Source organism: Saccharospirillum sp. MSK14-1 (assembly GCF_003054965.1).
Taxonomy (GTDB): Bacteria; Pseudomonadota; Gammaproteobacteria; order Pseudomonadales; family Natronospirillaceae; genus Saccharospirillum.
On the sequence record NZ_MIES01000026.1, the window covers coordinates 226512 to 284182 of the forward strand.

General features: G+C 54.3%; 54 protein-coding genes and 2 pseudogenes (2 of these 56 cut by a window edge). 33 read left to right on the forward strand and 23 right to left on the reverse strand.

The features are described 5' to 3' along the window. Positions 1 to 7: the 3' portion of a hypothetical protein gene (locus BGP77_RS04985; protein ID WP_108163619.1), read on the forward strand. The gene continues 338 nt to the left of window position 1, outside the view; the window shows 7 of its 345 coding nt (coding positions 339-345); the start codon falls outside the window, past its left edge; it ends in the stop codon at positions 5 to 7. Positions 8 to 11: 4 nt separating this feature from the next. On the opposite strand, the gene BGP77_RS04990 is transcribed toward BGP77_RS04985, so the two are convergent. From BGP77_RS04990 to pip, 3 genes are all read right to left on the reverse strand, one after another. Continuing rightward, positions 12 to 2153 carry a diguanylate cyclase domain-containing protein gene (locus BGP77_RS04990; RefSeq protein WP_108163620.1) on the reverse strand — a complete coding sequence of 714 codons (2142 nt, stop codon included), beginning with the start codon at positions 2151 to 2153 and terminating at the stop codon, positions 12 to 14. A gap of 83 nt (positions 2154 to 2236) precedes the next feature. Continuing rightward, complete coding sequence (gene dtd / locus BGP77_RS04995) at positions 2237 to 2677, reverse strand: D-aminoacyl-tRNA deacylase (protein WP_108163621.1); 441 nt, start codon at positions 2675 to 2677, stop codon at positions 2237 to 2239. A 4-nt stretch (positions 2678 to 2681) separates the two neighbouring features. Next, complete coding sequence (gene pip, locus BGP77_RS05000) at positions 2682 to 3650, reverse strand: prolyl aminopeptidase (RefSeq protein WP_108163622.1); 969 nt, start codon at positions 3648 to 3650, stop codon at positions 2682 to 2684. A gap of 136 nt (positions 3651 to 3786) precedes the next feature. Here pip and BGP77_RS05005 point away from each other — a divergent pair, with 136 nt between their 5' ends. Both BGP77_RS05005 and BGP77_RS05010 read left to right on the forward strand, forming a co-directional pair. After that, entirely contained in the window at positions 3787 to 4641 is an 855-nt protein-coding gene (locus BGP77_RS05005; RefSeq protein ID WP_108163623.1) for a cobalamin-binding protein, read from the forward strand. Then, positions 4642 to 5847, forward strand: a complete 1206-nt coding sequence (locus tag BGP77_RS05010) for a DUF418 domain-containing protein (protein ID WP_108163624.1) — start codon at positions 4642 to 4644, stop codon at positions 5845 to 5847. It abuts the gene before it with no gap. Here BGP77_RS05010 and BGP77_RS05015 read toward each other — a convergent pair. From BGP77_RS05015 to BGP77_RS05035, 5 genes are read right to left on the reverse strand one after another with little or no spacing between them, the layout of a single operon-like run. Beyond that, on the reverse strand, positions 5844 to 6515 hold the full coding sequence (locus BGP77_RS05015; RefSeq protein WP_108163625.1) for an SCO family protein: 672 nt from the start codon (positions 6513 to 6515) through the stop codon (positions 5844 to 5846). The genes BGP77_RS05010 and BGP77_RS05015 overlap by 4 nt on opposite strands. Continuing rightward, positions 6512 to 7408, reverse strand: a complete 897-nt coding sequence (gene cyoE, locus BGP77_RS05020) for a heme o synthase (protein WP_108163626.1) — start codon at positions 7406 to 7408, stop codon at positions 6512 to 6514. Before cyoE ends, BGP77_RS05015 begins: the two co-directional genes overlap by 4 nt. Further along, positions 7401 to 8417, reverse strand: a complete 1017-nt coding sequence (locus BGP77_RS05025; RefSeq protein WP_108163627.1) for a heme A synthase — start codon at positions 8415 to 8417, stop codon at positions 7401 to 7403. Before BGP77_RS05025 ends, cyoE begins: the two co-directional genes overlap by 8 nt. Before the next feature lie 9 nt (positions 8418 to 8426). Further along, positions 8427 to 9005: a hypothetical protein gene (locus tag BGP77_RS05030; RefSeq protein WP_108163628.1), complete on the reverse strand. Its 579-nt coding sequence runs from the start codon at positions 9003 to 9005 to the stop codon at positions 8427 to 8429. Continuing rightward, positions 9002 to 9718 (reverse strand): SURF1 family protein, encoded by a 717-nt coding sequence (locus tag BGP77_RS05035; RefSeq protein WP_158269274.1) that lies wholly within the window; start codon positions 9716 to 9718, stop codon positions 9002 to 9004. Before BGP77_RS05035 ends, BGP77_RS05030 begins: the two co-directional genes overlap by 4 nt. Positions 9719 to 9751: 33 nt before the next feature. Here BGP77_RS05035 and BGP77_RS05040 point away from each other — a divergent pair, with 33 nt between their 5' ends. Further along, a complete protein-coding gene (locus tag BGP77_RS05040; RefSeq protein WP_108163630.1) occupies positions 9752 to 9976 on the forward strand; it encodes a DUF2909 family protein in 225 nt (74 codons plus the stop codon). Positions 9977 to 10016: 40 nt separating this feature from the next. Here BGP77_RS05040 and BGP77_RS05045 read toward each other — a convergent pair whose 3' ends face one another. The 3 genes from BGP77_RS05045 to coxB all read right to left on the reverse strand — a co-directional run bounded on the left by BGP77_RS05045 (position 10017) and on the right by coxB (position 13700). Further along, positions 10017 to 10913, reverse strand: a complete 897-nt coding sequence (locus tag BGP77_RS05045) for a cytochrome c oxidase subunit 3 (protein ID WP_108163631.1) — start codon at positions 10911 to 10913, stop codon at positions 10017 to 10019. A gap of 82 nt (positions 10914 to 10995) precedes the next feature. Then, a complete protein-coding gene (gene ctaD / locus BGP77_RS05050) occupies positions 10996 to 12582 on the reverse strand; it encodes a cytochrome c oxidase subunit I (RefSeq protein WP_108163632.1) in 1587 nt (528 codons plus the stop codon). 11 nt (positions 12583 to 12593) lie between these two features. After that, complete coding sequence (gene coxB, locus BGP77_RS05055; protein ID WP_233252303.1) at positions 12594 to 13700, reverse strand: cytochrome c oxidase subunit II; 1107 nt, start codon at positions 13698 to 13700, stop codon at positions 12594 to 12596. 397 nt (positions 13701 to 14097) lie between these two features. On the opposite strand from coxB, the gene BGP77_RS05060 reads away from it, so the two are divergent. Further along, positions 14098 to 15384, forward strand: a complete 1287-nt coding sequence (locus BGP77_RS05060) for an MATE family efflux transporter (protein ID WP_158269275.1) — start codon at positions 14098 to 14100, stop codon at positions 15382 to 15384. A gap of 128 nt (positions 15385 to 15512) precedes the next feature. Beyond that, positions 15513 to 16109, forward strand: coding sequence for a hypothetical protein (locus tag BGP77_RS05065; RefSeq protein WP_146171197.1), 597 nt, complete (start codon positions 15513 to 15515; stop codon positions 16107 to 16109). Positions 16110 to 16127: 18 nt separating this feature from the next. Here the strand turns inward: BGP77_RS05065 and BGP77_RS05070 are convergent, their stop codons facing one another. The 4 genes from BGP77_RS05070 to yihA all read right to left on the reverse strand — a co-directional run bounded on the left by BGP77_RS05070 (position 16128) and on the right by yihA (position 18664). After that, entirely contained in the window at positions 16128 to 17222 is a 1095-nt protein-coding gene (locus BGP77_RS05070) for a 5-(carboxyamino)imidazole ribonucleotide synthase (protein ID WP_108163636.1), read from the reverse strand. Further along, complete coding sequence (purE, locus tag BGP77_RS05075) at positions 17222 to 17725, reverse strand: 5-(carboxyamino)imidazole ribonucleotide mutase (RefSeq protein WP_255414345.1); 504 nt, start codon at positions 17723 to 17725, stop codon at positions 17222 to 17224. The genes BGP77_RS05070 and purE overlap by 1 nt, the downstream gene beginning before the upstream one ends. Beyond that, entirely contained in the window at positions 17722 to 17976 is a 255-nt protein-coding gene (locus tag BGP77_RS05080) for a YheV family putative zinc ribbon protein (RefSeq protein ID WP_108163637.1), read from the reverse strand. Before BGP77_RS05080 ends, purE begins: the two co-directional genes overlap by 4 nt. 76 nt (positions 17977 to 18052) lie before the next feature. Further along, positions 18053 to 18664, reverse strand: a complete 612-nt coding sequence (gene yihA, locus BGP77_RS05085; RefSeq protein ID WP_108163638.1) for a ribosome biogenesis GTP-binding protein YihA/YsxC — start codon at positions 18662 to 18664, stop codon at positions 18053 to 18055. 208 nt (positions 18665 to 18872) lie between these two features. On the opposite strand from yihA, the gene BGP77_RS05090 reads away from it, so the two are divergent. The 4 genes from BGP77_RS05090 to BGP77_RS05105 all read left to right on the forward strand — a co-directional run bounded on the left by BGP77_RS05090 (position 18873) and on the right by BGP77_RS05105 (position 22705). After that, positions 18873 to 19508, forward strand: coding sequence for a cytochrome c (locus BGP77_RS05090; protein WP_108163639.1), 636 nt, complete (start codon positions 18873 to 18875; stop codon positions 19506 to 19508). Positions 19509 to 19653: 145 nt separating this feature from the next. Beyond that, positions 19654 to 20283 (forward strand): thiol:disulfide interchange protein DsbA/DsbL, encoded by a 630-nt coding sequence (locus BGP77_RS05095; RefSeq protein ID WP_158269276.1) that lies wholly within the window; start codon positions 19654 to 19656, stop codon positions 20281 to 20283. A 73-nt stretch (positions 20284 to 20356) separates the two neighbouring features. Then, positions 20357 to 21169, forward strand: coding sequence for an endonuclease/exonuclease/phosphatase family protein (locus BGP77_RS05100; RefSeq protein WP_108163641.1), 813 nt, complete (start codon positions 20357 to 20359; stop codon positions 21167 to 21169). A gap of 87 nt (positions 21170 to 21256) precedes the next feature. Beyond that, on the forward strand, positions 21257 to 22705 hold the full coding sequence (locus BGP77_RS05105; protein WP_108163642.1) for a GGDEF domain-containing protein: 1449 nt from the start codon (positions 21257 to 21259) through the stop codon (positions 22703 to 22705). A 15-nt stretch (positions 22706 to 22720) separates the two neighbouring features. On the opposite strand, the gene BGP77_RS05110 is transcribed toward BGP77_RS05105, so the two are convergent. Beyond that, complete coding sequence (locus BGP77_RS05110; protein ID WP_108163643.1) at positions 22721 to 25045, reverse strand: hybrid sensor histidine kinase/response regulator; 2325 nt, start codon at positions 25043 to 25045, stop codon at positions 22721 to 22723. A gap of 161 nt (positions 25046 to 25206) precedes the next feature. Between BGP77_RS05110 and BGP77_RS05115 the strand changes: the two genes are divergently transcribed. Both BGP77_RS05115 and BGP77_RS05120 read left to right on the forward strand, forming a co-directional pair. Then, entirely contained in the window at positions 25207 to 25698 is a 492-nt protein-coding gene (locus BGP77_RS05115; RefSeq protein ID WP_108163644.1) for a peroxiredoxin, read from the forward strand. A 92-nt stretch (positions 25699 to 25790) separates the two neighbouring features. Continuing rightward, the gene (locus BGP77_RS05120) at positions 25791 to 26105 is read left to right on the forward strand and encodes an MGMT family protein (protein WP_108164367.1); all 315 of its coding nucleotides are present in this window, start codon (positions 25791 to 25793) and stop codon (positions 26103 to 26105) included. A gap of 89 nt (positions 26106 to 26194) precedes the next feature. Here BGP77_RS05120 and gyrB read toward each other — a convergent pair whose 3' ends face one another. From gyrB to dnaA, 4 genes are read right to left on the reverse strand one after another with little or no spacing between them, the layout of a single operon-like run. Continuing rightward, positions 26195 to 28612 (reverse strand): DNA topoisomerase (ATP-hydrolyzing) subunit B, encoded by a 2418-nt coding sequence (gene gyrB, locus BGP77_RS05125; RefSeq protein WP_108163645.1) that lies wholly within the window; start codon positions 28610 to 28612, stop codon positions 26195 to 26197. A gap of 6 nt (positions 28613 to 28618) precedes the next feature. Next, positions 28619 to 29707, reverse strand: coding sequence for a DNA replication/repair protein RecF (gene recF, locus BGP77_RS05130; protein ID WP_108163646.1), 1089 nt, complete (start codon positions 29705 to 29707; stop codon positions 28619 to 28621). Positions 29708 to 29725: 18 nt separating this feature from the next. Beyond that, positions 29726 to 30835, reverse strand: a complete 1110-nt coding sequence (dnaN, locus tag BGP77_RS05135; protein ID WP_108164368.1) for a DNA polymerase III subunit beta — start codon at positions 30833 to 30835, stop codon at positions 29726 to 29728. 24 nt (positions 30836 to 30859) lie between these two features. Then, positions 30860 to 32281, reverse strand: a complete 1422-nt coding sequence (dnaA, locus tag BGP77_RS05140; RefSeq protein WP_233252304.1) for a chromosomal replication initiator protein DnaA — start codon at positions 32279 to 32281, stop codon at positions 30860 to 30862. 570 nt (positions 32282 to 32851) lie between these two features. On the opposite strand from dnaA, the gene rpmH reads away from it, so the two are divergent. The 10 genes from rpmH (at position 32852) to BGP77_RS05195 (ending at position 46479) form a co-directional block, all read left to right on the forward strand. Continuing rightward, complete coding sequence (rpmH, locus tag BGP77_RS05145; RefSeq protein WP_108126598.1) at positions 32852 to 32986, forward strand: 50S ribosomal protein L34; 135 nt, start codon at positions 32852 to 32854, stop codon at positions 32984 to 32986. Position 32987: 1 nt separating this feature from the next. Next, positions 32988 to 33368, forward strand: coding sequence for a ribonuclease P protein component (gene rnpA / locus BGP77_RS05150; protein WP_108163648.1), 381 nt, complete (start codon positions 32988 to 32990; stop codon positions 33366 to 33368). A gap of 162 nt (positions 33369 to 33530) precedes the next feature. After that, positions 33531 to 35204: a membrane protein insertase YidC gene (gene yidC / locus BGP77_RS05155; RefSeq protein ID WP_108163649.1), complete on the forward strand. Its 1674-nt coding sequence runs from the start codon at positions 33531 to 33533 to the stop codon at positions 35202 to 35204. Beyond that, positions 35201 to 36565, forward strand: a complete 1365-nt coding sequence (gene mnmE, locus BGP77_RS05160) for a tRNA uridine-5-carboxymethylaminomethyl(34) synthesis GTPase MnmE (RefSeq protein ID WP_108163650.1) — start codon at positions 35201 to 35203, stop codon at positions 36563 to 36565. The genes yidC and mnmE overlap by 4 nt, the downstream gene beginning before the upstream one ends. 467 nt (positions 36566 to 37032) lie before the next feature. Further along, complete coding sequence (locus BGP77_RS05170) at positions 37033 to 38016, forward strand: restriction endonuclease (protein ID WP_233252305.1); 984 nt, start codon at positions 37033 to 37035, stop codon at positions 38014 to 38016. 25 nt (positions 38017 to 38041) lie between these two features. Further along, complete coding sequence (locus BGP77_RS05175) at positions 38042 to 40171, forward strand: class I SAM-dependent DNA methyltransferase (RefSeq protein WP_108163652.1); 2130 nt, start codon at positions 38042 to 38044, stop codon at positions 40169 to 40171. Continuing rightward, positions 40168 to 41403, forward strand: coding sequence for a restriction endonuclease subunit S (locus BGP77_RS05180; RefSeq protein WP_108163653.1), 1236 nt, complete (start codon positions 40168 to 40170; stop codon positions 41401 to 41403). Before BGP77_RS05175 ends, BGP77_RS05180 begins: the two co-directional genes overlap by 4 nt. Further along, entirely contained in the window at positions 41400 to 42776 is a 1377-nt protein-coding gene (locus BGP77_RS05185; RefSeq protein WP_108163654.1) for an AAA family ATPase, read from the forward strand. Before BGP77_RS05180 ends, BGP77_RS05185 begins: the two co-directional genes overlap by 4 nt. Next, complete coding sequence (locus tag BGP77_RS05190; RefSeq protein ID WP_108163655.1) at positions 42773 to 43441, forward strand: retron system putative HNH endonuclease; 669 nt, start codon at positions 42773 to 42775, stop codon at positions 43439 to 43441. The genes BGP77_RS05185 and BGP77_RS05190 overlap by 4 nt, the downstream gene beginning before the upstream one ends. 2 nt (positions 43442 to 43443) lie before the next feature. Continuing rightward, the gene (locus tag BGP77_RS05195) at positions 43444 to 46479 is read left to right on the forward strand and encodes a type I restriction endonuclease subunit R (RefSeq protein ID WP_108163656.1); all 3036 of its coding nucleotides are present in this window, start codon (positions 43444 to 43446) and stop codon (positions 46477 to 46479) included. Between the two features lie 271 nt (positions 46480 to 46750). Here the strand turns inward: BGP77_RS05195 and BGP77_RS05200 are convergent, their stop codons facing one another. After that, positions 46751 to 47677, reverse strand: coding sequence for an alpha/beta fold hydrolase (locus BGP77_RS05200; protein WP_108163657.1), 927 nt, complete (start codon positions 47675 to 47677; stop codon positions 46751 to 46753). A gap of 47 nt (positions 47678 to 47724) precedes the next feature. Then, a complete protein-coding gene (gene ribA / locus BGP77_RS05205; RefSeq protein ID WP_108163658.1) occupies positions 47725 to 48354 on the reverse strand; it encodes a GTP cyclohydrolase II in 630 nt (209 codons plus the stop codon). Positions 48355 to 48496: 142 nt separating this feature from the next. Between ribA and BGP77_RS05210 the strand changes: the two genes are divergently transcribed. The 6 genes and pseudogenes from BGP77_RS05210 to BGP77_RS18380 all read left to right on the forward strand — a co-directional run. Continuing rightward, complete coding sequence (locus tag BGP77_RS05210; RefSeq protein WP_108163659.1) at positions 48497 to 49492, forward strand: NAD(P)/FAD-dependent oxidoreductase; 996 nt, start codon at positions 48497 to 48499, stop codon at positions 49490 to 49492. Positions 49493 to 49809: 317 nt separating this feature from the next. Next, positions 49810 to 50469 (forward strand): DsbA family oxidoreductase, encoded by a 660-nt coding sequence (locus tag BGP77_RS05215; RefSeq protein WP_233252306.1) that lies wholly within the window; start codon positions 49810 to 49812, stop codon positions 50467 to 50469. A 56-nt stretch (positions 50470 to 50525) separates the two neighbouring features. Beyond that, positions 50526 to 50864, forward strand: coding sequence for a translation initiation factor Sui1 (locus BGP77_RS05220; protein WP_108163660.1), 339 nt, complete (start codon positions 50526 to 50528; stop codon positions 50862 to 50864). Between the two features lie 13 nt (positions 50865 to 50877). Continuing rightward, a complete protein-coding gene (locus BGP77_RS05225) occupies positions 50878 to 51171 on the forward strand; it encodes a DUF1244 domain-containing protein (RefSeq protein ID WP_108163661.1) in 294 nt (97 codons plus the stop codon). Further along, positions 51164 to 51592 (forward strand): annotated as a pseudogene (locus tag BGP77_RS18375) (UPF0149 family protein); the annotation flags it as partial. The gene BGP77_RS05225 and the pseudogene BGP77_RS18375, both read left to right, overlap by 8 nt. Before the next feature lie 195 nt (positions 51593 to 51787). After that, a pseudogene (locus tag BGP77_RS18380) lies at positions 51788 to 51865 on the forward strand (SEC-C metal-binding domain-containing protein); the annotation flags it as partial. A 4-nt stretch (positions 51866 to 51869) separates the two neighbouring features. On the opposite strand, the gene BGP77_RS05235 reads toward BGP77_RS18380, so the two are convergent. Further along, complete coding sequence (locus BGP77_RS05235; protein ID WP_108163663.1) at positions 51870 to 52763, reverse strand: LysR family transcriptional regulator; 894 nt, start codon at positions 52761 to 52763, stop codon at positions 51870 to 51872. A gap of 115 nt (positions 52764 to 52878) precedes the next feature. On the opposite strand from BGP77_RS05235, the gene BGP77_RS05240 reads away from it, so the two are divergent. From BGP77_RS05240 to BGP77_RS05260, 5 genes are all read left to right on the forward strand, one after another. Further along, on the forward strand, positions 52879 to 53871 hold the full coding sequence (locus BGP77_RS05240) for an aldo/keto reductase (RefSeq protein ID WP_108163664.1): 993 nt from the start codon (positions 52879 to 52881) through the stop codon (positions 53869 to 53871). Further along, positions 53871 to 54812, forward strand: coding sequence for an aldo/keto reductase (locus tag BGP77_RS05245; protein WP_108163665.1), 942 nt, complete (start codon positions 53871 to 53873; stop codon positions 54810 to 54812). The genes BGP77_RS05240 and BGP77_RS05245 overlap by 1 nt, the downstream gene beginning before the upstream one ends. Positions 54813 to 54829: 17 nt before the next feature. Next, positions 54830 to 55825, forward strand: coding sequence for an aldo/keto reductase (locus tag BGP77_RS05250; RefSeq protein WP_108163666.1), 996 nt, complete (start codon positions 54830 to 54832; stop codon positions 55823 to 55825). 98 nt (positions 55826 to 55923) lie between these two features. Continuing rightward, a complete protein-coding gene (locus tag BGP77_RS05255) occupies positions 55924 to 57093 on the forward strand; it encodes a sugar efflux transporter (protein ID WP_158269278.1) in 1170 nt (389 codons plus the stop codon). Next, positions 57090 to 57671, forward strand: the 5' portion of a protein-coding gene (locus tag BGP77_RS05260; protein WP_199224198.1) for a LysE family translocator. The gene runs 45 nt beyond the window's last position; the window shows 582 of its 627 coding nt (coding positions 1-582); it begins with the start codon at positions 57090 to 57092; its stop codon lies beyond the right edge, outside the window. The genes BGP77_RS05255 and BGP77_RS05260 overlap by 4 nt, the downstream gene beginning before the upstream one ends.

The window sequence follows — 57671 nt, forward strand, 5'->3', positions numbered from 1 at the left end:
CAGTTAATGCCTCAGCCCAATTTCTGAGCACCGGCAAAGGCAACACCGCCTTTGCCAGATCGTTTGATGTTGTACATCGCCTGGTCGGCATGATGCATGAGTTCATCCAGGCTTTGGCCGTGCTGTTCGTACTTGGCAACACCAATACTCGCCGACAGGTGCAGCTTTTCCTTGCCGATCTTCAATGGCTGCTCAATCACCGACAGGATGCGTTTAATAAAGCCGTTAACCTGAGTTGCCGGTTCCAGGTCATCGATAATGATGATGAATTCATCTCCCCCCACCCGGGCCGCAAAGTCGGCCTTACGCAACGACTGTGACAGCCGCTTTCCCAATACCACCAACACCTGATCACCAATACGATGGCCATGGCGATCATTAATGGGCTTAAAACCGTCCAGGTCGATATACACCAGATAAAAAGTGCGACCCGTTTCAGCGGCCTCTCTAACCTTGTTGTCGACGAACTCTGACAACAACCGACGGTTGGGCAAGCCCGTCAGCGTATCGTGGTGTGCCATGTGCTCGATGCGCGCCTGTGCCGTCTCCATCTGCGTTTTTTCGTGCGTCAACGCCTGGTTCAACTCAAACAGGCGTTGATGGCTGACAGCATTGCTTAACGTAATGGCGACAAATGGCGCCAGCGATTTCAACAGTTCCAGCTCTTCCTGGCTGAAACGGTCGGCAAAGCGGCTTTGTAGCGAAAACAATCCCAGCACCTGACGGTTGTGCACCAAGGGCATAAACAACTGACTGCGCGGCAGAATCTGGCTGTTGCCAACCCAGTTAACATCCTCTTTGTCGGTTTCATCGCCGACCAGAATGGGCTCACCCGACTGGGCCGTCTGTACCGCTCGGCTGTCACTCACCTGGTAGGGGATGCAGTAAACCGGAACCGCTTGGCCATTATCGATGATGCTGACAAATTCAACGCCTTGGCGCGTCGGGTGATTCAGCGCCAGCGACACGAAATGCACGTCCAGGCGTTGTGAGACGATGTCGTAGAGCTTGGGCGCTATGTCTTCCAGCGCCAACGTAGACGCCAGCTCACGCGACAGGTCGTTGATCAATTGCAGGCGCGCCTGCGTGGCTTTCAATAACCGGTTTTCGTGATCGGTAATCTGATTTTCCAGACGCTGCTCATCAATCTTGGCCTGCAGTTGCCGCACTTCAAATTGACGGCGCATGTCCTGATCCTGCAATTTACGCTCGACGTCCAGCGCCCGTCGCAAAACCCGCATCGACGCCTGATACTTCCCGCCTTGCTCCAGACAGATCGACAACACCTCCAGCGCCCGCAACTGGGTGAGGCTGAGCGTCGGTGAGTCGGATCGCTTAAGGCCGGTGCGTACGGCCATAACGGCCAATGCAAACCGACCCTGGCTGGCGCGAACTTTGGCCAGTTCAATATAGGCCGATAATCCCGACACACCTTCGCGATCAAACTCGGGGTGGTCGATTGTCACCATTAGAGTGGTTTCGGCTTCGACCAGCCGACCTTGCAAGCGCTGACAACGCGCCACCGCAATCAGTGCCTGAATTTCCAGATGCCAGTAGTTCAGCTGCTGAGCAAACTTCAACGCCGCGCGGCAGCCTAACAGCGCGTCATCGAAAGCGGAGCGTTTTGAATGCAGGTTGGCTTGCAGTAACGCGGCTTCACCGAGATTCTCCAGGGATACCTCTCGGGTATCGCTGCCCAGAGCCCTATTCAGCAGACGTTCGGCGTTGTCCAAATCATCGGTTTGAAAATGCAGCAGCGCCTGGTTTAACAAGGCTGCGAAGGTGCCGTTGCTGTTACCGACCTGCAGATTCAATTCCAGCGAACGTTCGTAATAACGCTCTGCCAAGCCGTATCGGCCCAGGTTGTAGTAGGCCATACCAATGCCATTGCAGATCCGCATCGTTGGATCAATCGCATTGAGACGCTCTGCTAAGGCAAGGGCATTGGAGAAAGGGGTTAACGACTTGAGGTATTCGCCCTGGAAGATCAGACACCAACCGGAGTGAAAATCGAGTTCGATACTTTCAAGCTCTGTCGGTTCAACCAGCGTTCGAGCCTGATCAATCACCGATTGGGCCGCCAAAGGATCGCTGACCATTTGTGACCAGGCGGTTTTCAGCATCTGTTTAAAATCGGGGCCGGATAACGTCACCGGTTGGACCTTTTTCTGATCATCCGTTCAGTTTAGTCCAATAAGACGGTCGGGGACGACCATAAGGTGTCACTTGCGCCTCGTTAATTGACTTCCAACAGAAAAGTCACAGGCCCATCGTTCAGCAGCTCAATTTGCATATTGGCGCCAAAGCGACCGGTTTGGACTCGATCATATTGGCGGCGAACCTCAGCGACCAGGGCATTAAATATTCGTTCGCCATCCGCAGGCGGTGCCGCGGAGGTGAAACTGGGCCGCAATCCTTTATGGGTATCCGCAGAGAGGGTGAACTGGGAGACCAGCAGCAGGGCGCCCTCACTCTCTTGTACATTGAGATTCATCCGGTCGTCGGCGTCCGCAAAAATGCGGTAATTCAGCAGCTTATGCGCCATCTTTTCCACCCGGTCGATCTCGTCGCCTTTATCAATACCCACCAGTACCAGCATGCCCTGATTGATCGCGGTGATTGAATCTCCGTCAACTTCGACCCGTGCGTGCCGTACCCGTTGTATCAGCGCTTTCATTGTTTCAGGCCTCCTCATCGCCTTGGCCAAAACGCTGGGCAACGTTTTGTGTCGCCCGGATCAGCGCGTCTACCATGGCTGCGTCAAAGCCGGAATGCCCGCCTTCGCGCACCAGATCTAACTCAGCGTCCGGCCAGCGCTGGGCAAGCTGCCAGGCCTGGTCGGGCGGGCAGACCATGTCGTATCGACCATGAACAAGGTAGCCGGGAATGCCGGCTAAGCGATCCGCCTGCTGCAATATCTGGTCTGGCTCAATAAAAAATTGCTGACGAATGTAATGACACCCAACGCGTGCCAGGCTGAGCGCAACATGGGTGGAACTGAAATAGTCCAACGATTGCTGACTCGGCCTCAGCGATGCATTCACCGCCTCCCAGCGTGCCCAGGCTTTGGCTGCACCAACCCGGGCTAAATCGTTGGCGCCATTGAATAACTTGGCATAGTCCTCGACTAAAGCCTGACCGGTTTTACCGGACACCGGCTCGATAAAGCGCTCCCACTCTTCGGGGAAATAGCGGCCAGCGCCACCGCCATAAAGCCAATCGACATCCAGTTGTCGAGCCAAAAACACGCCGCGCAATATCAGTGCGAGACAGCGATGTGGGTACGCTTGGGCATACAGCAACGACAGCGTGGCGCCCCAGCTGCCGCCAAACAACACCCAGCTTTCTATTCCCAAGTGTTGGCGCAGGGCTTCCAAATCGTTCATCAGGCGAGGGGTGTCGTTGTGACTCAGCTCTGCATGCGGTTCCGAGCGGCCGGCACCACGCTGGTCATAGAGGATGATGTGAAAGTGTTCTGGATCGAAAAAGCGGCGCAGCTGCTCAGAGAAACCGGCGCCAGGACCGCCATGCACCACCACCACTGGCAAAGCACCCGCGGTGCCAGCCTGCTCAACATACAGACGATGTCCGTCGCTGACCGTCAGCCACTGACGATCGAACGGACGAATCTCAGGATAGAGCGGCAGCATCTGGTTATCCTCAACGGCAGTGCTGCCGCATCATGACACAGCCCCGCCGGACTGCCCAGCCTGCCTTGATGGGGCGAAGGGTATTGCCTAGTATCGAGCGATCCCGCTGGCCAAGCGGCGCTGTTGAAGAGTTGTGATGAGAAAAATTCTGCTGTTGTGCTGTGTACTGGTCAGCCAGGTTTCCGCCGACGTTCGCTTAATCGATGATCTGGGCCGTGAGGTGCACTTGGATGCACCGGCACACCGAGTCATCAGCCTGATTCCCCATGCGACCGAGTTGCTCTACGACATTAACGCCCATGAGCAACTCATCGCGACGGTTCGCTTTGCCGACTACCCCGAAGCGGCTCAATCCAAACCGCGTGTCGGCGATTACAACGCCATCAACAGCGAAGCCATCCTGACGCTGCAGCCCGACTTGGTAATTGCTTACCCGACCGGCCCCAGCCGCCCAGAGATTGATCGACTGATCGATTTGGGCATACCGGTATTTTTCAGCGATCCACAGAGCTTTGAGACCATCGCCCAAGCCATGCGTGACCTGGGCCAATTAACAGGACACATTGACGACGCTCAGGCAGCGGCCGACGCTTTTGAAAACGGCATCGCCGCACTGGCAGATCGTTACGCAAACCGAACCGAGCTGAGCGTTTTCTACGAAGTCTGGCATCAGCCTATTTATACATTGAATGGCGACTCTTACATCAGCGACGTTATCGACTTGTGTGGCGGCCGGAATGTCTTCGCGCACTTACCGGTGCTATCCCCTCAGGTGAGTCTGGAGGCTGTCTTTGCGGCTAACCCAGATGTCATCGTCACCGATAACCCACAACAATGGCAGCACTGGGATCGGCTGCACGCGGTTCAGTCACAGGCGCTGATCAGCACCGATGCCGATGTGCTGCACCGACCCACACCCAGCTTACTGATCGGTGCCAGGCAGCTGTGTATTGATCTGGATCAAATCCGCGCTCATCGCAGGACTGATTAATTGGAAACAACCGGAAACGATTCTGCGCCACAGCAACGACTGCCTGTCCTTGATGGTTTAAGAGGCATCGCCATTCTTGGCATCCTCATCATGAACATTCAGGCCTTTGCCCGGATCGAACGCGCCTACGTTATTCCCAATATCTATGAACCCATGTCGCTGGCCGATCGCTGGTGGCATGCCTTCGGTTATTTCTTTGCTGAACAGATTTTTATCAGTCTGTTGTCCTGTCTGTTTGGCGTCGGTATCTGGCTATTGGCTGAGCGCAGTAAAGCCGCCGATTTAAACCCGGTCAAACAGCAACGCAAGCGAAGTCTGGGGTTGCTGTCGATCGGCCTGGTGCACGCTTACCTGATATGGAGCGGCGATATTCTTGTTGCTTACGCCATCGCCGCCTGGGTATTGGCGCCGGCCATAAAATGGCAGGTGCGAACTCAAATGCAGCTGGGGTTGGCGTTCTTGGCGGTGATTCCAGTGCTCAGTTTGATGGAAATGAGTTTCGTACCCGTCGAAATCCGACGCCTTGCCTATGACGCTGACCCACAGGCGTTTCAGACTGAGATAACGGCCTTACTGGGTGGCTGGTGGGATAACCAGGGCTGGCGCTTTGAACGAGCGCTTACGTCGCATTACCTCGGTTTGCCCTTTGGTACTTTTTGGTTTGTCGCCGGCTGGATGCTGTTGGGTATGGCACTCTATCGCCTTGGACTGACGTCCGGACAATGGGCGTCCCGACGTTATGTTCTATGGCTGGCGGTCCTGTTACCCGTTGGGTTACTGATCAAAGCCTTGGGCTATATCTATCAGGCAGGCAGCGATTTTGATCCAACCCGGACCGTCATCGGGCGCGGTGTTTTCAGTTACCTTGGCGCCGCCTGTCTATGCCTAAGCCTAGTGTGCCTGGCAACCCTGCTCTGGCGGCAATGGCCGCAGCACAGAATTGCGCGCTTTTTTGAAGCCATCGGTAAAACCGCACTGAGCAATTACCTGTTGCAAAGCTTGATGGCGACCAGCTTATTTTATGGTTTTGGACTGGGCTGGTTTCAGCAATGCTCGTTCAGTCAGTTAGTTTTGGTAACCATTGGCATCTGGGCTTGCAACGGTGTGCTGACGCTTGTGTGGCTGCGGTATTTTCGACTGGGTCCGGTGGAGTGGTTATGGCGCTGGCAAAGCCGGGGGTCAGCCCCGGCATTATTAAAACGTTAGTCGTTTTCGATCAGTAACCGCATGACTTCACGGTATTGCTCGGGAGCGTGGGGCGGGCGAATCAAGGCAACGTATTCGCCTTCGGGATTTAACACCGCCAGATTATCGCTGTGCGCGACGGTATAAACATCGCCATCGCCTTCAGGATAAAACACCGTATTGAGCTGACGCGCTAAGGGTTGGATGGCGTTATTTTCATCGCCCGTGAGACCCAAAAAGTCAGGATGAAAAAACGGTACGTATTGAGCCAGTCGAGCAGCGGAATCCCGAGCGGGGTCCACCGTAATCATCCACACATCCAGTTGCTCATTGAGACCTGCTTCGGTCAGATCGCGATAGGCATTTGCCAAATCGGCCATATTCGTCGGGCAGATATCCGGACAGAAGGTGTAGCCAAAATTAATCAGCCGCCAACGGCCATCGTTCAATTCACCGGTCTGGATGGTTACGCCGTTATGATCGATTAATTCAACCGATGGCACCGGACGGGGCTCTTCAAAATACAGCGTATTGTGCGCTTCCAGGGCAGTGACCAGGTCGGGACTGGCCACAAGCGTTCGTACGATGACGCCAATAAAGACTAATACTACGACCGCAAACAAAATCAGCGCGGTTCTTAATGCATTGTGGCGCTGAGGGTCAGCGCCATCTTGTGGACTCGATGTCATAACCAGGCTCTTACACTGTAATCAACCAATAGAGCGACAAAGAGTAACAGCAGATAGGTAATTGAAAAACGAAACGATCCCCAGGCCGCATCCGGACGACGGTCGGTCAGTAACCACCAGTTCCACTGCAGATAACGCGCCCCTAATACAAAGGCACACACCGCGTAAATGGGGCCTGCTTTCAAGGTGGCGAACGGCAGCAGCGAAATCGCCAGCAACAACCACGAATAAAGCCAGACGTTGATCTTGGTGTAAGCAACTCCATGAGTGACCGGCATCATGGGCACATCGGCGTTTTCATAATCTTTGATGCGATGGATGGCCAGCGCCCAAAAATGCGGTGGTGTCCAGGCAAAGATAATCAACACCAGCAACAATGGCATCGCACCAACCTGGCCCGAAACGCTCGTCCAACCCAGCAGAGGCGGCATGGCACCGGCCAATCCACCGATAACAATGTTCTGTGGCGTCGCCCGCTTTAAGAAAACGGTATAGATGACGGCATAACCAACCATCGACGCCAACGTCAGCCAGGCAGTCAGCGCATTAACCCACACATACAGCATGACAAAACCGCTAATCGTCAGTGCGGTGGCAAACGCCAGGCCCTGGTTCAAGGTTACCCGGCCTGTCGCCATCGGACGGCGATGCGTGCGGGCCATGCGCTGATCGAGCTCGCGATCCAGCATATGATTGAAGGCTGCGCCCGCTGCCGCAAGCGCGGCAATCCCCAATGTTCCAACCAGCATGCCAACGGCCGCCGCGTCACCTTTCGGCGCCAATGCCATACCAACCCAGGCAGTAATCAACATCAAGAGGACGACCTTCGGTTTGGTCATCTCCAAAAAATCACGCCAGCTGGGCAGTGCTTGCGCCGCGCTCACTTTAGACATGGTTCGCCTCCCGATATAACTCATAGTTCACTGTCACCAGCGTGGCCAATAGTATGGCGCCAAAGAGGTTGTGCAGTACGGCAACAGACAGTGGCAAGCCAAAAACCACATTGCTGATACCCAGGCTGATTTGTGCTGCTAAGACCAAGGCGAGGCCACTGGCCAGCGCCGCAAACCGCGCTTTAAACAACCGCAACACCAACCAGGCCACGACCAGCAATGTCACCACCGCGCCAATTCTGTGCGCCAGATGAATGGCCGTTCGCGATGGAATATCCAGGTGCCCACCCAAATAGTTCGGCCCAATGGGATGCGCCAGATCAAACCCCGCCGCAAAATCGGTCTGGGGTAAAACCTGCGATTGGCACAACGGAAAATCCGGACAGGCCAGGGCGGCATAATTCGAGGTCACCCAGCCGCCAAGAAATATTTGCACGATCACCACCAGCAGAGCCAAGACAGCCAGGCCACGTGGCAACGCTCGTTGTTGCAAAGAAAATAATTGAATCGGGCGCGAGCCACCCAGTCGCAACGTCAGTAACCAAAGCAATGAAAAGGTGAGAAAGCCACCCAGTAAGTGAGCAGTCACTACCTGCGGCCAAAGCCTGAGCGTTACCGTCCAAGCACCAAAAGCGCCCTGCAATATCACCAGCGCTAACAACAATAAAGGCAACTTAACCGGCTGACCGGGGTATTTTCGATTGCGGATCGAAACCGCGGTCAGTGCAATGATCAGCAGACCTAAGGTTGAGGCCAGGTAACGATGAACCATCTCCGGCCAGGTTTTCTCCAGATCAACCGGTAATTCAGGGTAGGCAGCATTCGCCGCCTCTATTTCAGCGTCACTTTGGGGTGCCCAGACATGGCCATAGCAGGTCGGCCAATCCGGGCAGCCAAGCCCGGCGTCCACCAACCGAGTGAAGGCACCCAGAACCACAACCGCCATCGCAAAGCATGTAGCGAAAGCGGCCAGTCGAAAACCGGGCTTGGCATTTTTCAGTGACAGCATGCGCGACTCCTACCCAATCGTTGACAGGTCCAACAAGGTTTCCATATCGGCCAGTTGATCTTTGTAGTCGTTTCCGGGGGTGAAATAGAGTGGCACATTACCCAGAGGGTCAACGATAAACACAAAATCACGAGCACCAAAATCGGCCGGTACCCGTTCCAGCAATGCGGAACTGTAGTTCTGTGCCGGATGCTGTTGGACGTCCAGCCCTGGATATTCACTTTCCAGCCCACTGAGCCCTGTGGTTGACGTTAATAACAAGCGCTTCATGCGCGGTTCGTCTTTACCCAGAGACACATGAATTTGCCGCTGAGTATGAACACGCTCAAGGCAACTTTGTCGGCAATCAAACGACGTCTGGACCATCAGCCATTGGCGCTCGGGATTCACCGTTTCCAAGTCCAGGCCCAGATCGGAAAGCTGCAATACCGGATCGAGTAACACGCCGCGGTTAACGCGGGAATCTGGCACCAACCAGCCGGAATAATACAGCCCGGTGGCAGAGGCCATGACGATCAATGGCGTCAGCAGGATAATCAGCAACTGCAGGCGACTGTAATGGGTACTCGATCCGGTCGCTTTGCTCATTCTAAGTCTTCCTCATGCCTGGAATGTTTCACGGTTTTGGCGAGACGTCTTCCCGCATACAAATACATCAACAGCAGAGCCACTGCCATGGCAAACCACTGCACGGCATAGCCGCGATGGCGTTCCACCGTCATCACGATGGGCGTCCAGATAACCGGGCCAACACCCGCCTGACCCGGCGACAATTGCAGCAACCCAAGTGGCTCAGCCTTATGCAGTTGCTCGGCCATAACCACCGGATCTATGGCCTGAACCACTTGCGGCCATTGATGTTCTAACTCTGTTTCAGCCAACACCACCGCCTGGCTGAGTGGTCGTGACTGGGCCAACCACGGGCGTCGGATTTCGGGGAGTTCGAGGTGCGGTAATTGTTCCCGACGTGCGCTGGCGGCAACCCATCCTGCCGAAGCCAAATACCAACCATCGTCGGTCAACAATGGCGCCCAGACTTCATATCCGGCCTGGCCCTGATGGGTTCGATTATCGAGCAACCACAAATGATCGCCGTCCAACTGACCGGTGAGCTGATAATGCTGATAGAGCCTCGGCACCGCACCGCTGGGTAACAACTCCACCTGCTGTCCAGAATCAATGCTGGCTTGCAACTGGGCTTTTTGTTCGGCTCTGTTAAGCTGCCAAATGCCCAGGCTGATAAAGACCGTTAAGAAAACAGCAACAAATAAGGTCAACAGCCACCCGGGGCGAAAGCTCATCATCCCGTCCAACCAATCAAGAGAGCCTGTCCAATGGCGTTACTATTAAAAGTCATTCTCATACTGCTGATCATCGCCATGTTGGTCTCCCTCAGTGGTGCTCTGACCTCCTTATTCAAAGACGACGCTGAATCAACGCGGCTGGTTAAATTGCTGACCATCCGAGTCAGCCTGGCAGCCCTGATAGTGGTCGTCCTGGTCATTGGGTTTGTGACGGGAGAATTGTCACAACAAGCGCCTTGGGTTGGCCAATACTGAGGTTTAAAAAGGCGGCCTTAGCCGCCTTTTGATTCCGTCATTAAATCCAGTACACCAAAACGAACAGGCATAACCAAACCACATCGACGAAGTGCCAGTACCAGGCCGACGCTTCAAAACCAAAATGATCATCGGGTTTAAAGTGACCGCGTAACGCTCGCACAAACTGAACGATCAACATCAGCGTCCCGATGGTGACGTGAGCCCCATGAAAACCCGTCAGCATAAAGAACGTCGAACCATAGATACCGCTTTCCAGCGTCAGTCCCAGATGGGTATAGGCTTCGATGTATTCTTCAGCCTGCAGGATCAAAAACGCGATACCCAGCAAGATGGTGATACCCAGCCAAACCTTCAGCTGAGTGCGATGCTCAGCTCTTAACGCATGATGGGCAATGGTCAGCGTGATACTGGAAATCACCAGAATGATGGTATTGATCAGCGGCAGGCCAAAGGCATGAATCACTTCTTCCGGTGCCTGGAATAAAGCGTTATCCGGGTTGTTCAACAGCGGCCAGCTGAATTCAAAGCCAGGGTAGAGGTAATTAGAAACGCCTTTGGCGCCTTCGCCACCAAGCCAGGGTCCGACCAGGTTACGGACATAGAACAAGGCGCCGAAGAAGGCGGCAAAAAACATCACTTCTGAAAAAATAAACCAGCCCATGCCCCAGACATATGACTGCTTTAATTGGGGGCTGTTCAGGCCGGCGTGATTTTCTCGAATGACTTCACTGAACCAGCTGTAAAGCACAAAGGCCAAGACGGCGAAACCGGCGATAAAAAACCATTGGGCGTTGGAGTCTGTCGCACCATTGGACATATCTCGCATCATGCTGCCCAAACCGAATACGGTGAGGAACATGGCGAACGCCATCCAAATCGGCAAGCGGCTTTGCGCTGGCACGTAGTAGTGTTCGTGATTGGCACTGCTGGACATAGCAATCTCCACTTATTCTTATTCGCCCGGCCGACCATCGGCCGGGGTTCAAAGTCTGACCGCCGCAGCGGTCAGCGCGCTATCAATCGATCTTCGGCGGTGTTGAAAAGGTGTGATAAGGCGCCGGAGAATCCACCGTCCATTCCAAACCTTCCGCGCCGTCCCAGGGTTTCGCCGGTGCTGGCTTACCCGCCACCACGGTATTCACCACGATATAAAGGAACAGCAGTTGGCTGGCGCCAAACAGGAAGCCGCCCATGCTTGAGATCATATTGAAGTCGGCGAACTGCAGGGCGTAGTCCGGAATCCGTCTCGGCATGCCCGCCAGGCCCAGGAAGTGCTGCGGGAAGAACAGGACGTTCACGCCGATAAAGCTCAGCCAGAAATGCACCTTACCCAGCGTTTCGTTGTACATCTTGCCGCTCCACTTGGGCAGCCAGTAATACACCGCCGCCATGATGGAGAACACCGCGCCCGGTACCAGCACATAGTGGAAATGCGCCACCACAAAGTAGGTATCGTGATATTGGAAGTCGGCCGGAGCCACCGCCAACATCAGTCCAGAGAAACCACCGATGGTGAACAACACGACGAAACACACCGCAAACAGCATCGGTGTTTCAAAGGTCATCGAACCGCGGAACATGGTGGTTACCCAGTTAAATACCTTCACGCCCGTCGGTACTGCGATCAGCATGGTCGACCACATAAAGAAGGCTTCCCCGAGGAAAGGAATACCGACGGTGAACATGTGGTGGGCCCAAACAATAAAGCTCAAGAAGGCAATGGACGCCGTGGCGTAAACCATGGACGAATAACCAAACAACTGTTTACGGGCAAAGGCTGGAATGATCGCCGAGACAATACCAAAGGCCGGCAGAATCATGATGTAAACCTCGGGGTGCCCGAAGAACCAGAACACATGCTGGAACAACACCGGTGAACCACCACCGGCGGCATTAAAGAATGCCGTTCCGAAATGGATGTCCATCAACATCATGGTGACCACACCGGCAAGCACCGGCATTACGGCGATCAGCAGATAGGCAGTGATTAACCAGGTCCAGACGAACAGCGGCATCTTCATCAGCGTCATGCCCGGAGCGCGCATGTTCAAAATGGTCGCGATGATATTAATCGCCCCCATAATCGACGACGCACCCATAATATGAACCGCAAAGATAAAGAAGGTCACACTGTCCGGTGCGTAGGTCGTCGAAAGCGGTGCGTAGAATGTCCAGCCGAAGTTGGGTGCTCCGCCATCCATAAAGAGGGTGGACGCCAACATCGCAAAGGCAAACGGCAGAATCCAGAAGCTCAGGTTGTTCATCCGTGGCAACGCCATATCCGGCGCGCCCACCATCATCGGAATCATCCAGTTGGCCAGGCCGACAAAGGCAGGCATGACCGCACCAAACACCATGATCAAACCGTGCATGGTGGTCATCTGGTTAAAGAACTCTGGCTGCACCAGCTGCAAGCCGGGCTGGAATAACTCGGCCCGAATCACCATGGCGAAGGAGCCGCCCAGCAGGAACATGGCAAAGCTGAACCACAGGTACATCGTACCGATGTCTTTGTGGTTGGTGGTATAAAGCCAGCGCGTTATGCCTTTGGCTGGCCCGTGATGCGCGTGATCATGATCGTGATCGTGCGTGGTCGTCGTCATGTCACTGCTCCTTATTCGCTGGCGTTGAGGTTGAGAATATCGATGGGTTCGACCATGTCGCCCATGTTGTTACCCAACGCGTTTCGTTCGAATGTGATCACCGCAGCCAGATCGACCGGGCTCAACTGATCACCAAAGGCCTGCATGGCAGTACCCGGCACACCGTTAAAGACGATGTCGATGTGACCCTGAATATCGCCGGTGACAATCGGACTTCCGGTCATGGCTGGGAAGGCGCCTGGAATGCCGCTGCCATCGGGTTGGTGACAGGAGGCACAGGCGGATTGATAGACTCCGCGGCCACGTTCAACCAGTTGCTCAACGCTCCATTCCTGGTTCGTCAATTCAGCCACCTGACGCGCTTCTTCCTGTTTACCGGCAAGCCATTCATCAAATTCGGCTTGAGATACGGCTTCAACCACCACCGGCATAAAGCCATGATCACGACCACATAACTCGGTGCACTGGCCGCGGTAGGTACCGGGTTCGTTGATCACGGTCCAGGCTTCGTTCGCCATACCGGGAATCGCATCTTTCTTAACCGCGAGCTCCGGAACCCACCAGGAATGGATAACGTCTGCTGCCGTCAGTACGAACCGAACCTTCTGGCCAACGGGCAATACCAGAGGCTGATCAACTTCGAGCAGGTAGTTTTCATTCTTGGCTAGACGGTTGTTAATTTCGTCGCGAGAGGTAGACAGGCTGGAGAAATAGTCGACTTCGGCGTCTGGGTCGGCTTCGTTGATGTAGCGATAACGCCAACGCCATTGATAGCCGGTAATTTCCACCGTCATGTCGGCGTTGTCGACGTCATACATGTCCGCCAGTGTAAAGGTTGCGCGTACACCAACGGCGAAAATGACGACGGCCGGGATCAGCGTCCAGGCAAGTTCGACTTTCGTGCTTTCATGGAAATTGGAAGATACCGCGCCTTTGGATTTGCGATGCTTAAACATCGCATAGAACATCACCCCAAATACGGCGATACCAATAATCACGCATACCCAGAAAATGAGCATGTGCAGGCCATAGACTTCCTGACTGATATCCGTCACACCCTTGGGCATGTTGAATTGCCAGTCAGCTTGGGCCGCAGACCCCACCAGCAGCGCAGCCATAACGGCGCCTGCACGAAGCAGCCTTCTCTGCATCCTTCACCTCTGCCTTGTTATTGTAGTTGGGCGTTACCGAGTGAAGCTTACTTAATGTTCCAAACCCGCATTTCGACACTGCTGTTTTGCCAGCTCGTTGTTGTTGCTAAACACAGCCGGAGAAACGGACGTCATTTGGGCGCTATCCCGGTTACCCAGATTCAGAAACGGTCGAAGTCAGTATAAACACGGTTGTTTTTAAAACCCAAGCGTCGACTGAGTCCGGGCTTATTTCAACTGGCCTACTTTGATCCTATTTCATTTGTAAAAACAAGGCGTTAGTCGGATCATCGACGGTCTATTTTTTTGCAGCACCGAGATGAATTCGATTCCAGCCACCGCCTGGCACAGGACGTGGTCACTGATGTGGCCCGTTATGTTGGCCAATGCGTCCATGCCCTTGCTGGGTTTGGTCGATACCGCCGTTCTGGGTCATTTAGATGACAGCGTTTATCTGGCCGGCGTCGCACTCGGTTCCAGCTTGATGGCGTTTGTATTCTGGGGCTTCAATTTTCTGTCGATGGGGCTGTCCGGTTTTACCTCTCAAGCCTATGGCGCACGCAACGCTGCCTTACTCAGAACTCAGTTGGCACAATACAGTCTGGTTGCTTTGCTGCTGATCAGCCTGGTTCTCGCATTACACCCCTGGCTCATCGCCGCTGGCCTCAACTTTATGGACGCTTCGAACGCGGCTACGGAAGAAGCGCAACTCTATTTGAGCATTCGTGTCTGGGGTGTTCCGGCACAAATCTTCAACACCATGCTGCTGGGGTTCTTTACCGGCATGCAGAATACCCGCATCAGCCTCTATACCGTGTCGCTGGCGCAGATGGTCAATCTGGTATTGGATGTGGTGCTGGTTTACGGCTTTGGTCTGACCACCGCCGGCATTGCTCTGGGTACGGTGTTAAGCGAATACTTGGCACTGACATTGGTTCTGGTGATGCTCACCCGAACGTTGCGCCGGCTCGATCCGGGACTCGATCGCAGCCTGCTGCATCAGCTACGCGCTTATAAAGCCATCTTTAACGTCAGCGCCAGCCTGTTTCTGCGTACTTTCTTATTACTCAGCGGCTTTGCCTGGTTTAATCGTCTGGGTGCTCAGTTCGGCAATGATGTTCTGGCGGCTAACGCCATTCTGCTGACGTTCTTAACCCTGATTTCCAATACCCTCGATGGCAGTGCGGCAGCGTCCGAGGCTCAGGTTGGACTGGCCATTGGTCGTGGACGCACCGACCAGCTGCGCACGGTATTGTGGACCACCGGTCTGGCGGCTTTGGCGCTGATGATGATCATGAGCCTGTCGTTTGCAGTCGCCGGAGGGTTGATCATCGATTTACTGACCGGCCAGGCCCAACTTGAACAATTGGCTCGCCAGTATCTGCCCTGGATCATGGCATTACCCTTAGCCGGTGGCCTGGCGTTCTGGCTGGATGGGGTTTTTATTGGCGCTCGGATGACTCAACAGATGCGCAATGGCGTCATTTTCGGTTTTACGCTCTTTCTCTGTTCCAGCCTGCTGCTGCCAGCTAACAACCACTGGCTGTGGTTTGGTTTCTCATTGATGTTCATTGGACGCTCATTTTGGATGCTGAGTGTCTTCCGTTTGCATTTAATTCCGAAAATTCGACAGGCAAAAAAAGCACCTTAAACTACACTTATTCGCATCATTCAATCGAGACTGTTGCTTTGTCGCTAACCACCCAGTCCCAATCTGAATTGCGTGACTCCAGCGTTCTGTCCGTAATCCATCGCCAACCCTTTGAAGAGTCAGCGACCATGCCGTCGAGCCGTATCAATAGGGCACTGCAACAAGCGTTGAACGCGCCCGATGGCGCACCGAATATGGCCCGCTTTATCGCCACCTTCCAGCGCAAGCATCCTCAACTGCTCAAAGCAGAGCAGGGCGATATCGAGCATCCACTGACGGCGTTCCTGAACGACTATGTCCGTTTACTACCGGGGCTTTTGGTGGAGATAGACCAGTCCTGCCATTCATTGAACATCGCCGGCACCAGTCAGCAGTTACTGGTGATTCTGGATCAATTCTTCGCGGCCATTGAACCGGCCCGCTTTGATTATGGTTTGGTCGGGGTGCTGGATAAGGTGTATTTCGGCCACCGCCTGGTGGAGGAATTGCACGATCAGTTAATGATGCGACACGGCCAACCGATGATCAGCTGGGACACCACCTTAGCGAACTTACTGGTCCATACACTGATTGGTGACAGTTACGCCATCCGCCTGGATATGACGGCGCAGGAAATCGTTGGCTATCTGCCCACTGCTGACGCACCCGTCACGCCTCAAGCCAATGGTCATATCCACTGGCCTTGCCTGGTTCGAGAGCACGGCTTAAGTCTGTTATTGAGTTAAATCGGTTGCCCGGGACACTCAGTTGGGCAGTTCATTGCGCAACAACGCTTCAAGCTGGTCACACCGCTGCCGCAATTGCTCGGCCGTTTCGGCGGTCACCGTAATATGCCCAATCTTGCGTCCGCGACGTGGCGCTTTGCCATAGTCATGCCAGTGCGCTCCCGCAATGGCCATCACCAAGCTACGCTCAGGCATGGCGCCGATCAGGTTATACAATGCAACGGGTCCTCGCGTCTGGGTGTCTCCCAGCGGCAAGTCGGCCACCGCCCGCACATGGTTTTCAAACTGACTGCAAACACTGCCTTCTATTGTCCAGTGACCTGAGTTGTGCACCCTTGGCGCAATTTCATTGGCCAACAACCGGTCGCCTACAACAAAGAATTCAAACGCCAAGACGCCCACATAATCCAACGCGTCCATCACCTCACCCACGGCTTGCTCAGCGTTGGCTTGAAGTGGGTGATCGGTCAGTGGCTCAGAACGATAGAGCATACCCTGGCGGTGTTCGTTTCGAACCAGCGGATAAAAAGCCAGCTCGCCTGAAGCGGAACGAACGCCAATGCAGGACACTTCATAATCGAAGGCAACAAAGCCCTCGAGAATCATGGGTACCTCACCCAGTTCGGCGAAGGCGTTTTTAACGTCGGCGCTTTCACGCAAGACTTTCTGGCCTTTGCCGTCATAACCCAGAGTGCGTGTTTTCAGGATGGCAGGCAGGCCAATGCGAGCAACAGCATCGTCCACATCGGCTTGGCTGGCAATATCGGCCAAAGGCGCGGTTTCAATGCCCAGCTGTTGGAATAAACTTTTTTCCAGCCAGCGATCCCGGGCCGTGGCTAGCGCCTGTGACGACGGGTAGACCGGTAAGTGCTCTGCGATCTGTGCAACGGTCTGCGCTGGCACACTTTCAAACTCAAAGGTGACCCGATCGACTGACGCCGCCAGTTGATTAATGGCCAGCGCATCATCGTAAGCGCCTTGGACCAAGGTTCCAAAGGGCGCCGCACACGCATCGGCGGAAGGATCAAGAAAGCTCAGCTGAATATTCAGCGGCGAGGCTGCCTGAGCCATCATGCGGCCCAGTTGTCCGCCACCGATTACACCAATGCGCATCAGGCCCCCGGAATCGGCCGGGCCAATACACGATCGGTTTGGCGTTGACGGAAATCGAGCAATGCCTGGCGCACCGCCTCATCGTGATTGCTCAGTATGCTGGCAGCCAGAATCGCCGCATTAATAGCACCGGCTTTACCAATAGCCAGCGTCGCCGTCGGCACACCGGCGGGCATTTGCACAATGGACAGCAGCGAGTCGACACCCGAGAGCATGCTGCTTTGCACCGGCACGCCCAGCACCGGTAAATGCGTTTTGGCCGCACACATGCCCGGCAGATGGGCGGCGCCACCGGCACCGGCAATGATCACTTCCAAACCGCGGTCAAATGCCGTTTCGGCGTATTCAAACAATAAATCCGGTGTCCGATGCGCCGATACCACCTGGCTTTCGAAACCAATACCTAACTCAGTCAAGGTATCGGCACAGTGACTCATGGTGCTCCAATCGGACTGGGAACCCATGATGATGCCCACTTTTATCGTGCTAGCCTGGTCGGTCACTGAGAAGAATCCTTACTGGGGGTTTGAGGATCCAAAATACGCACGGGCTGCGCTTCGGTATCCGCTTGCTGATTGGGTTGGTTAACTCGCGTATCCAGTTCAGTGGGTGCATTCACCGCTTGGCTGATGCGATCGGTAAAGCCGCATTCAACGCATTCGCGCACCATCACATCACCGTCATTGCCAGCCTTGAGGGTGTCCATTTCGCCGCAGCGCGGACATACCGCCCCGGCGATGAATCGAATTGACATAAGCACCTCAGGAAAAGGAGCGCATTATAACGGCCGTGGTTGGCAGCGTCATGTGCCTGGACCGACCAAAAGCGACTCAGTCTTGCTCGTCCAACAGTTGACCGCTGAGCCAACTTTCCAGCTCAGCCACACCGTCTTTTTTCAGTGAACTGAATAACTGCACCGACAACCAACTGGCTTGCGACTGCAACTGAGAGCGCACACGTTGAAAAGTACTGGCCGCCGGGCCGCGTTTGAGCTTATCGGCTTTGGTCAGCAGCACTCGCAGCGGCATTTCGGTTTCAATCGCCCAGCGCACCATCATTTCGTCGAAGTCGGTCATCGGGTGGCGCACGTCCATTAACAGCACCACGCCTTTCAAACTGGTTCGCTCAGCCAAGTATTCGCCAATGTTGCGATCCCAGTCTTCTTTCATGTCTCGATTCACCTTGGCGTATCCATAACCGGGCAAATCGACCAGGCGATAATCCCCTGACGACAGTGAAAAAAAGTTAATCAGCTGGGTTCGGCCCGGCGTCTTGGAGGTTCGGGCTAATTTCGAATTTCGGGTCAGGCTGTTTAACGCGCTGCTTTTACCGGCGTTCGAACGACCGGCAAAGGCCACTTCGGCACCGGTGTCTGGCGGGCAATTGGTCAGACGAGGCGCGCTGGTTAAAAAGCGGGCTGAATCGAAACGCGGGGCAGTCATGCGAATTCCTTGGAAAAAAGGGCAGTTTACCTGAAAGCAGCGCCGGGCATGAAAAATCCCTTCAAAGGGCAGGGTTTCTTCTCAACCCCGACCGCACTCTATATAATGCGCGGACATCTACCCCGGCAGCCGCACAATAAGCGGGGCGACCTTCTGAAAAGTAACGCCGGCTGCCGCCCACATTCATTCTGGATTTGCGGGACGCGACATGAAGAAACTGATCGTTGGCTTGGTGATGCTGGCAGGTGTTACCGGCCTGGCATCGGCAGAAGAGGGTGACGCCGCACGAGGCGAGACGCTGGTTCAACAGTGCACCGCCTGCCACGGCGCCGCTGGCGCTTCCACTATCAGCAGCAACCCCAAGCTAGCCGGGCAAGGTGAAGCTTATCTGTTGAAACAACTGCAAGACATTCAGAGCGGTGCCCGCGTTGTTACCCTGATGGCTGGTCAGCTGGATAACCTCGAAGAGCAGGACCTGGCTGATATTGCGGCTTACTATTCTGAGCAAGATAAAACCGTCGGCACCGCTGATCCCGACCTGGTCGAACTGGGTGAACAACTCTACCGTGGCGGCAACCCCGAAACGGGCGTTCCAGCCTGTGCCGGCTGCCATTCACCGACCGGTTCCGGCAATGCACCCGCTGCTTTCCCGATGTTGTCCGGCCAGCATGCTGACTATATCGCTTCCCAGTTGCACAAATTCCAAGCGGGTTACCGTGCTGACGAGCCGACGAATGACGCTCGTACCAACGACGGTGAAAGCATGATGATGCGCGCAACTGCCTTCCGCCTGAAAGACTTCGAGATCGAGGCACTGGCCAGCTACATAAACGGCCTGCATTGATCCGAACCCGGCATTCAGGCCGGATTCAGACGCGGTAAAGAGAATGAAAAGCGGACCCCGGTTACGGTGGTCCGCTTTTTTTGGCTTCGGCTTTCCGGCAAAGTTAGCCTCCGCCAGCGCTTTCGATGATGATGGAGACAAATGCATGCTCAAACGCCTGATGCTTACCGCCGCTGTTCTGGTACTGGGTATCACCGCTGCCCAAGCCGAAGACTTTCAAGCCGGCACTCACTACCGAGTTCTTCCTGAAAAACTGCCTACCAGCTATCGCGGCGATGAAGCCGGTGAAATCCAGGAAATTTTCAGCTACAGCTGTATTCACTGCTTCAATTTAGAGCCTTTTGTACAAAGCTGGATTCAAAGCAAACCGGATGACATCCGCTTCACTCATGTGCCGGTTTTGTTCAATGACCGTCAGTTGCCCGAAGCGCGTGCTTACTACGCCACTCAGTTCCTGGATGTTGCTGACGCGACTCACATGCCCATCTTTAACGAGATTCATCTGAATCGCCGCCGTCTGGCTAGCGACGAAGGCTTTGCCGATTTCGTCAGCCAATTTGGTGTATCCAAAGACGACTACCTGGAAATGGCAGAGTCTTTTGCAGTAAATGCCCGCATCAACCAGGCGCGCGTTATCACTCAGAAAAGCGGTTTGACTGGCACACCCAGTCTGGTCGTCAACGGTCGCTATCTGATCGATGGCCGCATGGCGGGCAGCAATCAGCGCATGTTTGACGTAGCTGAATGGCTGGTGCGTAACGACCCTGCCCAATAAGTCTCTGGCACGCTAGACTGAATTGGCTGATCGCAACGATCAGCCAACATCTGTTCCAGAGGATCCTGCCTTTATGAACCGCGCCGCTTCGGCCAATCGCTTTCCAGTTCACCTCTGTCGGCCCGACGACTTTCATGCCTCTTCACCCGGCCATCTGAGTTTTCTGAGCTACAACATTCAGGTTGGCATTCAGACTCGACATTACTCAGATTATTTTCTGCGCGCCTGGCAGCATGTCTGGCCATCGCGTAATCGTCAGGCCAATCTCGATCGCATTGGTGATTTGCTGCGCCACTTTGATGTGGTTGCGTTGCAGGAAGCCGATGGCGGCAGCTTTCGGTCTGGCTTCGTCAATCAGGTTGAATACCTGGCAAAAAAAGCCGATCAGCCTTACTGGTATCAGCAGCTCAATCGTAATCTCGGACCCGTTGCCCAACACAGCAACGGCATCATCAGCCGTTTTCCGCCACATGAGATCAACACCCATACGCTACCGGGATTACCCGGGCGCGGTGCCATTGTTGTGAAGTTAGGCGACAGTGAACCTCTGCTGGTGGTTATGATGCACCTGGCGCTCAGTCGGCGCGCTCAGAATCAACAATTGCGTTTTATCCGCAATCTTATCGCTCTTTATCCCAATGTTATTTTGATGGGCGATATGAACACGCACAGTTTGCGTTTGCTCTACGACTCTCCGTTGAAAGATTCCGGCCTTAAATCGGCTCACGCCCGAGCAACCTTTCCAAGCTGGCAACCGCAACGCTGCCTCGATCAGATACTGGTCAGCCGCCACCTGAAGATCACCCGCATGGGCGTGCTGGACTTTCCGCTATCGGATCATTTGCCGGTTGCTATCGAAATCGAATGGCCGCCGAATAAAAATTGATCACAGACCCTGCAGAGATCAACGACTATACTGCGCGAATCATTCGACGCATTGGGACATCCCAGCGGTAAAGGGATCACAGGTGGCATGAACACGATCGAAGAAGAATTACGCCGGGGCGTGCTGGATCTGGCATTGATGCTGAAAGGTATCGATGGCGAATTAGATGCTGCGTTGGACCATTTAAAGCAGGTTTTGAAGCAGCGTGACGATCTGGACACCGATGCTTTCCGTGATGCGTTGGCACAAGCCGATGCGCGCTTCGATCAAATTGAAGAGGTCGCCGAATCCGGCACCCAGCAGCTTTACCGTCTGTATCAGTCGTTGATGGATTTAAACGCCGATGCGGCATCCAAGTCATTCAGCTTGGCTGTTGAACAGAAACATCAGTATTTGTTCGACGCGTTAAAGCTGTCTGAAGATGCGCTTCGCCTGGTTCCTCATAGCGCTTCACAGACAGCGGATGAAAACACCGACAAACTCAAACGTCTGCACCAGAAACTGTGCTCCCGCTTTATCACTCTGCTGCGTACGCTGGCGATTCTGGGTGACGAAGATGGTCAGTTGCAGTCACTGGCGCGTCGTCTGGAACCGATGCCCGACTGGCCTGAACTGGATGGCTTGGCCGAAGAAACCATTGCCTTAATACAACGCCGTCTCGATGCCGAAAAAGGCCAGTTCCAGTATTACCTCAATCAGCTCAGCGAAAAGCTGCGCAGCATTAATGAGTTGATTGGACAAAACAAACAGGCCGTCAGTGACCTGACAGAACTGAACGATAATCTCGATCAGCAAGTCGATGACCAAATTGCTCGGGCGCGATCGGCCATTACCAGCGCCGTCAATATGGAACAACTGCGAGCCAGCCTGAACGATTCCATCGAAGGTTTGATGTCACTCCTGAACGACTTTCAAAGCCGCACACGCAACAGCCTGCTGGCCATGAACCGACGGCAACAAGAACTCAATCAACACTTGGATGCGTTACAGGAAGATAATCACCGACTGATCAAACAGGTGACTCAGGAACGCGAGATTGCCCGCCGTGACCCACTGACTCAACTGCCTAATCGACAAGGCTTTGAACAACGACTGGAACAGGAAATTGCGCGCAGTGATCGCTACGGTCAGCCACTGAGTATTGCGTTGATTGATGTCGATCATTTCAAACAGATCAATGATCGCTATGGCCACCTGGCAGGCGACCGCGTGCTGCGAATCCTCGCCAAGGAAATGCACAGCCAGCTGCGTAAAACCGATTTTCTGGCGCGCTTTGGTGGCGAAGAGTTTGTGATTTTATTGCCGGAGTCGGGTCGGGATAACGCCCTTGCTGCCATAGAGAAAATGCGCCAGCACATCAGCCAATGCCCGTTTCACTTCCAGGACAGTCCAGTGCGGATCACCATTTCTGCGGGTCTTGCGATTCACAAGCCTAACGAAGAAGCAGAACATTGGTTGCACCGTGCCGACAAGGCCTTGTATGAAAGCAAAGACAACGGTCGCAATTGCACCACCGTCAGCGACGACCAGCAATAAACCAAGGTTCACCACTCAGCCGTAGCGAGACAGTACCTTCTCCAGTTGGCGAGTACTCACTGGCTTGGTCAAAAAGTCATCCATACCAGCATCCAGGCAGCGTTGCCGCACTTCTTCCAGAGCGTGTGCCGTTAGCGCCACGATGGGTAACCGAATCTGCTGTTGCCTCTGTTCGTAATCGCGGATCAGGCGCGTAGCCTGATACCCATCCAGCTCTGGCATTTCACAATCCATCAAGATCAGATCCGCCGGTCGCTCTGCTTGTTGCCGAGCCTCGACAATTTCATCGCCGTTTGTTACCAATATGATGTTATGGCCCAGTTTTTCCAATAAGCCCCGAATAACCCGCTGGTTCACCACGTTGTCTTCGGCGACCAAAATCGTCAGTTGCCGCGAAGCTGGCAGGCTGGCGTGTTCTTCGACCGTGTTTTTCTGAGCGTGACCCAGCTGAAGAGGCACCCGAAGCTGAAACTCAGTGCCCTGTCCCACCTGGCTGGATACGTTAAGCTCGCCGCCCATCAGATGCACCAGTTGACGACTGATCGCCAAACCCAGGCCTGTTCCGTAGTCCGCCCGTTCATGGGCAGCATGCACCTGAGAATAGGCATTAAACAGGGAATCCATTTCGGCAGCGGCAATACCAATACCGGTATCAACCACTCGGCATTGTAACCAGGGGTTCCCCTGGCGACGTTCACAACTGACCGTAATATCCACCGAGCCTGCATCGGTAAATTTGATGGCATTGCTGATCAAATTCGATAACACCTGACGCAGACGTTGAACATCAATGCGAACATAGTCCGGTACCGAAGCCGCAACCTCCGACGTTAGCATCAGCCCTTTACGTTCTGCCTGGGCATAGAACAGCTGGGTTTGCTGGTCGATGAGCAACCGGATATTGATGGACTCCACATTCAGCGACATCTTGCCCGCTTCAATCTTGGAGTAATCCAGGATGTCATTAATCAGCGCCATCAAGGAGGCACCCGAGCCCTGGATGGTATGCACGTAGCTGAGTTGTTCATCATCGAGCCGGGTTCGAGCCAGAATTTCCGTCATTCCCAGAACGCCATTCAGCGGCGTTCGGATCTCATGACTGATCTGTGCCAGAAAATAGCTTTGTGCTTCGGCTCGCATCCGTTCCCGCTCACTGCTTTCTCGCAATAACCGGATACGGTGCGCCAAAGCAAAGCTCAGCAACATGGTTTCCAGAAAGGCTCCGATTTTGGACACCACCGTTGGCGGCCACGGTAATTGAATCAGGCCACTGCTACTGAGTAAGAAAAGGATGTTACCGAGATAGAAAACCGTCCAGGCCAGCACAAAGAACTTGGCGGCCATGACACCCTGGTGCCAGGCATACAACCCCACCAACAGTGCCATCGTCAGGTACAAGGCACTGTTAATCGTCAATAGCAGGCCCATCAAAGAGCGTTCAAGGTGCCAGGCCGACATCGCCAGGACTAACTGAAATCCGATGGCCAGAGCGACAAATATCGTCAGTCGCCGTGACAGTCTTGGCAGATCCAGAAACTTAACAATAAAGCAGCCGATAAACGCCAGCGTCAGCCCCGACAACAAATAGTTAATTCGGGTGTCGTAACCCTGTCCCTCCCACCAGAAGTATTGAAACAGATAGCCGTCGAGCGAGAATTGGATGGCACCAAAACAGCCAATAAAGAGCACGTACCACAGATAGCTGCTGTCGCGGACCGTCATAAACAGGAAGAGGTTATAGGTCACCATCGCCAGGATGACGCCATAGAACAGCCAGTTGGCAAAGTCTTCTAACTGGATGTTCGACCAGAAAGTTTCCCCAGGATGAAGCTCCATCACCAGGTTACTGTTCGAAGTTGCATCAATGCGCATTAAGAAGGTCGTGGGGCCATAGACTTCCAGCGGCAGTACAAAGTAGCGATGATCTTTCGCCCGGCTGTCAAAGGGCCGCATCGCCCCAGTCCGCTGAACCAACCGCGGTCCGGAGTTATCGAACAACTGATAAAGATCAATGTACTTCAAAGACGGGTTGGCGATGACCAGATCCCATTCTTTGTGAATTGACCGACTGGCATCGAGCCTAAAAAGAATCCAGATAACACCGAAGCGGTAGTTGTGTTTAAGCTGACCGTTAGTGGTTTCCTCCCACTGTGAATCAAAGGCATCTGATAGCACTTCGAAGGGAGACAGCTGTCCACTGTCGTCGGTCAAAACCAGCACCTGATCGCCTAACTCCATCGACTGATCCGATTCCAGCGCAATGGATTCAAAGTCGATGGCAGCGTAGATCGAGGTAGAGAACAGAGAGAGGAACAGCAGCCTCAGCTGCCAGATCCTCATTGGACGTCACCTATTACATCCAGCATCGGGACAATTTCATCCGAACCATTGCCCCCAATCAGAGGCAGACTAATAATGAACCTTATGGCGTTCATCCGACGGGTGACTCCAGTCATTTAATAAGCAATTCAAGCACTTAAACATAGAGAGAGAACACCGGTATGTCTATTCAAGTTGGCGATATCCTGCCGTCGGATATTCTGCTCTATCGCATGGCCGAGAGCGGCCCGATCAGCGAATCCACCCAGTCCCTCTTCAAGAACCAGCGCGTAGTCCTCTTTGCCGTACCCGGCGCCTTCACACCCACCTGCAGTCAGGCTCACCTGCCAGGCTTTGTTGTTGCTGCCGACCGACTGAAAGCACAAGGCGTGGACCGGATCATCTGCCTGAGTGTGAATGATGCCTTTGTCATGCATGCCTGGGGACAACAACACAATGCCGAAACCATCGACATGATGGGCGATGGGAACGCGGATTTTGTGAAAGCCTTGGGTTTGGATATGGACGCCAGTGGGCGTGGCATGGGTATTCGTTCGCGCCGTTTTGCATTGATTGCCGATGACGCCAGCGTCAGTTGGATCGGCTTGGAAGAGCCAGGACAGTTTGAAAAGAGTTCTGTCGAAGCGGTACTTACTGCACTTCAATCGTTGTAGGCCACCGGTTGGATGATAAAAAGGTTCCACGTGGAACCTTTTAAATCTGCAACATGCGGCTCATTCATTCGCCAATCGACCCGAGCAAACTCATGACGCACAGCGACCCTCAGCCAAAAACCGTGTTCTACCAAACACTCGCGGCCATTCCCGCTGGCTATTACACCAGTTATGGCCGTATTGCCGACCTCTGTGGCGTTCACGTGCGGCAAATACAGGCTTGGTTACGAACACTGCCACGCGACTCTGGTTTGCCTTGGTTTCGGATCATTAACAGCCAACGCAAGATCACCGAACACCCCGGTGCCGTCACTCAATACAAGAACCTGGCCGCAGAGGGCCTGTTACCCGACAAAACCGGTCGATTCCCCAAAGATCGTTATTGGCCAGACTGCCTCGATTCATAATGTTCCACGTGGAACATGCCAGTCGCATTATCGTCCAGGCATAAAAAAAGCGCCGTAATGGCGCTTTTTTGTTGGCAAACCTGGCGCGATCAGTAATCCAGATTCGTGACCAGCAAGGCGTTGGTTTCGATGAAAGCACGACGAGGTTCAACCTCATCGCCCATCAACGTATTGAATATCTGGTCCGCCGCAATGGCGTCTTCAATGGTCACCCGCAACATGCGTCGTGATTCCGGATCCATTGTGGTTTCCCACAGTTGTTCCGGGTTCATTTCGCCCAGACCTTTATAGCGCTGGATATTGTAGCCACGTTTGGCTTCACCCATCATCCAGTCAATAACGGCTTCGAAACTGTCGACCGACTCAGACTTCTCGCCACGCTTCAGATAAGCGCCTTCTTCGATCAAACCATCCAGACGCTCATTCAGCGCAACGATGGCCTTGTATTCCTGACTTTCAAAGAAAGCGTGTGAGAACTGATAGTCTGTCGCCAATCCATGAGCCACGGCCTGCACTTTAGGCAAGAACACATGGCGTTCAGTATCTTCGGTAATGGAGATCTGATAGACGGTGCTACCGGCAGCCAGGCGGTCGGCCAACCGGTCACTCAGACGGTCTGCCCAATCGGCAACCTGGGCCTGATCAGCGCGCATTTCTGCGGTCAGTTCTGGCAGGTAAATCATCTCTTCCATCGCTGCACGCGGATAGACACGACTCATACGATCAATGCGCGCCATCACGTCTTTATACTGGGTCACCAAGCCTTCCAGCTGCTCATCACGAATCGGTGCGGCACCTTCGTTAACGTACAGCTCAGTGCCGTCCAGCGCCTGGGAAATCAGGTACTGTTCCAGTGTTTTCTCATCTTTGATGTACTGTTCCTGCTTGCCTCTCTTCAGCTTGAACAACGGTGGCTGAGCAATGAAGATGTGGCCATTCTCGATCAACTCCGGCATCTGCCGGAAGAAGAAGGTCAGCAGCAAGGTGCGGATGTGAGAACCGTCGACGTCGGCGTCCGTCATGATGATGATGGAGTGATAACGCAACTTTTCCAGATTAAACTCTTCGCGACCAATGCCCGTACCCAGAGCAGTAATCAAGGTGCCGACCTCAGCCGACTGAAGCATCTTATCGAAGCGCGCTTTCTCAACGTTCAGAATCTTACCTTTCAACGGCAGAATCGCCTGGGTCCGACGATCCCGACCCTGTTTGGCTGAACCGCCCGCGGAGTCACCCTCCACCAGGTAGATTTCTGACAGACCGGGATCTTTCTCCTGACAATCTGCCAACTTTCCAGGCAAACCAGCAATATCCAGCGCACCCTTACGACGCGTCATATCGCGCGCCTTACGAGCGGCTTCACGGGCACGGGCCGCATCGATCATCTTGCCGACCAGGATTTTGGCTTCGTTAGGATTCTCCAGCAGGAAGTCGGAGAAGGTCTTGCCCATTTCCTGCTCCACCGCCGGCTTCACTTCCGACGACACCAGCTTGTCTTTGGTCTGGGAGCTAAACTTCGGATCCGGAACCTTCACCGAAATAATCGCCGTCAGGCCTTCACGAGCATCATCACCGGTGGTCTGAACCTTGTGCTTCTTCTGTAGGTTCTCAGACTGAATGTAGTTATTCAGCGTCCGGGTCAGCGCCGCTCGGAAACCGGCCAAGTGAGTTCCACCATCGCGCTGCGGAATGTTGTTGGTGTAGCATAGGATGTTTTCCTGGTAGCTGTCGTTCCATTGCATGGAGACTTCAACACCAATACCGTCTTCTTCGCGCTGATAGGAGAAGTGGAAGACCTGACTCAAGGTCTGTTTGTTCTTATTCAAATACTCAACGAAGGCTTTCAAACCCCCATCGTATTTAAAGTATTCTTCCTTACCAGAACGCTCATCCTTCAGATGAATTCCGACACCCGAGTTCAGGAAACTCAACTCACGCAAACGCTTTGCCAGAATGTCGTAGGAAAACTCGATGTGCGTGAAGGTTTCCGGGGACGGCTTGAAATGAATGGTGGTGCCGGTGTATTCGGCGTCACCGACCGCCGCCAACGGAGCCGTCGGCACGCCGTGCTGATAAATCTGCTCATGAACCTTGCCAGCACGACGCACCGTCAGGGTCAGCTCAGATGACAGAGCATTCACCACCGACACACCCACACCGTGCAGACCACCAGAAACCTTATAGGAGTTATCGTCGAATTTACCGCCGGCGTGCAGCACCGTCATAATAACTTCGGCGGCTGACTTCCCTTCCTCGGGGTGCATATCGGTTGGAATACCACGGCCATTGTCTTCGACACTGATGGACTCATCCGGGTGAATCAACACTTTGATATCGCTGCAGTAACCAGCCAGAGCTTCATCGATGGAGTTATCGACCACCTCGAAAACCATGTGATGCAGACCGGTACCGTCATCGGTATCACCGATGTACATGCCGGGACGCTTACGAACCGCATCCAGACCTTTCAGCACCTTGATGCTCGAGGAATTGTATTCATTACTCATTCGGGTTTACTCCCCATCGTCCATTGCCTGAACCTGGCCTTGTTCCACGTGGAACAATTTTACCCGGTCCGGCGCTTGCCAAAATTCGCTCAAAGGCTCCGGATCAACACTGGTCATAAAGACCTGTCCAGTCAGCCCTTCCATTAACCCACCCAACTTACGGATATGGTTGCGGTCCAGTTCGGCCGGCAAATCATCGACCAGAAAGGTCGTGGGTCGGTTATGAACGTCTTGTAGGTGAAGGCTCTGCGCTACTTTCAGCGCACATACCACCAACTTTTGCTGGCCGCGAGACAACACATCACTCGCCGCCTGATTGTTAACCTTGATGCGCATATCTGCGCGCTGTGGACCGGCCTGGGTGTAACCCAACTTACAGTCCCGATCCCACTGACTATCCAGCATTTCGACCAGTGATCGGCTTTTATCCCAGCCCCGATAATAATGAATGCGTAAGGCTGGCAATTCGATCAACGCATCCAGAACCTGATGAAACCGCGGCACAAAGCCTTCCAGATACTGCTTTCGATAGTCGTCCAGACGTTCAGCGGCGGCAATGAATTCACGCTGCCAAACCGCCATCTGAGCCGGGTCTATTTTACCAGATCGCAGCAGTGAGTTCCGGTTTTTCAGGCTCTTCTGTGCGCTCTGCCAGGCACTGTGAAAGTCGAGATCCTGATGGAATACTCCCCAATCCAAAAACTGCCGTCGATGGCTGGGTGCGCCTTCCAACAACAGGAATGAATCGGCATGGATTAACTGCAAAGGCAGTCGATGAGCCAGCTCGGATACAACCGCTAAAGCTTCACCATTGAGCCGAATAGAATGCTGACCCTGACGAGATCGCTGCACCCCAATACGAGTGCGATCGTTGAGCTCCGCAAAGACGGTAGCCTGGTCTTGTGTGTCACCAATTAAGGTGCGCGTGCGGGAGACTTTAAAGGAACGTGCCAGCGCCAACAGATGAATGGCTTCGAGAATGCTGGATTTGCCCGCGCCGTTATCGCCGTAAAGGACGTTAACGCCCGGGCCGGGGTGGAATTGGGTGTCGGCAATATTGCGGACACCCTGAATGGTCAGCCGATCAATCGACATCCCTGCAATGGATCCGGATTACAACCGCATTGGCATAACAACGTAGACGGAAGAATCGTCGTCGAAGTCGCTCAGCAAAGCACTTGAATTGGCATCGGCCAAAACGATTTTGATTTGCTCACCGGAAGTCACGTTCAAGACGTCCAATAAATAGGTGACGTTAAAGCCAACTTCGAGTTCCGGTCCCTGATAATCAATTTCCTGATTCACCTCAGCTTCTTCTTGCTCGGGGTTATTGGCTTTCACCATCAGGTTGTTATCACTGAGTAACAAGCGAACGCCGCGATATTTCTCGTTCGAAAGGATAGCTGCGCGACTGAAGATCGAGCGTAATGACTGACGATCGCCGACGATTTCTTTGTCACCGCCACGAGGCAATACGCGCTCATAATCGGGAAACTTGCCGTCAACAAGCTTAGAAGTGAATGTGAACGCCGGAGTACGTGCACGAATATGGTTAGCACCTAAGGACACATCCACCGTTGCCTCGGCTTCGTCACCCATCAACCGGTTCAGTTCCAGAATACCTTTGCGCGGCACAATCACCTGGCGGCGCTCATCCAGTTCCAGACCCGGTGCTGCTTTGCTGCTCATGGCCAGACGATGGCCATCCGTCGCTACCGTTCGTACCTGGCCACGACTCAATTCCAGCAACATGCCGTTAAGGTAATAACGAACATCCTGTTGCGCCATGGCAAAAGCCGTCGCATCAACCAGTTGCTTCATCGTGACCTGAGGCAACATAAAGTCGAGGGTGTTTTCATCGTCCTCAACGTTCGGGAAATCCGAGGCAGGCAAGGTCGACAAGGTAAAGCGGCTGCGACCGGAAGTGACCACAACGCGATCTTCGTTCTGCACCAAGGTAATGGGCGCATCGTCCGGCAATGAACGAACGATATCGATCAGCTTTCTGGCCGGTACCGTAATGGCACCATCAACAGCACCGTCGGCCAGCTCAACCCGACCAACAATTTCCACTTCCAGATCGGTACCGGTTAAAGACAACTGACTGCCTTCAACCTCCAATAACACATTGGACAGTACTGGCAGCGTCTGTCGTTTTTCGACCACGCCTCCCACCAGTTGCAGTGGCTTTAACAAAGCATCGCGTGACAGCGTGAATTGAATCATGAGTCCGTTTCCATCCCTATATCAGGTGGTCAGCGTTCGTAACAGGTTGTTGTAATCTTCATTAATGTCTCCGGTCGTTTCGCGCAATTCCTTCACCTTACGGCAAGCGTGCAAAACGGTCGTATGGTCGCGCCCACCAAAGGCTTCACCAATTTCTGGCAAGCTGTGCTGAGTCAGTTCTTTGGCCAAAGCCATCGCAACCTGACGAGGACGGGCAATACTGCGACTGCGTCGTTTGGAATGCAGATCGGAGATTTTAATTTTGTAATATTCGGCCACGGTGCGCTGAATGTTTTCAATACTGACCTGTTTGTCCTGCAACGCCAAGAGATCCTTCAGGGATTCCTTAACGAAGGCCGTATCAATAGCGGCACCGGTAAATTGTGCATTGGCCACCACGCGTTTTAATGCCCCTTCCAATTCACGAACATTGGAACGAATGCGCTGGGCAATAAAAAAGGCAGCATCACCGGGCAACTTCACCCGTGCTTTTTCTGCCTTCTTCATCAAAATAGCGACCCGAGTTTCCAGATCAGGCGGCTCGACTGCAACCGTTAACCCCCATCCAAATCGACTCTTTAAGCGGTCTTCCAGACCTTCAATTTCTTTTGGGTAACGATCACAGGTCAAAATCACCTGTTGATTGCCTTCCAATAGCGCATTAAAGGTGTGAAAAAATTCTTCCTGGGAACGGTCTTTCTTAGCAAAGAACTGAATGTCATCGATCAGCAATGCATCCAGACTGCGATAGAAACGCTTGAACTCTGCCATGGCATTGAGCTGTAACGCTTTCACCATGTCGGCCACAAACCGTTCTGAATGCAGATAGACCACCTTGGCACTGGGGTTCTGCTCAACAATGCGATTACCAATCGCCTGCATCAAGTGCGTCTTACCCAGACCTACGCCACCGTATATAAAGAGTGGGTTGTAAGCACCGCCAGCGTTATCAGCAACCTGTTGACTCGCTGCCAGGGCCAGCTGGTTCGATTTACCTTCCACAAAGGAAGTGAAGGTAAAACTCGGATTCAGGTACGACTGGAACTTACCTTTGCCACGCTTGGCGCCAGTTGTCTGCACTGGCTCTGGTGCCAGACGGTCGGCCAGCTGGGCCGCCGGTTCTGCTACCGGTGTCGTCGTTTCGTTCACCGGCTTTTGCGCTACCGGTGTCGCAGTAGCCGCCCGGGTCGGTGCCGTTGCAGTCGCCCCTTTGACTTCCACCAATACCTCAGTATTGACGGCGCCAAACTGAACCATCAATTCCTCAATGCGATGCAGGTACTTATCGCGCACCCAGTTACCCACAAATCGATTCGGTGCCTGCAAGACCAATGCATCACCATCCAAACGATGGCTCAGAGGACGGATCCAGGTGTTGAACTGATGCGACGGGACCTCGCCACGCAACAGATCCAGGCATTGATGCCAGGCTGACTCGGGCACGGACACTCCGAACGGGTCTGGGAAATGGCCTGCCATTCTAACTTGACCGCCGGGCCCTTGCCAGTCGTTACCGCTTCTCAAACGTAACTGCTTTTTTGGTTAAAGAATCAATAACTTATCAGACGATTGGCTTTGGAAAGGTCTGTGGGTAAGCAGGCTTACAAGGCTGTGTGCAAGTACTGAAAAGCGAATGAATAACTCAGGCTGTGGAAAACAAGGGTAGTTATACACAGTTCGCACACCGGTCGTGCCCGCTTAACTCCCGCCTTCTCAATGCAGATGTTATGTCTCTATCTTATTGTTTTATATAGGTTTTTTTTGCTTAACCACAGAAATTGGCGGTACTAACAATGAACAAATACATACAATCCTTTCATACATACCTTACCTAATAATCTTATTTATCTGTCTCACTCAGACCGAACGACCATTGAACATAAAATGGACATTGAAGTAGAACGACAAAGCCTTTAGAATCCGCGATCCAAATTCAGGGGTCGGTGCAAAGTCCGCATCGAGCCAAAGTCTTAACCGGAAGCCTTGCTTCCCAATCTTGTGGTGAGAACCCATATGAAACGTACATTTCAACCCAGCGTCCTGAAGCGCAAGCGTACTCACGGCTTCCGTGCCCGCATGGCTACCAAGAACGGTCGTAAGGTTCTGGCACGTCGTCGTGCTCGCGGACGGGCTGCACTGACCGTCTAAGATGGTTGTAAACGGACATCCTCGTGCCCATCGTCTACTGACAGCCGGGGATTTCCGTTCGGTCTTTGACCAGGTTGATGTCAAAGCCGCCTGCCCCGAACTGTTGCTGCTCGCTCGAACCAATGCCGATGCTCAGGCTCGTCTTGGTTTTATTATCTCTCGCAAGAATTGCCGCAGCGCTGTCGCACGCAATCGCGTCAAACGCATTGCTCGTGAAATCTTCCGCACTCACTATGCCGACTGGCCTCAGCTGGACATCATCTTGATGGCCCGGCCGGGTATTGATCAGCTCAGTAAAGAAGATCTGCATCGATTGATTGCCAAGCAACTGCAACGCCTGACGCGGCGTTGGCATAAAAGCCAAACAGCGGCGGCTGAATAAGCGCCTTTTGGCTGGCAAATCCCCCCTTTGACAGGTACCATTTCGGCGCTTTTTTACCCAGCCCGGCGCCAACTGCCTTCCTCTTTCTAATCTGGCTTTTGTTACAGTCCAGACGGCGGTTTTACGCGATTCCGGGACGAATGATCTGACTGGAAACTGATTATGGATGTGCGTCGTATCCTCCTGATCGCGGGTCTTGCCGTGGTCTCCTACATGATGATTTTGCAGTGGTCTAGCGACTACTCGGATTCAGCCCCGGAACAACAGGCTGTCAGCAGTCAATCGACTGTTAGCGATGTGCCGGTTGCCGCTGCAGGAAGCAGTGAAGTGCCAACGGCCACAGCGGAAGGTGGCGAGACCAACCAGGTGGTTCAAAACGAATCGTCGGTCAGTGGCACGGTGATTGATGTGCGCACCGATGTGTTGAATCTGCGCATTGATCTCAATGGCGGCGACATCGTTTTTGCCAGCCTGCCGAAGTATCCGCAGCATGCGAATACGCCGGATCGTCCGTTCACCATTCTGGAAAACCAGCAACGCACCTACACCGCCATGAGTGGTCTGGTGGGTGAAGACGGCATTGATACTGACGGTCGCGCCAGTTTTGAAACAGCGCAATCAAGTTATCGTCTGTCCGACGGCAGCGAAGAACTGGAAGTTACCTTGAGTTACGCCGCCGACAATGGCCTGGTGGTGAACAAGGTCTTTACCCTGACTCGCGGTAGCTACCTGATCAATGTGCGTTATGACCTGACCAACAACGCCAGCGAATCGCGCAGCGCCAATCTCTTTGGTCAGATCAAACGCGACCGTTCCGACGATCCAAGCCAGGGCGGCGGCATTGGTATGGCGTCTTATCTGGGCGTGGCAACCACCACACCCGATGACCGCTATAAGAAGATCAAGTTTGGTGACATGGAAGACGAAACGTTCCGTGTCAGTCAGGAAGGTGGCTGGATTGCCTTTCTGCAGCACTACTTTGAATCGGCTTGGGTGCCGGCCAGTGATCAGACCCACAACTATTACGCCCGTCAGTTGAATAACGGCTTGTACTACGCCGGTTTCCAATCACCGACAGTCACGTTGGCACCCGGCGAGAGTGCCTCAACCGGCGCGGATCTGTACGTAGGTCCAAAAGTTCAGGAACGTTTGGAAGCCATTGCTCCGAACCTGAATCTGACTGTTGATTACGGTTGGCTGTGGTGGGCTGCTCAGCCGTTGTTCCACCTGCTGGAATTCATGCATTCGCTGGTCGGTAACTGGGGCTGGGCGATTGTTTTGATGACCCTGACGGTCAAAATCGTGCTCTACCCGCTGACCGCGTCCAGCTATCGTTCCATGGCGAAGATGCGCAAGTTCGCGCCGAAGATGACGCAGCTGCGTGAGCAATATGGCGATGATCGCCAGCAGCTTGGTCAGGAAATGATGAAGCTGTACCGCAAGGAAAAACTGAATCCGATGGGCGGCTGTTTGCCGATCCTGATTCAGATGCCGGTCTTTATTGCGCTGTACTGGGTATTGAAAGAATCGGTTGAACTGCGTCAGTCGCCGTTTATTTTCTGGATCGAAGATTTGTCGATCAAAGATCCGTTCTTTGTGTTGCCGCTGTTGATGGGCGCGTCCATGTTCCTGCAGATGCAAATGCAACAGCAGCCGACCATGGATCCGACGCAGGCGCGGATCATGAAGATGATGCCAGTGGTATTCACCTTTATGTTCCTTTGGTTCCCGGCCGGTCTGACCCTGTACTGGTTCGTCAATAACGTCACCACCATCGTTCAGCAATGGATCGTTAACCGCCAGTTTGAAAAGGCGGAAGCGAAGAAGGCTCAGTGACGATAACCACAGACACCATCTGTGCGTTGGCCACCCCGCCCGGTCGCGGCGGGGTTGGCATTATCCGGGTATCCGGATCCAAGGCCGGCGAGCTATGCCGGACCATTATCGGGCGCGATCTGCCGCCCCGCTATGCTTACCATGGCGCTTTCTACGATGCTGACGGCCAGGTTCTGGACGAAGGCATCGGTCTGTTTTTCCCGGGCCCGAATTCGTTTACCGGCGAAGACGTGCTCGAGCTTCAGGGGCATGGTGGCCCCGTTATTCTCGATCTGCTGATTCAGCGCCTGCTTGATCTGGGTGCGCGTCTGGCGCGGCCGGGTGAATTTTCCGAACGCGCATTTTTAAACGACAAACTCGATCTGGCCCAGGCCGAGGCCATTGCTGATCTGATTGATGCCTCATCAACGGCCGCAGCGCGGTCTGCCGTACGTTCATTGCAAGGCGCGTTTTCGCGTGAAGTGCAGACGTTGGTTGAGCGATTGATTGAGCTGCGTATCTATGTCGAAGCGGCCATTGATTTTCCCGAAGAGGAAATCGATTTTCTGTCCGACGGCCGGGTTCAGGCCGATCTCGATGCCGTGTCCGATCATTTGCAACGGGTGTTAGCCACTGCGAATCAGGGCAGCCTGATGCGCGACGGCATGAGTGTGGTGATCGCCGGTCGTCCCAATGCGGGTAAAAGCAGCCTGTTGAATGCGCTGGCCGGACAGGATCGTGCCATCGTCACCGATATTGCCGGCACCACACGCGATGTACTGCGCGAACATATCCACATCGATGGTATGCCGTTACACATCATCGATACCGCCGGTTTGCGCGATGCACCCGATGAAGTGGAGCGCCTGGGTGTGGAGCGTGCCTGGAACGAGATCGAACAGGCCGATCGGGTCCTGCTCATGGTCGATGCGACCGAAACCGACGCGCTCGAACCGGCGCAAATCTGGCCCGAATTCGTACATCGTTTGCCGCCTGAGGCGGCGCTTACGGTGGTGCGTAACAAGATCGATCTGAATCAGGAATCCCCAGGGTTATCCACAGCTTTGACCACACCGGTGGTGCGTTTATCGGCGCAATCGGGGGTGGGGCTCGATGCCTTGCGTGATCACCTCAAACACTTGATGGGTTACGACAGCACTCAGGAAGGTGGCTTTATTGCTCGTCGCCGTCACCTGGAAGCCTTGCAACAGGCGCAGCGGTTTATCGCCGCCGGTCGCGAGCAACTAGCTGGTGCCGCAGCCGGTGAGTTACTGGCGGAAGATTTGCGTCAGGCGCAGCAGGCGTTGGGTGAAATCACCGGTGAATTCAGTTCGGACGATTTGCTGGGGCGGATTTTTTCCAGTTTCTGTATTGGTAAATGATGTGATGTCCAAGGATATCCAAAGATGTCTGTAGGTCTGTTCCGACCACATCTATCGGCTGGCACCGTCGAGGAATCTGTTGAGGTAAGTCCATTTGGGGCGTTGGGGCCTCTTTTTAAGTAGGTCGTTCCCTTGTTTTTCCGGCAGACACTTAAAATCGACGATGATTATCAGACACTGATACAGTTTCGGATCAAAGCATCATTGAATTAGCGATCATGAAACGCTGAATTGTGGGTATCTTGCGGCCAGAAGGTTTGCCGCCATATGGAAGCGAAGCTCTCAGTATTTGGATCCGTCCCTAGAATCACTGGCCGCAATGTGCCAAACCTATCGTGCACCTTGAAATGCATGTCCGATTACAGGCTTGATTGGCTGCGGCTTAACGTCCGGGATGTATAAGCGACCGAATTTCCGGTCGTGCTGAATTGATGGGTATTAATATGAGAGGGAAAACGATGACCAGGATGTGGATGGTACGCGGTGATGGTGGCAGTTTATATGACGCCTTTAGAGAACATGGCGTGGCTGCTCTGGGCTGGAATCAATTGGCTGTACATGCCAAACCTGGTATCGAGCGTCAGCAGTTAATTTCCCTGTACAAGTCTGCTGAACCACAGGCAAAACAAGGGACTGTAGTTTCGGGCGCATCCCAGGTCTGGCGCTTCGTCAATGAGATGCAGGATGGTGATAGGGTCATCACATATTCACCAGCTAATCGCTTGTACTCAATTGGAACAATTATTGGACCAGCCGAGCACTATCCAGAGTGGGCCGAGCAAGGTATGTCATTAGCGCGCAAGGTGCGGTGGCAATCAGAAGAGCTGCAACGCGACAGCTTGACTACCAGTACAAAGAACAGCCTAGGTTCAACCCTGACCCTGTTCGAAGTACCACCCAGAGCGGCAGACGATGTTTTAGCAGTGCTGCAGGGAGAAAAAGTGCCGGCTTTGGATGATGAAGCAGAGGAAGTTATTGCCGATCCTCTGGCCGACATTGAGTCTCAAGCACTAGAACGCATTAAGGATCGGGTCAATGAGCTTGATTGGGACGATATGCAGCAACTGGTCGCTGGTATCCTGCGAGCCATGGGCTACAAAACTCAAGTTTCCCCTCCCGGCTCGGACCGCGGAAAGGATATAGTGGCATCGCCAGATGGCTTTGGCTTTGAACACCCGCGTATCGTCGTAGAGGTCAAACATCGCAAGGGTCAGATGGGTAGCCAAGAAATCCGCAGCTTCCTTGGTGGCCGCCACAAGGATGATCGCGGGCTATACGTCAGTACGGGCGGTTTCAGTAAGGACGCTCTATACGAAGCCGACCGCGCTTCCATTCCGTTGGCGATGTGGACTCTGGACCACGTAGTGCGGGCGTTGATTGAGCATTACGATGGGACCGACACAGAAACTAAGCGGATCGTTCCCTTGAAACGGCTGTACTGGCCAGCCTAATTAATAAGTAGATGGTTTAATAACAATGAGTGTTAACTTTCAGCAACTCGCCAATTTCATCTGGTCGGTGGCCGACCTCTTGCGCGGCCCCTACCGCCCGCCACAGTACGAGCGCGTCATGTTGCCGCTCACCGTGCTGCGCCGTTTCGATGCCGTGCTGGCACCGAGTAAGGAGGCGGTGCTCGCGCGCTATCAGGAGCTCAGTGCGAAAAACATCTCCAACATCGATGCTGTCCTCAACAATCTGGCAAAAGATGAAGATGGCACGTCACTAGGCTTCCATAACCATAGTCAGCTCGATTTTTACAAATTGAAAGGCGACCCCGACAACATCGGTCGTCACCTGGCGGACTACATCGCCGGCTTTTCCGAAAACGTCCGCAAGATATTCGAGCGCTTCGAGTTCGACAAGGAGATCGAGAAGCTCGAAGAATCCAACCGCCTCTACCAGGTGGTGTCCCGGTTCGCTGAGATCGACTTGCACCCCAATCACGTCGACAACATCAGCATGGGTCTAGTCTTTGAAGACCTGATTCGGCGCTTCAATGAAGCCGCCAACGAAACTGCAGGCGACCACTTTACCCCGCGTGAAGTCATCCAGCTAATGGTTAACCTGCTACTTGAACCCGACACCAATGTGCTCACTCAAGCCGGTGTGATTGTCACCATCTGCGACCCGGCCTGCGGCACTGGTGGCATGCTGGCCGAAGCGCAAAACTGGATCCGTGACCACAACGAGCACGCGACGGTTAAGGTCTTCGGGCAAGATTACAACCCGCGCTCCTACGCCGTGGCTGCATCTGACCTGTTGATCAAGGGCCATAAGGATGGGCAGGTGGTGTTGGGCAATACCCTCACCGACGATCCGTTTCCGGACCAGCGCTTTGACTACCTGCTGGCCAATCCACCTTTCGGTGTGGACTGGAAAGCTGAGAAGAAAATTATCGACACTTGGTCCAACTTTAGGGGCTACAGCGGTAAGCTGCCGCGCATCAACGATGGTGCCCTATTGTTCCTGCTCTACATGATGAGCAAGTTCCAGGACTATAAGCCCGGCGATCGGAACAATCCCGGCTCGCGTACCGCCATCGTGTTCAATGGTTCGCCGCTATTTACTGGCGGTGCCGGCAGTGGCGAAAGTGAGATTCGTCGCTGGATCATTGAGAGTGACCAACTCGAAGCCATCGTTGCCCTGCCAGAGCAGATGTTCTACAACACCGGCATCGGCACCTTCATTTGGGTGGTCAGCAATCGCAAGGCCGAGCACCGAAAAGGCGAGATCCAACTGATCGACGCCCGTGAACGCTTTAAACCCATGAAACGCAGTCTCGGTGACAAACGTCGCTATCTTGACTCAGTCGCGCTCGATGCCGTTACCCGTGAACATGGAGGATTGGAAAACAGTCAGACCAGTCGCGTGTTTGACAACACTGACTTCGGTTATCGGCGCATCACAGTACTGCGTCCTTTGCGTCTGCGCTTCCAGATTAACGACGAAGCCCGCGAGCGCTTCCTCAACACCTGCCCTGAACTGTTTGACGCCCTTCAAGCAGTACAGGATGAACTCGGTACTGAACCGCTCTTGGACTGGAACCAGGCTTGGGCCACCGTGCAAAAAGTGTTCAAAACCCTGCCCGACGAAATGGAAAGTTGGGCCAAGGGTGCTAAGGGTTCTGCGCAGAAAAAAATATTCCGTGACTGTTTTACCACCGTAGACCCGGATGCTGAGCCGGTGATTGCGAAACGCTTCAAGGCGGATCCTATGGGAGGTACTAGTTACTTCCCCTCCCAGACCCTGCCCACTGACTTAACCACACAAGGTCTGCATATCCTGCTCGGCCTACACGAGGATGGGAAGAAAGGCTTCATCGAGTTCGAATCTGATCCAGCGCTAAAAGACTTCGAGAACATTCCACTCAAAGAAGACATCGTTAGCTATGTGCTTCGCGAAGTGCGCCCTTATCTAGCCGATGCCTGGATCGACCGCGAGACGCTGGACGACCTGGACGGCGGTATCGGAAAAGTGGGCTACGAGATCAACTTCAACCGCGTATTCTTCCAGTACCAACCACCGCGCCCGTTGGCAGAAATCGATACCGAGTTGGCTGAAGTGGAGAAGCGGATATTGAGCTTGCTAGGTGAGGTGACAAAGTGAGCCTAGCAATTGCTATCAAACATTGCCGTCTCAAGTACCTTGCCCAATTGAACATGGGACAGTCACCACCTTCAGAAGCCGTCACCAGATTCGACGAGGGCGATGGCCTACCATTCCTGCAGGGTAACGCCGAGTTCGGAGCAGTGTCGCCAAGCTACAAGCACACCTGCAACAATCCGCCCAAAGCTGCCATGAATGGTGACTTGCTAGTTTCAGTTCGCGCTCCAGTTGGCGCCTTGAATATTGCCGATCAACCATATGGGATTGGTCGCGGACTTTGTGCTGTGAAATGGATCAATATTGAACCCCGGTTCGGCTGGTGGGCCATGCATCACCATCGAGCGAAGCTAAAAGAAGTCGCAACGGGCTCGACGTATGAAGCAGTCTCTGCCGAAGATTTAGGCAATTTGGTTCTGTCTTTTCCGGATGAGCAGTCACAGTGTTTCATCTCCAACTACCTCGATCGTGAAACTTCCCGCATCGACGGGTTGATTGCCGAAAAGCAACACATGTTGGCGTTGTTGGAAGAAAAGCGCGCAGTCCTTATCAGCCAAATTGTCACCCGTGGCCTTGACCCCAATATCCCGTTCAAACCTTCCGGCTTAGAATGGTTAGGCGAGATTCCGGCACATTGGGAGGAGCCACGAGCGAAGGGGTTATTTCAGGAGGTTGATAAGCGGACAAAGACTGGGAAAGAGACACTTCTTTCTTTGCGAATGGGAAAAGGACTCGTGCCTCATCACGAAGTTTCAGAAAAACCACTGGAAGCAAGTGACGTTATCGGGTTTAAGAAGATTGAGCCAGGTCAAATGGTGATCAATCGAATGCGTGCCGCCAGTGGCCTAATTGCGGTAGCTACAGAGTCAGGTTTGGTTAGTCCTGATTACGCAGTATTTGAAGTTGTAGATCGAGAGCTTTCCATTGAGTACTTCCTTGAGTTGTTTAAGACTTCGCTACTTCAGGCAGTATTCAGATCCTCTTCAAAAGGCTTGGGAACAGGTGAACAGGGATTTTTGCGCCTATACACTGAGGCTTTTCTCTCTTTCCATTTTCCTTACCCGCCTGTTGAAGAACAGCTCACTATTGTGAAGTTTATCCAACGACAGCGATCAGAAATGTTGCATATGGAGAACCTGCTTCGCCATTCGATCGACTTAGCAAAAGAACGTCGCACAGCACTAATCACTGATGCTGTTACCGGTCAAATTCCATTGAAGGACATGGCCGAATGAAATTAAGAAAACTCACTCTTGCCAACTATAGAGGTTTCGATCAGTTCGAAATTAGCTTTGCCGATGACGTGACGGTCATTGCGGGGGTGAATGGAGTTGGTAAAACGGGCGTCTTGAAGGCTTTGGCAAGTGCGTTATCGTTGGCGCTGTCCGAGTTCACTGTTTCCAGAGAATCTCCGCGGGGCTTGAGTGATACCGATGTTCAATCGGGCAAGCCTGGACTATCCATATTAGTCACGCTTGACCTAGATTCGGCGCAGGTCACTACTGATTTGAATCGTCCGGCTCCTCTACCTGTTGATAAAGTAGAGACGCTGACAAAGCGCCGAGACGACTTGCGTTTTGCCAGACGCGAGACAAAGAAGGGCTCGAAAGATGAGCAGGAAATCATCGACGAAATCAGGGTGATTGAAAATCAGCTCGATCCAGTCTCGGACATCCCAACTGTCCATATCTTGCCCAGTGACGCAGCGATGGATGCAGATGAACTGGTTGCCGTTTTGAAGAAAGGGCGTCAGCAGCCATTTGCGGTGTTCTATACAACGTCACGTTTTTTGTCCCGACTTCCACCTATGCTGCCAAAAACCAGGAAGCTGGATATAACGACTGCCTATGACAAAGCGCTCAATCAACTGGAAGTGTCGCTCAACGATTTTGCCAGCTGGTATCGGGTCGTTGTTTCCGACTTTGCGGCTGCTACGAAAGAGCGGTTATTTCAGCAACTCGAACAAGCAATCAAGACTTTCCTCCCAGAAGTTAGTGACCTCACGCTGCACGAAGGAAGACCGCCAAGATTCAGCGTGATAAAGAGCGGCCAGCTGTTGTTTCTTGAGCAACTATCCGATGGTGAGCGTGGCCTGTTGGCACTGGTTTTTGACCTAACTCGGCGCTTGGCTATCGCCAATCCAGACAGTGATAACCCTATTGCTGAGGGTGTGGCGCTTGTCCTGATAGATGAGATCGAACTGCACTTGCATCCGAGCTGGCAACGTCGAGTATTAAGGTTGCTTCAGAATACTTTCACTCGATGTCAGTTCGTGGTCTCCACCCATTCACCTCAAGTCATTGGACAGGTCAAGTCTGAGAAGCTTCGGCTATTGCACCACAACAATTCAGGAAAGGTCGTCGCGGCCAATGCATCACAGTCCTTTGGCATGGATAGCAGTTGGATATTGCAGAACATCATGGGAGTTCCTGCTCGTGATTACGAGACGGAGCAGCGTCTTTCTGCTGTTTATCAAGCAATTGATGAAGATAGATTGGACGAGGCACGTACCCTTGCGGAGCAACTGCGTGCCGATATAGGCGATTTCCCTGACTTGCAGGAAGTCAGCGCGCTGTTAGACCGATTCGAGCTGCTGAGGTCTGAATGAGAAGAATAACAAAAACGCACCCACCTCGGAGACTTACAGAGTGGCGTGATGAAAATAGTAAAGTTAACCATGCCTATGGAGATCTACAGGGAACAGAAGCCTTTCACGACTTAAAGTCCAAATTGCTTCAAGAACAAGGTTGGCTTTGTGCGTATACGGGACGGTTAATCGACGCTGGCTCATCTCATGTCGAGCACATCAAGCCGCAGTGTAAATGCGCTGAATGGGAAGATGTTGAATATCGGAATGTCGTTGCTTGTTTCCCCGCAGATGGCGGAGATTTGTCACACGGATATGGGGCGCCGGTTAAGGCAAATTGGTGGGATAGGCAGCGGTTTGTATCACCGTTGTCTGTTGATTGCGAACGGCGCTTTCGCTTCGTTTGGAGCGGGCATATTCGTCCCAATCCCGATGGCCAGGAAGACGCGACAGAAACAATTAAGGTGCTAGGGTTGGATGAAAAGACCCTGCGCCAACTGAGAAAATCAAGAATTGATGGTTTCTTCGGTTTCGGGTCAAGGACTCAGAACCGACCTCTATCGATCAATGAAGCAAGAGTCGCACTGGCAAACATTGAAAGTCACGATAGCAATGGACGGCTGCAGGAGTTCTGCTTTGTACTCAAGCAATTGCTTCCAAAGTACATTGCGCAAACGGAGGGATAAGCATGAAACGCACCAGCGAAGCCGCTTTCGAAACCGCCATCGAAGCTGTCTTGCTGAATGACGGATACAAGCAGATCGATGCCAAAACCTTCGACCGTGAACGGGCCATCTTCCCTGATGAAGCGTTGAACTTCATCCGAACTACTCAACCCAAGGTGTGGGACAAACTGGAAGCGCTGCACGGCGAGCAGACCGGTGCTCGAGTACTGGAGTCGCTGTGCAAATGGCTAGACACCCATGGCACACTGGCCACAGTGCGTCACGGCTTCAAGTGCTTCGGCAAGACACTGCGGATTGCTTTTTTTCGCCCTGCCCATGGCTTGAATCCAGAGTTGGAAGCTCGCTACAAAGCTAATCAACTGGGGCTGACCCGCCAACTGCACTTCAGTCCAAAGTCGGAAAAGTCGCTGGATGTGGTCTTGTCGGTCAATGGTATCCCAGTGGTGACGCTAGAACTTAAGAACCCATTGAGCGGCCAAACGGCGGCTAATGCTATCCACCAGTACCGTTACGACCGCGACCCGCGGGAACTCATCTTCACGTTTACCAAACGCACGTTGGTGCATTTTGCGGTAGACACCGAAGAAGCGCACATGGCCACTCGCTTGGCCGGTTCGTCTACCTACTTTCTGCCCTTTAATCGGGGCATGGATGGTGGCGCCGGTAACCCACCCGACCATGAAGGCCGCAACTACAAAACCGCCTACTTGTGGGAAGAAGTACTACAGCGTGACAGTCTGCTCGATCTGCTTGCTCGCTTTCTGCACTTGAATATAGAAGAGAAGACTACGGACGACGGTAAAAAAGTGCGTAAGGAAAGCCTGATTTTCCCGCGCTACCACCAGTTGCAGGCAGTACGTCAGATGGTAGCAGCCTCCGCAAACGAGGGCGCAGGGCATAACTATTTGGTAGAGCATTCAGCAGGCAGTGGCAAGAGCAACACCATTGCCTGGTTGGCGCATCGCCTGTCCAGCCTGCACAACGAAAGCGACGAACGGCTGTTCGACAGTGTGGTGGTCATCACGGACCGCGTGGTACTGGACCGCCAGTTGCAGAACACCATATACCAATTCGATCACCGCCAGGGTGTGGTGCAAAAGATTGACGAGGACTCTCGCCAGCTCGCAGAAGCACTTGAATCCGGCGTACCCATCATCATCACTACGCTGCAGAAGTTTCCGTTCGTGACAGAGCAACTGGCCAAGCTCAATGAGGAACGTGGTGAGGGCAGCAAAAGCCATCTACCGACGCGTAAGTACGCGGTGATCATCGACGAGGCGCATAGCTCGCAGTCTGGCGAAACGGCAACTGAGCTCAAGGGAGTGTTGGGCGGTGCCGATCTGCGCCGTAAGGCCCAGGAAATGGCCAAAGAGGAAGACGAGTTCGAACTCGAACGACTGTTCCGCTCCATGGCCAAACGAGGCCACCAGCCTAACATGAGTTTCTTTGCGTTCACTGCCACGCCGAAGCACAAGACTCTGGCGATCTTTGGTCGCAATGGTGAACCCTTCCATCGCTACACCATGCGCCAGGCGATTGAGGAGAATTTCATTGAGGATGTGCTGAAGAGCTATGTTAGCTACAAAACCTTTTACAAGCTGGTTAAGAAAGCCGAAGACGACCCAAACGTTGAGCGTAAGAAGGCGGCCAAAGCTCTGGCCCGCTTCATGCGCTTGCACCCACATAACATCGGCCAGAAGACCGAGGTTATAGTCGAGCATTTCCAGCAGTTTACCCGACATAAGATTGGTGGACATGCCAAAGCGATGGTTGTCACTGGCTCGCGGCTGGAGGCGGTGCGTTACAAGCAGGAGTTCGACCGCTATATCCTGGAACAGGGTTACCCGATCAAGAGCCTTGTGGCGTTTTCGGGCGCTGTGGAAGACGACAAGGTCCCGGACAAGTCTTACACCGAAGTGGAAATGAATAACGGCCTGAAGGAAAAGGAGTTGCCCGACAACTTCGCCAAACCGGATTTCCGCGTACTGCTGGTGGCTGAGAAATACCAGACTGGCTTTGACCAACCGCTGCTTCACACCATGTACGTGGATAAGCGATTGGCGGGTATTCAAGCGGTGCAGACCTTATCGCGCTTGAACCGGACACACCCACTCAAGGACGATACATTCGTGCTTGATTTCGTCAACAAGCCTGAGGAAATTCAGGAGGCTTTCCGTCAGTACTATGACGGATCGGTAATGGGCGAGGAGGTCGATCCGGACAAGCTCTATGAGGTGAAGGCCGAACTGGATGCCTCGGGCATTTACCTGCAAACCGAGATTACTGAGTTTGCGCAGGTGTTCTTTGCGCCGAAGCGCCGGCAGAGCCCCGGCGACCACAAGTTGATGAATGCGATTCTTGATCAGGCGGTCGTACGCTTTGTGCAGTTTCAGAACACTGAAGAAGATGAAGCTGAATTGTGGCGCAGCAAACTGCAGGCCTTTCGCAATTTGTACGGTTTCCTGAGTCAGGTGATTCCCTATCAAGATAGCGATTTGGAAAAGCTCTTCACCTATCTGCGTCATCTCGCTTTAAAGTTGCCCAAACGCAAGAGCGGGCCAGGCTATCAGTTCGATGAGGAAGTGGAGCTTGATTACTACCGTTTGCAGAAAATCAGCGAAGGCTCGATCAGTCTCAATGAAGGTTATGCCAAACCGCTCGATGGCCCGCGAGAGGTGGGCTCAGGCATGGTACGTGAGGAGTCCGTTTCGTTGTCACGCCTGATCGACATTATCAATCAGCGATTCGGCGGTGAATTGAACGATGCAGATCAGTTGTTCTTCGATCAGATTGCCGAAGCTGCAAGCCAGAATGAGTCATTGCAAAAGGCAGCGGGGGTTAATTCCTTAGATAAATTCCAACTCGTGTTTCAACAGGTGCTGGAATCCTTATTTATTGAGCGGATGGAGCTGAATGAGGAGTTGTTCACTGACTATATGAGCAAGCCGGAAATGCAGGACTTAGTGTCGAAGTGGCTTGGTAGCCAAGTGTACGAGCGGCTAGCAGCGGCCGACAGAGATGAACATTCAAAAAGCTAAACCGGTGACAGCGCTACTAAATTTTGATCTATGCCGACTAAGCAGAAGATGGACGCCGATGGTCAAGTTAAAGGCCTTTAATCAGGTTATCCATGGATACTTCGCATCGGTGGAGAGTTGGGAGCGTCCATGGAAGGCTATTACAGCGATTGGCGGATGTGCTTAATCTTAGGATCTTTGAATAAATCAAGCACGTCGATTGAAATCAAAATTCCTTTTTAAATCAAAGATATGTGTCGAAAACGCCACCTCTGCATTGGGGTAAAGGCGTTCAGCTGATGTCTTCAGCGGAACGACTTTGATGCGCCAGACAACTGGCCAGATAGTGCCAGACTTCCTCAGCGTTAATCTCGTTAATCAATTCGTGCCGGCCACCTTCAAATAAGCGCGCACTGGCCACCTGAACCCCGGCAGTCTTTAACGCCTCGATGTGGCGCTTGATACCCCGGCCCCATTCGCCCAAACCATCGTCAGTGCCAGACATCAGATGCACCGGTAAATCCTTGGGCCAGGTTTCGGGACGAATCGTCAACATGCCGCCAATCAGATCGCTCCACAAACGCGGCGTGCAGGCGTAACCGCAGTAGGCGTCTTCGATGTAGGCATCGACTTGGGCGGTATCGCGACTGATCCAGTCGAAATCGGTGCGGTTGGGTTTGAAGTGGCGGTTGTAGGCGCCGAAATTGACCGTCTCAATAAAGCCACTGGCGTTGCGGAAGCCGCTCAGCAAACCCACCAGATTGACCACTTGTTTGGAGGCTACAAGCATCGGCCGGTTGATGCGGTTGGTGGAGCCGAGCACCAGTGCATCAAGGTCATCGCCGAATTGCTGAGTCACGCATTGAGCCACAAAACTGCCCATCGAATGACCAAAAAGGGTGAGCGGCAATTGCGGTTCCAATTCGCGAGCGTAGCCAATGACCTGGCCGACGTCGCTGACCGCTTTTTGCCAACCGTTGTGGTCGGCCAGATGACCGAGGTCTTCATCGGGGCAGTCGTCGGAGTGTCCGCGTTGTTCCAATGCGACCACGGCAACCTGCTGTTCAGTCAGCCATTCCGCCAGGGGCGCATACCGGGCGGCGTGTTCAGCCATGCCGTGAACAATGACCAGAATTCGATCGGGCTGGCGAGGTCGCCAGACTTTGACGGGAATCGAATGACCATCGTCGGTCTCCAGCCATTCTTCAAGATACTGCATGGCGGCGCTCCTGCTCGTTAGGGTTGAGCCTGAGATGGTAGACGAGGCTAAGCCGGGTCGGAATCCTTAGGGTCGCTTTGTTGATCCAAACGAATGGAATGCGCTTGTTGATCAACCTTGGCTTTCAGATAAGCCGCATTATGACGATTCACATAGACACCGGTATCCACCCGGTCGACTACCACAATGCCGTGCTCTTCTAATTGACTGGCCTTGTGCGGGTTGTTCGACAGCAGACGAATGCGCGCAATGCCCAGCGCTTGCAGCATTTCTGCGGCGGGCGTGAAATCGCGCAGGTCGTGACCGAAACCGAGCATGGTATTGGCGGTGTAGGTGTCGATGCCCTGATCCTGCAATGCGTAAGCATCGAGCTTGTTGTACAGACCGATGCCGCGCCCTTCCTGACGCAGATACAACAAAATGCCACCTTGTTCTGCCAGCAATCGCTGTGCTTCCTTTAACTGTTCGCCACAGTCGCAGCGCTGTGAGCCGAAGACATCGCCGGTCAGGCATTCGCTGTGCAAACGCACCAGTGGTGGCTCTTGAGTATCCAGGTCACCGTAAATGATGGCGATATGCTCTTTACCATCGCTGAGGGTATCGAAGGTGACAAAGCGGCTGGCTACACCAGCTTCCCCGAGTGGGATACCGACGCTGGCGCGTTGTTTAACAGTCATGGTGGTCTCTACTGCGGAGGCGTGCCCCCATTTATAGGGGCATGCGCGGTGAATAAAAGGTGACGTCAGTGTCTGGAATGTCGAATTGAAGGGAGTAGAGTAGAGCCATTCCAACTTGTCCAGTCAGCGAGAGGAGCCTTGCATGGCGGTCTTTGCAATTGTAGGTGCGGGTCTGGCCGGAATGACACTCGCTCGTGAATTGAACGATGCTGGCCATCATTGTCAGGTGTTTGAGAAAAGTCGCGGCATCGGTGGCCGCTTGGCGACACGACGCTGCGATGGCTGGCAGGTCGATCACGGCGCTCAATATTTCACCGTCCGTAATGAGCAATTTCAGCAGGTGGTTGATACCTGGTGTCGCCAGGGTTGGGTCGCGCCCTGGGACGTTCAGCCCTGGTTACTCAATCGCGATGGCTTGCACGCTTCGCCCGACGATCGCCGCCGCTATGTCGGTACGCCCAGCATGAACGCCATGATCAAAGGCTTTGCTCAGGGGATCGATGTGTTTACCCAGACACGCGTCGACCGGCTCGAACGCGTCGGCGAGCAATGGCGCTTGTGGGACGACGCTGGCGAACAATACGGCCAGTTCGATGCCGTTTTTCTGACCGCACCACTGGCGCAAAGTTTGGCTCTGTTACCCGCCGGTGCTCGCGCCGAAGTCCCCTTGCGCAACGCCAGCATGAAACCGACCTGGTCTCTGGCCATGGCCTTTGATCAGCCCACCGGCGTTGAGCCGGACGCCATCTTCGTGCGTGAAGGCGTGATCGACTGGGCCGCCCGCGATTCAGCCAAACCGGGCCGCGAGGGCCCGCTGGAAGTCTGGTTGATGCATTTTGCGTCCCAATGGACGGCCAATCATCTCGACGCCGCGGATAATCTGTTGCAACAGCAAGGCCTGGCCTTATTGCGCACACTCAGTGGCGCGGCCACCGGATCCGATTTTCCCGAGCCGGTGGATACTTTTAAACATCGCTGGCTCTATGCGCGGTCTGGCCCGATCGAAACCCAGGTGCCGCAGTGGGATGCCTCGTTAAAACTGGGCTTGGCCGGTGACTGGACACTGGGCGATCGTCTGGAAGATGCCTGGCTCAGTGCCAAAACGCTGGCGGCGGACGTGCGCGCTGCCGACTTGTAACGCTGCGTCTTACAGCATCAGCAGAAACATCAGCAAGGTCAGCAACAACCCCTGAATAACGCCGATGACAATGTAGCGCCAGCCATGCGGAATGCGTTTGGGACGGTTGTTATTGTCGTTCATACAGCCACCTCTGAGCCGAGTGGGAATGGTGCGTGAGTGGCGTGGTGTTAGCTTCAGCCTAAGCCCCGGCCTTGCAACTTGCCAGCGTTCGCCCCATCTGACGGTTCACGATGGAACGAATGACGCGCAACGGCGTCTACGCCAACACCCCATACCGCAACGAACCTGGCCCGGCGTCAGGGTGGAGAACCAAGATGAGTGATCTGAAAGAACTGAAAATCGATGTCGTGTCCGACGTCGTCTGCCCCTGGTGCGCCATCGGCTACAAAAACCTGGAAACCGCGGTGCAGCGGCTGGAAGGCGATATCGACATCGATCTGCAATGGCACGCTTACGAGCTGAACCCGGAAACGCCCGTTGGTGGTAACCCCCATCGCCAGATGCTGAAAGACAAATACGGCATGTCGGACGAGCAGTATGCGAGCAATCATCAGCGCATCACCGACATGGGCGCTCAGGCGGGGTTTGAATTCAACTTCCGCGAGGAAATGCGCACCTCCAACACCTTTGATTGCCATCGCCTGTTGCTGTGGGCCAAAGACAGCGGCCACCAGACCGATCTGAAAATGGCCTTCTTCCAGGCTTATTTCACCGACACCAAAGACGTTAACGATCGCAGCGTGATTCTCGACGCGGTGGCGCAAGTCGGTCTGGATGTGGATGCCGCTGCGGCCGTTCTGGACAGCGATCAATTCGCCGCTGAAGTGCGCGCTGAAGAAGAGCGTTATCAGCAACTGGGCATTCAATCGGTGCCGACCTACATTGTGAACGATCAGTACGCCATCAGTGGTGGCCAGCCGCCGGAAGTGTTCGAGCAGGCGCTGCGTCAGATTGCCGATGAAATGAGCGCCTGAGCGGACCCTGCTATACTGCGCGGCCTCGTTGAAGTGAACCGTCACTAAGGATCGTTATGGCGCTGGTATACAGCACCGAAAGTGGCCGTACCTGCCCGGATTGCGGCCAGCCGCTGGACGACTGTCGTTGTGGCCCAGCCGCACCACCGCAAGGGGATGGCATCGTCCGGGTTTCGCGCGAAACCAAAGGCCGCAAAGGCAAAGGCGTGACGTTGATCAGTGGTCTGGCGTTGCCGGAAAAAGAGCTCAAAGCCGTGGCTAAAAAGCTCAAAGCCAAATGCGGGACCGGCGGCACAGTGAAAGATTTTGTCATCGAAATACAGGGCGATCAGCGCGACACGCTGGTGCCGGAATTGGAAAAACTCGGCTACCGCGTTAAGCGTGCCGGTGGCTGAGCGGAGCACTGCTATGGATTCCCAAACCCGAACTGAAATCGAAGCGGCGGCCTTTCGCCGGCTGCTCGATCATCTGGCTGAGCGAACCGATGTGCAAAACATCGACCTGATGAACCTGGCCGGTTTCTGTCGCAATTGTCTGTCGCGCTGGTACGCCGAAGCCGCGGCTGAAAAAGGCGAAAGCATCGATAAAGAAGCCGCCCGGGAAATCGTCTACGGCATGCCGTATGACGACTGGAAAGCTCAATATCAGACCGAAGCCCGTGCCGAACAACAGGCCGCTTTCGAGAAAAATCGCCATGACTGAAACCGCTGTCCAAAGTTTGGGGTTTGATGACGCCCGCCGCTGGCTGATCGAGCAATTGGCCGAGGCTGATGAAGGCGCCGGCGGCCCGGTGCCGCCGTCCATCGACGGCGTGGATGGGTATTTGTTTGCCATTGCTCAAGCGCCGGTGCCGGTTTCGGCCAGCGAATGGGTGGGCGATCTGCTCAGTCTGTTTGGCAATGAGGTGGATAACCGCGAAGCGCTCAATGCGTTGTTATCGTATCAGCGTCATCTGGAAAAGCGCTGCCTGGAGCAGCAGTATCCGATTCCGGAATTGAACGGTTTGGATGCTGTTGATCAGATCCAGCCCGGTCGGCCATTGAACGATTGGAGCCGCGGTTTTGATTTGGGTTTTGATCGCGTTGCACCGCTGTGGCAAACACTGATTCCGGCGGAGTTAAAAGCCGAACTCGACAGCCAGTGTTTTGCGCTCGGTTTCTTCGCCTCACCGGATAAAGCCCGCGCCTTTTTGGCCAGCCGCGATTCGCAGATGCGCCCGGAACAACTGGCCGACCAGATCATCGGTCAGTTCCCCAAAGCGGTGGATCTGCACGCCCGCCTGTCAATTTCCGTGGGCGATGTGGCGCAGGCCAAGCTGGAAGAGCCCAAGGTCGGTCGCAATGATCCCTGCCCGTGCGGCAGCGGCAAAAAGTATAAACACTGCTGCCTGCAGTAAGTCGTTACAGCGCACCCAGATCGATGCTGTGAAAACGGCGGATCAGATGGTCACGTACCATCTGTACCCGCCGCGGCAATTCCACGCGCGACGCCCACACCAGCCAGATGGTGGTGTTCTCAATCTGCCAGTCGCTTAACACCGGCACCACGCGCCCGGCCTGCATCGGTTCTTTCAGCACCAGATTCGATAAGCGGGCAATACCCAATCCCTGTTCCACCGCCAGCAACTGCGCCTGACTCGACGGCGAACGCCAATTGCCTTTGGGCGTGAGTTCAACGCTGTCGTTGCCGCGCCGGAAACGCCACACCTGCGGGGTGCCAGTGACGCAGTTAAAGCGGTTCAGGTCATCAGGGTGATGAGGAAAGCCCACCCGATTCAGATACTGCGGGCTCGCACACAAGCGATGCTCCAGCCGACCGATACGCTCCGCTTCAACGCCCGGGCCGGGGTCATCGCCGCCACGGATGACTAAATCGACCGGGTCCCGACTTAAATCGACGCGCTGACTGGAATAGTCGAGGCGGATCTCCAGGTCGGGGTGCGAATCGACAATCTCGGTCAGCACTTTGGCCAGATAATGCTCACCCAGCACGCCCCCCACCGAATTGATGCGCACCGGGCCGGACAACCGATCGGCCATTAACTTGAGCTTGTGTTCGGCATCGTCCAACTGCTGCAAACCGGCCTGACACTGGCGCCGGAAATGATCGCCTTCAGGCGTCAGATGCTGGCTGCGGGTGGTGCGTTGCAACAGCGTGACACCCAAGCGTTGCTCCAGTTGCATCACCAACTGACTGACTCGGCTGCGTGACAAACCCAGTGTTTGGGCTGCCGCGGTAAAGCTGCCCGCATCGCAGACGGCGAGAAAGGTTTGAATCTGGGTATAGCGGTCCATTGGTTAGCCTGAATAACGAATTCCGTTAATTTTTACCGGATTATCGTTTTGAACAAGCCAATTACAATAGCGGCCCGCAGCATTTCTGCATTCATCCTCATTCTCGGGAGGCGTTATGACCATTCCTGCACAACGTGAACTGGGCGGCACGGGCTACGCCGTATCGGAAATTGGACTGGGCTGCTGGCAGCTTGGCGGCGACTGGGGCGCGTTACCCGATGGCCAGGCCGAAGCGGTACTTGAAGCGGCCAGCCAGGCAGGCGTGAATTTCTGGGACACCGCCGATGTCTATGGCGGTGGCGAAAGCGAACGCATCATCGGTGCGTTTAACCAGGCGCATCCCGACCCGCAGCGCATCATTGTCACCAAAGCCGGCCGTAACGCCGACCTTTATCCCGATGGCTATCGCCGCGACACCTTACGCGCTTCCATCGAGGCCTCGCGTGAACGCTTGCAGGTAGAGACGCTTGATCTGGTGCAGCTGCATTGCATTCCGTTTGCCGAGATTCAACGCGGCGCGGTGTTCGAATGGCTCGACGAATGTCGTCAGGACGGTCTGATCCGTTACTACGGTGCCAGCGTCGAAACTGTCGAAGAAGCAACTTATTGCCTGGAGCACACCCAGGTCGCCAGCCTGCAACTGATCGTCAATCTGTTGCGCCAGGATATGACCGAGACGGTATTGCCGCTGGCCAAAGAGCAGGACGTTGGCGTGATCGTCCGCCTGGGCCTGGCCAGTGGATTGCTCTCGGGCAAGATGCAAAAAGATAAGGTGTTTGCTGCCGAAGACCACCGCAACTTTAATCGCGATGGCGATGCCTTTTTCGTCGGCGAAACCTTTGCCGGCTTGCCGTATGAAACCGGTGTCGACCTGGCCGAACAATTAAAAGCCTATTGCCCGCAAGGCGTCAGCCTGCCGCAGTTGGCCCTGCGCTGGTTGCTCGACCAACCCGCTGTCAGCAGCGTCATTACCGGTGCCAGCCGGCCGGAACAGATTCGCGATAACGCCGCCGTCTCGGCCATGGCACTGTTACCGGCTGAACTGCATCAGCAGCTGGGTGAGTTTTATCGCCAGCAGGTGCGTCACCAGATTCGAGGTGCCATCTGATGCAGTACCGTCGCTTAGGCAAAACCGAGTTAGAGGTATCGGAAATCGGCTTCGGTGCCTGGCAACTGGGCAATGGTGATCAGTGGGGTGGTATGACCGATGCCACCGCTCACGATCTGGTTGCGGCGGCGCTCGATCAGGGCTGCACGCTCTTCGATACCGCACCGAACTACGCGCTGACGCGCAGCGAAACCCTGCTCGGTGAGGCGTTAAAGGGGCGTCGTGATCAGGTGGTGTTGATCAGTAAGTTCGGTCATCACCCCGATGGTTCCACCGATTACGGCGTGCAGGCCTTTTGGCAGAGCCTGGAAAGTTCGTTGCAACGGCTGCAAACCGATTACCTCGATGCGGTGCTGATTCACAGCCCGCCCATGGCGCAACTGAATGGCCAGGACCCGATTTGGGCGGCGATGAAAGACGCCCAACAGCAAGGCAAGATTCGCTTTTACGGCGCCAGTACCGACTACGCTCACGAAGTGCGCGAGGTGCTCGACACCACCGACAGTCAGGTACTGGAATTGCTGTTCAATGTGTTGCATCAGGACGTGCGTCTGGCTTTTGACCGGGTGCGTCGCGACGACGTCGGGGTGATCACCAAGGTGCCGCTCGACAGCGGTTGGTTAAGCGGCCAATACAGCGCTCAAACCCGCTTTGAAGGCGTGCGCGAGCGCTGGAGTCAGGCCGATATTGAGCGGCGTGCCGACTTGGTAAATCAACTTAATTGGTTGACTGAGAACGATCATCCGCTGGCCGAACAGGCGTTGGCGTATCTGCTCAGTTATCAGGAAGTCAGCTGTGTCATTCCGGGTCTGCGGTCGATGACGCAACTGAATACCAACTTCGCCGCGGCCGGTTGTCGCATCAGCAACGCCGATCGCCAGCGACTGGAAGCGTTCTGGGATGAATTCACCGATCACGGGCAGCATCTGTTGCCCTGGTAAAGCATGAAGAGGTTGTTATGGAATACCGTCGTTTAGGAAAAGCCGGGCTGAAAGTCTCGGCGCTGTCGTTGGGCTCCTGGGTCACCTTTGGTAAACAGGTCGATCTGAAAGATGCCAAAACGCTGCTGAAAACCGCTTACGATGCGGGCATCAATTTTTTCGATAACGCCGAAGGCTACGAGGCCGGCGAATCGGAACGCATCATGGGCGAAGCGATCAATGCATTGGGTTTGCCGCGCGATACCTTTGCGGTGTCTTCGAAGGTGTTCTGGGGCGGTGACGGTGTGATGCAAAAAGGCTTGTCGGCCAAACACGTGCGCGATGCCTGCGACGCGGCCCTGCAGCGCTTAAAAGTCGACTATCTGGATTTGTATTTTTGTCACCGTCCGGACATCGATACGCCCATCGAAGAAACCGTTCGCGCCATGGACAACCTGGTGCGCCAGGGCAAAGTGATGTACTGGGGCACCTCCGAATGGAGCGCGCAGCAAATCACCGAAGCGCACGCCATTGCCCGGCAGGAACATCTGACGCCGCCGACCATGGAGCAGCCGCAATACAACATGCTCAATCGTCATAAAGTGGAAGCGGAGTTCCGGCCGTTGTATGACGGTCCGGGTCTGGGCACCACCATCTTCTCGCCACTGGCGTCGGGTTTGTTGACCGGCAAATACCTCGACGGCATTCCCGACGGCAGCCGTCTCGATCTGCCGGGCTACGAATGGCTGCGCGATGCCTTGCTCAGCGATGACGGCCAGCAGCGACTGGAGAAAATCCGCCAGTTAAAACCGCTCGCCGATGAGCTGGGTATGAGCCTGACGCACTTGGCGCTGGCCTGGTGTCTGAAGAACCCGAACGTCAGCACGGTGATTCTCGGCGCGTCGCGTCTGGAGCAACTGGAAGACAACCTCGGTGCGCTCGACGCCGTTGCAAAACTCGACACGGCCGTCATGGACCGCATCGATGCAATTCTGGATAATCGCCCGCCCAAGCCAGAACGCTTCGGCCAGTAACGCTTCGTTTGTCCACACAGGCGCCGGCGTTCGACCGGCGCCTTTTTATTTTAGGGTCAGGGTGTTTCGCACGCTGGCCGCTTGTTCAAGGAATTGCTGTGACGCTTAAGTTTTGGCTACAACCGACCATTCTTCGTCTGTTGGCGTTGTGCCTGTTGCTGGGCACCGCCGGGGCGTCCGTGTTCCCGGTGCTCAGTACGCACCTGGCCAGCAATCTGGGCATTCAGCCTTTGTGGATCGGGGTGTTTTTTGGTGCCAATACGCTGGCCGGAATTGGCGTCAGCTTATGGCTGGCCCGCCGCTCGGATGCCGGTATGAGCCGGATGCGCATTCTGGTGATCGCGGTGACGATTTCCATGTTCGGCTCGGTTGGGCTGGGTTATCTGCAATGGTATCCGGCCTTGCTGGTGGCGGGCATGATCTGGTTTGGTTTGTCGTCGACCGCCCAGCCTCAGTTGTTTGCCTTAGCGCGTGAGCAAGTTGATGACCGCCAGGCGGCGCTGTTTCAGTCGGTTCTTCGCGCCACCATTTCCATGAGTTGGATCGCGGGTCCGCCGCTGGCATATCTGTTATTTGAGCTGATCGGTTTCAAACATCTGATGCTGGTGACAGCCGGGTTGTTTGCGCTGTGTTTGTTGTTGTTGCCGGGTTTGAAAGACGCTCGTCTGGCGTCGTCGAGCACCGCGGTTTCCGTGACCGATCCGCGCATTCTCGGTTTAACGCTGGTCATCGTTTGTCTGTTTGCGGCCAATTCGATGTACGTCGTCTACATGCCGATTTATGTACGGGACGTACTCGGGTTGTTGAGCATCGCTCCGGGCTTGTTGATGGGTCTGGCCGCCGGTTTGGAAATTCCGATCATGATTGGCGCCGGTGCGCAGTCGTATCGCTGGCCGCTGTTTGGCCCGTTAAAAGTGGCGGCGGTATGTGGCGTTCTGTTTTACACCGGGGTGTGGTGGTTCGACAGTTTCAGCGCCATGTTGGCGTTGCAGATCTTCAATGCCGGTCTCGTTGGCTTGGCAGCCGGTCTGGGCATCAGCATCTTCCAGACGTTGATGAAAGATCGCCTGGGAATGGCATCGACGCTCTACACCAACGCCATCAAAATCGGCAGCCTGGCCGGTTCTACTCTGGGCGGTGTGATTGCCCAGCTGGGTGGTTTCGACTGGGTGTTTTTGTTCTGCGCCTTGCTGTCACTTCTGGCACTGGCGCTGGTGTATACGCTCGGTTATAAAACGGCTCCAACAGAGGAAACGTCGTCATCATGATCAACACCGCTTTACTCGCTGCCTTTATTCCTACTTTCCTGTTTGTCTCTCTGACGCCCGGCATGTGCATGACACTGTCGATGAGCCTGGGCATCACCATTGGCGTGCGTCGCACGTTCTGGATGATGGCCGGTGAGCTGGTGGGTGTGGGTCTGGTCGCGGTGATGGCGGTGATCGGTGTGGCGGCCATTATGCTCGGTTCACCGCAGATCTTTACCGCCTTTAAATGGGCCGGTGGGGCTTACCTGCTGTGGCTGGGCGTGCAGATGTGGCGTTCGCGCGGCAAGCTGGCGATTCCTGAAACCGGCGATTCCGAGCACGTCGGCGCCAGCCGGTTACAACTGGCGACGCAAGGTTTTGTGACCGCCGTAGCGAACCCGAAAGGCTGGGCGTTCTTTATGGTATTGCTGCCGCCGTTTCTGGACGACAGCCGCCCACTGACGCCACAGCTGGCCGCACTGATCGCGATGATTCTGATGATTGAATGGCTGTCGCTGATTCTCTACGCCAGCGGCGGTAAAACGCTGAGCAAACTGCTGGCGCGCGGTTCCAACGTGCGCCGCATCAACCGCGTTGCC

Bases quoted from the DNA above. Each gene is read 5' to 3' on its own strand.
- dtd (WP_108163621.1), bottom strand. From the start codon at position 2,677: ATGAAAGCGCTGATACAACGGGTACGGCACGCACGGGTCGAAGTTGAC.
- pip (WP_108163622.1), bottom strand. From the start codon at position 3,650: ATGCTGCCGCTCTATCCTGAGATTCGTCCGTTCGATCGTCAGTGGCTG.
- BGP77_RS05005 (WP_108163623.1), top strand. From the start codon at position 3,787: ATGAGAAAAATTCTGCTGTTGTGCTGTGTACTGGTCAGCCAGGTTTCC.
- BGP77_RS05015 (WP_108163625.1), bottom strand. From the start codon at position 6,515: ATGACATCGAGTCCACAAGATGGCGCTGACCCTCAGCGCCACAATGCA.
- cyoE (WP_108163626.1), bottom strand. From the start codon at position 7,408: ATGTCTAAAGTGAGCGCGGCGCAAGCACTGCCCAGCTGGCGTGATTTT.
- BGP77_RS05025 (WP_108163627.1), bottom strand. From the start codon at position 8,417: ATGCTGTCACTGAAAAATGCCAAGCCCGGTTTTCGACTGGCCGCTTTC.
- BGP77_RS05030 (WP_108163628.1), bottom strand. From the start codon at position 9,005: ATGAGCAAAGCGACCGGATCGAGTACCCATTACAGTCGCCTGCAGTTG.
- BGP77_RS05035 (WP_158269274.1), bottom strand. From the start codon at position 9,718: ATGAGCTTTCGCCCCGGGTGGCTGTTGACCTTATTTGTTGCTGTTTTC.
- BGP77_RS05040 (WP_108163630.1), top strand. From the start codon at position 9,752: ATGGCGTTACTATTAAAAGTCATTCTCATACTGCTGATCATCGCCATG.
- BGP77_RS05045 (WP_108163631.1), bottom strand. From the start codon at position 10,913: ATGTCCAGCAGTGCCAATCACGAACACTACTACGTGCCAGCGCAAAGC.
- ctaD (WP_108163632.1), bottom strand. From the start codon at position 12,582: ATGACGACGACCACGCACGATCACGATCATGATCACGCGCATCACGGG.
- coxB (WP_233252303.1), bottom strand. From the start codon at position 13,700: ATGGCTGCGCTGCTGGTGGGGTCTGCGGCCCAAGCTGACTGGCAATTC.
- BGP77_RS05060 (WP_158269275.1), top strand. From the start codon at position 14,098: ATGTGGCCCGTTATGTTGGCCAATGCGTCCATGCCCTTGCTGGGTTTG.
- BGP77_RS05065 (WP_146171197.1), top strand. From the start codon at position 15,513: ATGCCGTCGAGCCGTATCAATAGGGCACTGCAACAAGCGTTGAACGCG.
- BGP77_RS05070 (WP_108163636.1), bottom strand. From the start codon at position 17,222: ATGCGCATTGGTGTAATCGGTGGCGGACAACTGGGCCGCATGATGGCT.
- BGP77_RS05080 (WP_108163637.1), bottom strand. From the start codon at position 17,976: ATGTCAATTCGATTCATCGCCGGGGCGGTATGTCCGCGCTGCGGCGAA.
- yihA (WP_108163638.1), bottom strand. From the start codon at position 18,664: ATGACTGCCCCGCGTTTCGATTCAGCCCGCTTTTTAACCAGCGCGCCT.
- BGP77_RS05090 (WP_108163639.1), top strand. From the start codon at position 18,873: ATGAAGAAACTGATCGTTGGCTTGGTGATGCTGGCAGGTGTTACCGGC.
- BGP77_RS05095 (WP_158269276.1), top strand. From the start codon at position 19,654: ATGCTCAAACGCCTGATGCTTACCGCCGCTGTTCTGGTACTGGGTATC.
- BGP77_RS05100 (WP_108163641.1), top strand. From the start codon at position 20,357: ATGAACCGCGCCGCTTCGGCCAATCGCTTTCCAGTTCACCTCTGTCGG.
- BGP77_RS05105 (WP_108163642.1), top strand. From the start codon at position 21,257: ATGAACACGATCGAAGAAGAATTACGCCGGGGCGTGCTGGATCTGGCA.
- BGP77_RS05110 (WP_108163643.1), bottom strand. From the start codon at position 25,045: ATGAGGATCTGGCAGCTGAGGCTGCTGTTCCTCTCTCTGTTCTCTACC.
- BGP77_RS05115 (WP_108163644.1), top strand. From the start codon at position 25,207: ATGTCTATTCAAGTTGGCGATATCCTGCCGTCGGATATTCTGCTCTAT.
- BGP77_RS05120 (WP_108164367.1), top strand. From the start codon at position 25,791: ATGACGCACAGCGACCCTCAGCCAAAAACCGTGTTCTACCAAACACTC.
- gyrB (WP_108163645.1), bottom strand. From the start codon at position 28,612: ATGAGTAATGAATACAATTCCTCGAGCATCAAGGTGCTGAAAGGTCTG.
- recF (WP_108163646.1), bottom strand. From the start codon at position 29,707: ATGTCGATTGATCGGCTGACCATTCAGGGTGTCCGCAATATTGCCGAC.
- rpmH (WP_108126598.1), top strand. From the start codon at position 32,852: ATGAAACGTACATTTCAACCCAGCGTCCTGAAGCGCAAGCGTACTCAC.
- rnpA (WP_108163648.1), top strand. From the start codon at position 32,988: ATGGTTGTAAACGGACATCCTCGTGCCCATCGTCTACTGACAGCCGGG.
- yidC (WP_108163649.1), top strand. From the start codon at position 33,531: ATGGATGTGCGTCGTATCCTCCTGATCGCGGGTCTTGCCGTGGTCTCC.
- BGP77_RS05170 (WP_233252305.1), top strand. From the start codon at position 37,033: ATGTGGATGGTACGCGGTGATGGTGGCAGTTTATATGACGCCTTTAGA.
- BGP77_RS05175 (WP_108163652.1), top strand. From the start codon at position 38,042: ATGAGTGTTAACTTTCAGCAACTCGCCAATTTCATCTGGTCGGTGGCC.
- BGP77_RS05185 (WP_108163654.1), top strand. From the start codon at position 41,400: ATGAAATTAAGAAAACTCACTCTTGCCAACTATAGAGGTTTCGATCAG.
- BGP77_RS05190 (WP_108163655.1), top strand. From the start codon at position 42,773: ATGAGAAGAATAACAAAAACGCACCCACCTCGGAGACTTACAGAGTGG.
- BGP77_RS05195 (WP_108163656.1), top strand. From the start codon at position 43,444: ATGAAACGCACCAGCGAAGCCGCTTTCGAAACCGCCATCGAAGCTGTC.
- BGP77_RS05200 (WP_108163657.1), bottom strand. From the start codon at position 47,677: ATGCAGTATCTTGAAGAATGGCTGGAGACCGACGATGGTCATTCGATT.
- ribA (WP_108163658.1), bottom strand. From the start codon at position 48,354: ATGACTGTTAAACAACGCGCCAGCGTCGGTATCCCACTCGGGGAAGCT.
- BGP77_RS05210 (WP_108163659.1), top strand. From the start codon at position 48,497: ATGGCGGTCTTTGCAATTGTAGGTGCGGGTCTGGCCGGAATGACACTC.
- BGP77_RS05215 (WP_233252306.1), top strand. From the start codon at position 49,810: ATGAGTGATCTGAAAGAACTGAAAATCGATGTCGTGTCCGACGTCGTC.
- BGP77_RS05220 (WP_108163660.1), top strand. From the start codon at position 50,526: ATGGCGCTGGTATACAGCACCGAAAGTGGCCGTACCTGCCCGGATTGC.
- BGP77_RS05225 (WP_108163661.1), top strand. From the start codon at position 50,878: ATGGATTCCCAAACCCGAACTGAAATCGAAGCGGCGGCCTTTCGCCGG.
- BGP77_RS05235 (WP_108163663.1), bottom strand. From the start codon at position 52,763: ATGGACCGCTATACCCAGATTCAAACCTTTCTCGCCGTCTGCGATGCG.
- BGP77_RS05240 (WP_108163664.1), top strand. From the start codon at position 52,879: ATGACCATTCCTGCACAACGTGAACTGGGCGGCACGGGCTACGCCGTA.
- BGP77_RS05245 (WP_108163665.1), top strand. From the start codon at position 53,871: ATGCAGTACCGTCGCTTAGGCAAAACCGAGTTAGAGGTATCGGAAATC.
- BGP77_RS05250 (WP_108163666.1), top strand. From the start codon at position 54,830: ATGGAATACCGTCGTTTAGGAAAAGCCGGGCTGAAAGTCTCGGCGCTG.